Origin of the sequence: Streptomyces sp. SID5464 (genome assembly GCF_009862985.1) — a bacterium.
Taxonomy (GTDB): Bacteria; Actinomycetota; Actinomycetes; order Streptomycetales; family Streptomycetaceae; genus Streptomyces; species Streptomyces chartreusis_D.
Map to the genome: position 1 here is coordinate 179,674 of NZ_WWIQ01000009.1, position 57,135 is coordinate 236,808.

Below are 57,135 nucleotides of genomic sequence, written 5' to 3' on the forward strand. Positions count from 1 at the left end.
CTGGAGCTGAAGAACACCCTGAACACGATGGTGGACCAGCTGTCGTCGTTCGCCCAGGAGGTCACGCGGGTGGCCCGTGAGGTGGGTACGGAGGGCATCCTGGGCGGCCAGGCCGAGGTGCAGGGCGTCTCCGGCACCTGGAAGGACCTCACCCAGTCCGTGAACGGCATGGCGAACAACCTGACCATCCAGGTGCGCAACATCGCGGAGGTCACGACCGCGGTCGCCCGGGGCGATCTGTCGAAGAAGATCACCGTCGACGCCAAGGGCGAGATCCTCGAACTCGTCACGACCGTCAACACGATGGTCGACCAGCTGTCCTCCTTCGCCGAGCAGGTGACCCGGGTGGCCCGCGAGGTGGGCACCGAGGGCATCCTGGGCGGTCAGGCGCACGTGCCGGGCGTCACGGGCATCTGGAAGGACCTGAGCGACAACGTCAACCTGATGGCGAAGAACCTCACCACTCAGGTGCGGAACATCTCCCAGGTCTCGGCGGCGGTCGCCAACGGTGACCTGACGCGGCAGGTCACCATCGAGGCGCGCGGTGAGGTCGCGCAGCTCGCCGACACCATCAACACGATGGTGAAGACGCTGAGTTCGTTCGCCGAGCAGGTCACCAAGGTGGCCCGTGAGGTGGGCACGGACGGCATCCTCGGCGGGCAGGCGCACGTGCCGGGTGTGGCCGGTACGTGGAAGGACCTGACCGAGTCCGTGAACCAGATGGCGTCCAACCTGACCGGTCAGGTGCGCAACATCGCCATGGTGACCACGGCCATCGCCAAGGGTGACCTGACGAAGAAGATCGACATCGACGCGCGCGGGGAGATCCTCGAGCTGAAGACGACCATCAACACGATGGTCGACCAGCTGTCGTCGTTCGCCGAGGAGGTCACCCGGGTCGCCCGCGAGGTGGGCACGGAGGGACAGCTCGGCGGCCAGGCACGCGTGCGTGACGTCGACGGCACCTGGCGGGACCTGACCGAGTCCGTGAACGAGATGGCCGGGAACCTGACCCGGCAGGTGCGTGCCATCGCGCGCGTGGCGACCGCGGTGACCCGCGGCGATCTGAACCTGAAGATCGACGTGGACGCGTCCGGGGAGATCCAGGAGCTCCAGGACTACATCAACAAGATGATCGCCAACCTGCGCGACACCACGATCGCCAACAAGGAGCAGGACTGGCTCAAGGGCAACCTGGCCCGTATCTCCGCGCTGATGCAGGGCCGCCGCGACCTGGAGGACGTGGCCTCGCTGATCATGAGCGAGCTGACGCCGGTGGTGTCCGCGCAGCACGGCGCGTTCTTCCTGGCGATGCCGCTCGTCGACGGCGAGGACATGAACGCCGCGGACGAGGACCAGTACGAGCTGCGCATGCTCGGCTCGTACGGCTACTCGATGGGCTCCATGCCGACGTCGTTCCAGCCCGGTGAGGCACTCATCGGCACGGCCGCCACGGAGAAGCGCACGATCCTCGTGGAGAACGCGCCCAGCGGCTACCTGAGGATCTCCTCGGGGCTCGGGGAGGCGCCGCCCGCGCAGGTGATCGTGCTGCCGGTGCTGTTCGAGGGGAAGGTGCTCGGCGTCATCGAGCTGGCGTCCTTCACGCCGTTCACCCAGATCCAGAAGGACTTCCTCAACCAGATCGCGGAGATGATCGCGACGAGCGTCAACACCATCTCCGTCAACACCAAGACCGAGCTGCTGCTGGCGCAGTCGCAGGAGCTGACCGAACAACTGCGTGAGCGCTCCGCGGAGTTGGAGCAGCGGCAGAAGGCCCTCCAGGCGTCCAACGCCGAACTGGAGGAGAAGGCCGAGCTGCTGGCCCAGCAGAACCGCGACATCGAGGTGAAGAACACCGAGATCGAGGAGGCGCGGCAGGTCCTGGAGGAGCGCGCCGAGCAGCTCGCCGTGTCGATGCGCTACAAGAGCGAGTTCCTGGCGAACATGTCGCACGAGCTGCGTACGCCGCTCAACTCGCTGCTGATCCTGGCCAAGCTGCTCGCCGACAACGCCGAGGGGAACCTCTCCCCGAAGCAGGTCGAGTTCGCCGAGACGATCCACGGGGCCGGTTCCGACCTGCTCCAGCTGATCAACGACATCCTCGACCTGTCGAAGGTCGAGGCGGGCAAGATGGACGTCTCCCCGACGCGGATCGCGCTCGTCCAGCTCGTGGACTACGTGGAGGCCACCTTCCGGCCGCTGACCGCGGAGAAGGGCCTGGACCTGTCCGTACGGGTCTCGCCGGAGCTGCCCGCGACGCTGCACACCGACGAGCAGCGGTTGCTGCAGGTGCTGCGCAACCTGCTGTCCAACGCGGTGAAGTTCACCGACTCCGGGTCGGTGGAGCTGGTCATCAGGCCGGCGCGGGACGACGTGCCGCAGAAGATCCGGGAGCAGTTGCTGGAGACCGGGTCGCTGACCGATCCGGACGCCGAGCTGATCGCGTTCTCCGTGACGGACACCGGGATCGGCATCGCGTCCAGCAAGATGCGGGTGATCTTCGAGGCGTTCAAGCAGGCCGACGGCACGACCAGCCGCAAGTACGGCGGTACGGGTCTCGGGCTGTCCATCTCGCGGGAGATCGCCCAGCTGCTCGGCGGTGAGATCCACGCGCAGAGCGAGCCGGGCCGCGGCTCGACGTTCACGCTGTACCTGCCGCTGCACCCGAGCGAACTGCCGCCGCAGGGCTACCAGCAGCAGCTGCCGGCCCTGGAGGCCGGTGACCTGATGACGTCGACGTCGGAGCTGTCCGAGCTGTCCGAGGTCGAGGTCGAGACGCCGGCCGAGGTGAAGTCGTACAACGAGACGCAGAACGGGCCGGCCGCCCTGTTCCGGCGGCGGCGCAGGATGCCGGAGCTGGCACCGCGCCCGGCGCAGCCGGAGCAGTGGACGCCCGCGGAGCAGGAGACGGCGCCGAAGACGCAGCGCGGCATCCGGTTCGGCGGCCAGAAGGTCCTGATCGTGGACGACGACATCCGCAACGTCTTCGCGCTGACGAGCGTCCTGGAGCAGCACGGCCTGTCCGTGCTGTACGCGGAGAACGGCCGTGAGGGCATCGAGGTGCTGGAGCAGCACGACGACGTGGCGGTCGTCCTGATGGACATCATGATGCCCGAGATGGACGGGTACGCGACGACCACGGCGATCCGCAGGATGCCGCAGTTCGCCGGACTGCCGATCATCGCGCTGACCGCGAAGGCCATGAAGGGCGACCGGGAGAAGGCGATCGAGTCGGGCGCCTCCGACTACGTCACGAAGCCGGTCGACCCCGATCACCTGCTGACGGTGATGGATCAGTGGATGCGAGGGGAATGAGGGGAACGTTGGACCGTTACGCAACGTTGGCGGGAAGGTTCGGTGTTCACACGGAGTTGCGGACTCGGTGTGCGCATAGTCGTGTAGAAGTACGAGATCTGGGGAACCTTCTGGTCTCCTGCTGCGTTTCTGCTACGTGCACAGTGACATCCCGGTGACAGGGTGTGGTGACAGGCAGGGTGCGGCTACGATGACCGGCACAAGGACGGGCGGCGCAAGGGAGTCGTCCCCTGGGGCGGCACCCACCGGTGCACCCCCAGGTCCTGCGGACAGGGGAGGCCCCACGCCGGGGCGAGGAGGGCGGGCCATGGTGCAGAAGGCCAAGATCCTCCTGGTCGATGACCGGCCGGAGAATCTGCTTGCGCTGGAGGCGATCCTCTCTGCGCTCGATCAGACGCTGGTGCGGGCATCGTCCGGGGAGGAAGCGCTCAAAGCGCTGCTCACGGACGACTTCGCGGTCATTCTGCTGGACGTCCAGATGCCGGGCATGGACGGCTTCGAAACAGCCGCGCACATCAAGCGGCGGGAGCGGACCCGGGACATCCCGATCATCTTCCTCACCGCGATCAACCACGGGCCACACCACACCTTCCGGGGTTACGCGGCCGGCGCGGTCGACTACATCTCCAAGCCGTTCGACCCGTGGGTGCTGCGCGCGAAGGTCTCCGTCTTCGTCGAGCTGTACATGAAGAACTGCCAGCTGCGTGAGCAGGCGTCGCTGCTGCGGCTCCAGTTGGACGGCAACGGCAAGGACGCGGGCGGTGAGGCCAAGGAGTCGGCCGGGCTGCTCGCCGAGCTCTCCGCTCGGCTCGCGGCCGTCGAGGAACAGGCCGAGGCGCTGACCAAGCAGCTCAACGACGATTCGACGGACGCCGCGGCGGTGGCCACGGCGGCCCATCTGGAGCGCAAGCTCACGGGGTTGCGGCGGGCGCTGGACGCGCTGGAGCCGGGCACCGGGACCACATCGTCGGTGTCCTCGCAGAACTGACGCCCGGGCAGGCGAGGTTGCCCGCCCATGAGTCAGCGTCAATTCCGTGCCTCTCCCGGAGCGACACGAACGGGTGAAGCCGTAGGCACACGTGTCCCTTGTCGTCTCCCCCGGTAACCTCACACCCATGGCCTCACGTCCCTCCGCAGCCAAGAAGCCGCCCGCGAAGAAGGCGGCCGGTTCGGCGAAGGCTCCGGCGAAGAAGGCCGCTGCCAAAAAGGCTCCCGCGAAGAAGGCGCCCGCCAAGAAGGCCGCGGCGAAGAAGGTCGCGCCCAAACCGGCTCCGAGCCCGACCGGGGGCATCTACCGGCTCGTGCGCGCCCTGTGGCTCGGGGTCGCCCATGCCGTGGGCGCCGTGTTCCGCGGCATAGGGCAGGGTGCCAAGAACCTCGACCCGGCCCATCGCAAGGACGGTGTCGCCCTGCTGCTGCTCGCCATCGCGCTGATCGTCGCCGCGGGCACCTGGGCCGACCTGAAGGGCCCCGTGGGCGACCTGGTCGAAATCCTGGTGACCGGTGCCTTCGGCCGGCTCGACCTGCTCGTGCCGATCCTGCTCGCCGTCATCGCCGTGCGGTTCATCCGCCACCCGGAGAAGCCCGAGGCCAACGGACGCATCGTCATCGGCCTGTCCGCGCTCGTCATCGGCGTGCTCGGCCAGGTCCACATCGCCTGCGGCTCACCCGCCCGCGGCGACGGCATGCAGGCGATAAGGGACGCCGGTGGCCTCATCGGCTGGGCCATGGCGACCCCGCTGTCGTACGCCATGGGCGACGTGCTCGCCGTGCCGCTGCTCGTGCTGCTGACGGTCTTCGGGCTGCTGGTCGTCACGGCCACGCCGGTCAACGCCATCCCGCAGCGGCTGCGGCACGCCGGGGTGCGGCTCGGGATTCTCCGAGACCCGGCCGACGACGAGTTCGGGGAGGACGACGAGCGCTACGAGGAGCAGTGGCGTGAGGCGCTGCCCGCACGGCCGCGCGGCAGGCGCACGCCGGCGCCCGGGGCGTACGACCCCGACAGCGCCGAGCAGGAGGCGCTCTCCCGGCGCCGCGGCCGTCCCCGGCGGTCGGCGGTGCCGCAGCCCGACATGGACCGGCCCATGGACGCCGTGGACGTCGCCGCGGCGGCGGCCGCCGCGCTCGACGGGGCCGTGCTGCACGGGATGCCGCCCTCGCCGATCGTCGCCGACCTCACCCAGGGCGTGAGCGTCGGGGACCGCGAGGCGACCACGCCGACGCCCGTCCCGGCCGCCAGGCCCCAGCAGGAGAAGCTCACACAGGGCGAGCCCGAGCAGGAGAAGCCGAGGGCGGGTGTCCGCGACCTCACCAAGTCCCCGCCCGCCAAGCCCCGCGACCTGCCGCCGCGTGCGGAACAGCTCCAGCTGTCCGGCGACATCACCTACGCGCTGCCGTCGCTCGACCTCCTCACGCGCGGCGGCCCCGGCAAGGCCCGCAGCGCAGCCAACGACGCCATAGTCGCCGCGCTCACCAACGTCTTCACCGAGTTCAAGGTCGACGCCAACGTCACCGGCTTCACGCGCGGGCCGACGGTCACGCGCTACGAGATCGAGCTCGGCCCCGCCGTGAAGGTCGAGCGGATCACCGCGCTCGCCAAGAACATCGCCTACGCCGTCGCCAGTCCGGACGTGCGGATCATCAGCCCGATCCCCGGCAAGTCCGCGGTCGGCATCGAGATCCCGAACACCGACCGGGAGATGGTCAACCTCGGTGACGTACTGCGGCTCGCGGAGTCCGCGGAGGACGACGACCCGATGCTGGTCGCCTTCGGCAAGGACGTCGAGGGCGGCTACGTCATGCACTCGCTGGCGAAGATGCCGCACATGCTGGTCGCCGGCGCCACCGGCTCCGGCAAGTCGTCCTGCATCAACTGCCTGATCACCTCGATCATGATGCGGGCGACCCCCGAGGACGTCCGGATGATCCTCGTCGACCCCAAGCGGGTCGAGCTGACCGCCTACGAGGGCATCCCGCACCTGATCACTCCGATCATCACCAACCCCAAGCGGGCCGCCGAGGCGCTCCAGTGGGTCGTGCGCGAGATGGACCTGCGCTACGACGACCTGGCCGCCTACGGCTACCGGCACATCGACGACTTCAACCGGGCCGTGCGCGAGGGCAAGGTCAAACCGCCCGAGGGCAGCGAGCGCGAGCTCCAGCCGTACCCGTACCTGCTGGTCATCGTCGACGAGCTCGCCGACCTGATGATGGTCGCGCCGCGCGACGTCGAGGACGCGATCGTGCGCATCACGCAGCTCGCGCGCGCGGCCGGCATCCATCTGGTGCTCGCCACACAGCGGCCGTCCGTCGACGTCGTCACCGGCCTGATCAAGGCGAACGTGCCGTCGCGGCTGGCGTTCGCCACGTCGTCGCTCGCCGACTCGCGGGTCATCCTCGACCAGCCGGGCGCCGAGAAGCTCATCGGCAAGGGCGACGGGCTGTTCCTGCCGATGGGTGCCAACAAGCCGACCCGTATGCAGGGCGCCTTCGTGACCGAGGAGGAGATCGCGGGCGTCGTCCGGCACTGCAAGGACCAGATGGCGCCCGTCTTCCGGGACGACGTCACCGTCGGGACCAAGCAGAAGAAGGAGATCGACGAGGACATCGGCGACGACCTCGACCTGCTGTGCCAGGCGGCCGAACTGGTCGTCTCCACGCAGTTCGGGTCGACCTCCATGCTCCAGCGCAAACTGCGCGTCGGCTTCGCCAAGGCCGGGCGGCTGATGGACCTCATGGAGTCCCGGAACATCGTCGGGCCGAGCGAGGGTTCCAAGGCTCGTGACGTTCTTGTGAAGCCTGATGAGCTGGATGGCGTGCTCGCGCTGATCCGGGGGGAGTCTGAAGGGTAGGGAAGCGGTTCACACCGGTCGCCACGCCGAGTCGTACTGCAATCGGGTGTCCGGATCGTGACTCACCCGTAAGGGGGCATCGAGCAACCGTTTCCCTTCGGCGTACGTCAAGTTGAGGGAAACGACGAACAGCTTCCCCACCATCGGAATGTCGGGCCATTCCGATGGCGTACAAAGTGCCACCGCCCGGTTGCCCCACCCTTTTGTACCCCCCCTAGACTGAACCTCCAGCACAGGCGGCTACACGCTCGAAAGGCGCCCCCGTGTCCATCGGCAACTCCCCTGAAGACGAGCGTCCGTTCGAAGACGAGCGCGTCGAAGAAGACCGCGAGGAAGCCCGCCCCTCCATCGGCCGTGCCCTTCAGCAGGCGCGTATCGCCGCTGGGCTGACCGTCGACGACATCAGTAGCGCCACCCGGGTCCGCATGAACATCGTGCACGCCATCGAGGCGGACGACTTCACCGCCTGCGGTGGTGACGTCTATGCCCGAGGGCACATCAGGACCCTGGCCAAGGCCGTCCACCTCGACCCCGCGCCGCTGCTCGACCAGTACGGCGACGAGCACGGCGGGCGCCCGGCACCGACCCCGGCAGCTCCCCTCTTCGAGGCGGAGCGCATCCGTCCGGAGCGGCGGGGGCCCAACTGGACCGCCGCCATGGTTGCCGCGATCGTCGCCGTGATCGGATTCGTCGGGTTCACCATGTTCCAGGGCGGCGACGACGGCGGCGGCGAGGCGAACGTGGCCGAGGGCTCCACGCCCGGCGACTCCGCCTCGCCGACCACCAAGACCAAGAAGCCCACTGACCCCAAGCCCGAGGCGTCCGACAGCGCCATCGCCGCCGCGCCCCAGGACAAGGTGACGGTCCAGGTGGCCGCCGCCGACGGCCGCAGCTGGATCTCCGCCAAGGACCACAACGGCCGGCTGCTCTTCGACGGATTCCTCAAGCAGGGCGAGACCAAGACCTTCCAGGACAGCTCGAAGGTGCACCTCGTCCTCGGTGACGCCGGTGCGATCGACCTCTTCGTCAACGGCAAGAAGATCAAGGACGACTTCCAGCCGGGCTCCGTGGAGCGCCTGACGTACACGAAGGGTGACCCCGAGGCCGGGTAACCGGGCGGAAGGGTGCCGTCACTACGGGGTTGGCCTGGAAACGGCCAACCCCGTCGACGTGGGGTGTCAGCGGGACGAAGTACTCTTGAGCCCATGCCTGAACGCCGTACCGTCGCACTCGTCACCCTTGGCTGCGCCCGTAACGAGGTGGACTCGGAGGAGCTCGCAGGCCGTTTGGAGGCGGACGGCTGGCAGCTCGTGGAGGACGCCGAGGACGCGGACGTCGCTGTCGTGAACACCTGCGGCTTCGTCGAGGCCGCCAAGAAGGACTCCGTCGACGCCCTCCTGGAGGCCAACGACCTCAAGGGACACGGCAGAACCCAGGCCGTCGTGGCGGTGGGCTGCATGGCCGAGCGGTACGGCAAGGAGCTCGCCGAAGCCCTCCCCGAGGCCGACGGTGTACTCGGGTTCGACGACTACACGGACATCTCGGACCGCCTCCAGACCATCCTCAACGGCGGCATCCACGCCTCGCACACCCCGCGCGACCGGCGCAAGCTGCTGCCGATCAGCCCGGCCGAGCGGCAGGAGTCGGCCGCCGAGGTCGCGCTGCCCGGACACGCCCCCGCGGACCTCCCGGAGGGCCTCGCTCCGGCCTCCGGCCCCCGCGCGCCCCTGCGCCGCCGTCTGGACGGCTCCCCGGTGGCCTCCGTGAAGCTCGCCTCCGGCTGTGACCGGCGCTGCTCCTTCTGCGCCATCCCGTCCTTCCGTGGCTCCTTCATCTCCCGCCGCCCGAGCGACGTGCTGAACGAGACCCGCTGGCTGGCCGAGCAGGGCGTGAAGGAGATCATGCTGGTCTCCGAGAACAACACCTCCTACGGCAAGGACCTCGGCGACATCCGCCTGCTGGAGTCGCTGCTGCCCGAGCTCGCCGAGGTGGACGGCATCGAGCGGGTCCGGGTGAGCTACCTCCAGCCCGCGGAGATGCGGCCGGGCCTGATCGACGTGCTGACGTCGACCCCGAAGGTCGCGCCCTACTTCGACCTGTCCTTCCAGCACTCCGCGCCCGGTGTGCTGCGCGCGATGCGCCGCTTCGGCGACACTGACCGGTTCCTGGAGCTGCTCGACACGATCCGCAGCAAGGCGCCCGAGGCCGGCGTGCGCTCCAACTTCATCGTCGGCTTCCCCGGCGAGAGCGAGGCCGACCTCGCCGAACTGGAGCGGTTCCTCAGCGGCGCGCGGCTGGACGCCATCGGCGTCTTCGGCTACTCCGACGAGGAGGGCACCGAGGCGGCGACCTACGAGAACAAGCTCGACGAGGACGTCGTCGCCGAGCGGCTGGCCCGTGTCTCGCGGCTGGCCGAGGAACTCGTCTCGCAGCGCGCCGAGGAGCGCGTCGGCCAGACGGTGCACGTGCTCGTCGAGTCCGTCGACGACGAGGAGGGCGTGTACGGCCGGGCGGCGCACCAGGCGCCCGAGACGGACGGCCAGGTGCTGCTCACGAGCGGCGCGGGCCTGAGCAGCGGCCGTATGGTCGAGGCGAAGGTGGTCGGTACGGAGGGCGTCGACCTGGTGGCCGAGCCGCTTCAGGGCTCGTTCGCGTCGCCGGCGTGGAGTGAGGAGGCGGGCAGATGACCGGTGTTCCGGCATCCGCGGCGGGAGGCCCCTCCGGCGCGAGGAGGGCCGCGGCCGGTGCGGCTTCGGGGAAGGTTCCCGGGGCTTCGATGGGCCGGTCGGCCGCGCGGTCGACCGAGGGCGGTGCGTCCGGCGCGGCGCCGGGTGCACGGCAGGGTGCGGCGTCCGGCGTGGGTGACAGCGGGGCCGCCGCCGGTGACGGCGCGGAGAGCGCCGTCGTCGACGCGCAGGACGACGGGAAGCCGGCACGGGGCGGGAAGCTGGCTGCCGCGGCCGTCAACCAGGCCAGCGTCTGGAACGTCGCCAACCTCCTGACCATGCTCCGGCTGATCCTCGTACCGGCCTTCGTGGCGCTGATGCTCGCGGACGGCGGGTACGACCCGGCGTGGCGGGCCCTCGCCTGGGCGGCCTTCGCCATCGCCATGATCACCGACCTCTTCGACGGTCATCTGGCGCGCACGTACAACCTGGTCACCGACTTCGGGAAGATCGCCGACCCCATCGCCGACAAGGCGATCATGGGGGCGGCGCTGATCTGTCTGTCCGCGCTCGGCGATCTGCCGTGGTGGGTGACGGGCGTCATCCTCGGCCGGGAACTCGGGATCACGCTGCTGCGTTTTCTGGTCATTCGGTACGGCGTCATCCCGGCCAGCCGCGGAGGCAAGCTCAAGACGCTCACCCAGGGCGTGGCCGTGGGCATGTACGTGCTGGCGCTGACGGGGTGGCTGGCCACCCTGAGGTTCTGGGTGATGGCCGCGGCGGTCGTTCTGACCGTGGTGACCGGGCTCGACTATGTGAAACAGGCCATTGTGCTGCGCAGGCGGGGAATCGCCGAGCGCAAGGCCGCGTTGGAGGAGAAGGAAGCGTGAGTTCCACGGCCACCGACGTGGTGCGACTACTCACGGTGAAGGGCAGGACGCTCGCCGTCGCGGAGTCGCTGACCGGTGGCCTCGTAGCGGCGGAGATCACATCCGTCCCCGGGGCGTCCAAGGTCTTCCGGGGCTCGGTGACGGCCTACGCCACCGAACTGAAGCATGACCTACTGGGCGTCGACGCCGCCCTGCTGGCGGCGCGAGGAGCGGTGGATCCGCAGGTCGCGGCCCAGATGGCGGCCGGAGTGCGTAAGGCGCTCGGCACGGACTGGGGCATCGCGACCACCGGTGTCGCGGGTCCCGAGCCGCAGGACGGACAGAGCGTCGGGACGGTCTTCGTCGCCGTGGACGGACCCCTGAGGGCCGATTCCGGTTCTGCCGGCGGCGGAAAAGTGGAGGCTCTGCGGTTGAACGGCGACCGCGAGGAAATTCGTAGAGAGAGTGTACGGAGCGTACTCGCACTGCTCCTGAAGGAGCTTGCGGGCGAACAGACTGGGAATGAGCGGGCACAGGATACGGAACGGAACGGGGGGTTTTGATGTTTGCAGCCCTGAGTGAACACGACATCGCTCCCCGCACGGCCGCGGCGCAAGGCGGTACGGTGGGGCGTAATGGATGCGGCTACGCGGTCCGAGGAGGGAGCCACCGATGATTCTGCTCCGTCGCCTGCTGGGTGACGTGCTGCGTCGGCAGCGCCAGCGCCAGGGCCGTACTCTGCGCGAAGTCTCCTCGTCCGCCCGAGTCTCACTCGGCTATCTATCCGAGGTGGAGCGGGGGCAGAAGGAGGCTTCCTCCGAACTGCTCTCCGCCATCTGCGACGCGCTGGACGTACGGATGTCCGAGCTCATGCGGGAAGTGAGCGACGAGCTCGCCCTGGCCGAGCTGGCCCAGTCCGCTGCGGCCACCCCCAGCGAACCTGTGCCCACGCCGGTTCGCCCGATGCTGGGTTCCGTTTCGGTGACCGGTGTGCCACCGGAACGGGTGACGATCAAGGCGCCCGCCGAGGCGGTGGACGTCGTCGCCGCGTGAGCGTGTACGCGGACGCGGCTCGCGCCGTGTGAAGCGTGGGACGCCGACGAGGCGCTGAGAAGGTGTGGTGAGGCCCCGGCCGGGCCTCTCCGGGAGATCCGGAGGGGTGCGCCCGGGGTTTTCGCTTGCGCGGGGCCGCCCAGCATCGGCCTGTCCGTTTTGTTTGCGTTTGCCGGTGGGGCGTGCGGCGGTCATCGTTGAGGGGATGGCGGGGGGCAGCCAACGGAGGTGCGGATGTACGTCGTGAAGAGCCCGCTGTCCGACGCGAGCCTGAAGACCGTCTCCGAGGCGTTGCAGGGCGCCCTGGTCGACCTGGTGGACCTCGCCCTCGTGGCGAAGCAGATCCACTGGAACGTGGTGGGGCCGCGCTTCCGCTCCGTACACCTCCAGCTCGATGAGGTCGTCGACACCGCGCGGAAGTACTCCGACACCGTGGCGGAGCGCGCCGCGGCGCTCGGGATCCCGCCCGACGGGCGTGCCGCGACGGTCGCCGTCGGCAGCGGGATCGGCGTGACGCCCGAGGGGTGGGTCGACGACACGACCGCCGTGGGGGCGCTCGTCGAGGCGCTGGGCGCGGTGATCGCGCGGATGCGGGAACGGGTCGAGGCGACCGGTGAGCCGGATCCCGTGAGCCAGGACATCTTCATCGGGATCACGGCGGACCTGGAGAAGCATCACTGGATGTTCCAGGCCGAGAACGGGTGACCGGAGAGGGCGCGGCAGCGGGAGACGGGCCGAGCGGAGACATCGCCGCTCAGGGCTTCGCCGCTCGCGGTCTCGCAGCCCGGCGCAGTGGGGTGCGCGGTGCGCCCGTGTGCCGTTGGTGCGCCCTGTCCGCCGGCCCGCGCGGCCCCATAGCGTCGGGCTGGAGGTGGCGGCCATGGCGGGGATAGGGCGCTGGGGGGCCCGCGGAGCTGTGCTGGGGCTGGGGGCGCTGTGGTGGTGGGCGGTGCTGCGGCTGGTGGTCGCGCCCGGGGCCGGGGTGCTGGAGGCGACGGTCGCGGCCGGGGGGTGGGGGTTGAGCGTGCTGCCGGTGCATTGCGTGCCGAAGGGGCGGGCGAGCGCGGCGGTTGGTACGGGGCGGTGGCGGAGGGTGCTGGCGGTGGGGCGCCGGGGGGTGGTGTCGCGGAGGGGGTGATGTCGGGGGCGGGTGCTTCGGGGGCGCGGGGGTCTTGGGTGGGTGTGTGCCAGGTGTGTCTACCAGGGCATCGCCACGCCGCCGTTCGGGCGGACGATCTGGCCCGTCGTGAAGGCCGAGGCGTCGGATGCCAGGTGCAGGACCGCGTGGGCGATGTCCTCGGGGGTGCCGACCTTCCCCAACGGGGACATGCGGGTCATGAGGGCCTCGGTGTGTGCCTGGGCCTCGCTGTCGCGGCGGTCGGTCATGGGGGTACGGATCCAGCCGGGAGCGACCGCGTTGACGCGGATCCCGTGCCGGCCGACCTCGGTCGCGAGGGTCTTGGTCAGCTGGACCACCGCCGCCTTGGCCGCGCCGTAGCAGAGCAGCCCGCGGGCGCCGGTGTCGACGGCGCCCGAGGCCATGGTGACGATGCTGCCCCCGCAGCCCTGGGCGATCATCAGACGGGCCGCCTCCTGGCAGGCGTGCAGCACGCCCTTGAAGTTGACGTCGAGCACCCGGTCGAGATCTTCGTCCCGGGTCTCCAGAACCGGGCTGCTGTGCATGATCCCGGCGATCGCGGCCAGGATGTCCAGGCGTTCGCAGGAGGTGATGGCCTGCCTCAGCCGGGCGCGGTCGGTGACGTCGAGGTCGTGGGTGTGGGCGGTGCCGCCGCCGTCCTTGATCAGGGCCGCCGTCTCGTGCAGGCCCTCGGTGTCGCGGTCCGCGCAGTGCACGGTGGCGCCCGCCTCCCCGAGCAGGAGTGCCGAGGCCCGGCCGATGCCGCTCGCGGCTCCGGTGACGAAAGCGGCGCGGCCGGTGAGGTCGTACGCCGTGACGGGCATACAGGGACCGTACGAGCGTTTCTGACGGGTCGTCAATGGGCGCGACTGCGCCGGGTCGGGGACGCGGCCGGGGCGGGGCCCCGCTGACAGGCGGGGCACCAGTACGTGGGGCGTTCGCGGGAGCCGTCTCCCTGGTCGGCGACACGGACGGAGGTGTGGCAGCGCAGGCAGGGGCGGGGGGCCCGGCCGTACACGAAGAGGTCCTGGCCGCGGCGGCCCGTCGTACTGCGGATCGGGCGGTCGCGGTTGGTCTCCAGCAGCTTCTTGGCGAGCGCGGGCAGCTGGGCGGCGCGCTCGGCGGGCAGGTCGCCGACGGGGAGCCAGGGGGTGACGCCGAGCAGGAAGCAGAGCTCGCTCTTGTAGACATTGCCGATACCGGCGAGGTTGCGCTGGTCGAGCAGGGCCTCGCCGAGGGGGCGGGCGGGGTCCTGGAGGAGATGGGCGAGGGCCCGGTCGGGGTCCCAGTCCGGGCCGAGGAGGTCGGGGCCGAGGTGGCCGACCGCGCGGTGCTCGTCGGCGGTGCGCAGGAGCTCCAGGACGGGGAGGCGGTAGCCGACGGCCGTGCGGTCGGCGTTGCCGAGGATCGCGCGGATCTGGTGGCCGGGGCCGCCGCTCCAGCGCCGGCCGTTCGCGTACACCTTCCAGGAACCGTCCATCCGCAGGTGGGAGTGCAGGGTCAGGCCGCCCTCGACGCGGGTCAGGAGGTGTTTGCCGCGCGCGGTGACGTCGAGGACCGTACGGCCCGTGAGGTCGGCCGTCGCGAGCCGGGGCACCCGGAGGTCGCTACGGGTCAGCACCTTGCCCGCGAGGGCGTTGTGCAGCCGGCTCGCGGTCTGCCAGACCGTGTCACCTTCGGGCATGGGTCAAGGGTGGCACGTCGCCGGGACGATCAGGCGCGCAGGCGGAGGCCACGGGGGGTCGCGATGAAGCCCGCTCCTTCCAGGAGGGTGCCGATGGGGGAGGTCAGGGCCTGGGCGCCGTTGACGCGCTCCACCGTGACCGTGCCGAGGGAGCCCGCGCGGGCGGATTCGGCGAGGGCCTCCGCTGCGGTGCGCAGGCGGGGGTCGTCGGTGGGGTCGCCGTCCGGGTCGGCGGCCCAGGCGAGCAGGGTCTTCCCGCCGCGCTCCATGTAGAGCGTCAGCTCGCCGTCGACGAGCACCACCAGGGAGCCCGCCTTGCGGCCCGGCTTGTGCCCGGCGCCGGTCGGGGGCTCGGGCCAGGGCAGGGCGGCGCCGTACGCGTTCGCCGGATCGGCGGCGGCGAGGACGACGGCCCGGGCAGCGGCGTCCGGACGGGTGCGACGGCCCGGATACCCGGAGTCGTAGGCCGCGCGTCCGCCGTTCTGCCAGGGCGGGGCGCCCTGCGGGGCGTAGTCGCGGGGCGAGACGTACTCGTCCGGGGACGGCCGGGGAGTTTCGAAGGAGGAACCAAGGTCGGGGAAGCCGTCGTGGCCGGGGTGGCCGGGGTGGTCGGTGTGGTCGGTGAAGGGAGCCGAGTCGCCCGGGGCGGCGAAGTCGTGGGCGGGGAACGGGTCGAGGTCGGGGCCCGGCGGCGGGCCTGGCAGGTCCTCGCCACGGTCGCGGGCGTTGGACACCGCGCGCAGGCGGTCCACGGCACCGTCCATCGCGAACTGTGCGGCGCCGAGGCCCTCCACGACGTAGCCGCGGCGGGCCTGGCCGCTCTCCTCGAAGGCGGACAGGACGCGGTACGTCGCCGAGAAGCCGCCCTCGACGCCCTCAGCCGAGACCGCGCCCCTGGTCACCACGCCGTGCCGGTCGAGGAGGGTGCGGGCGAGGGCGTGGGCCCGCACCGTGGGGTCCGGCTCGTGGGCCGGGAGCAGGGACCAGCGGCCGGCGACGGTCGGCGGGCCGGAGCGGGAGGCGGGGCGGGCCGCGGCCGTCAGGGAGCCGTAGCGGCCGCGCGGGACCGTGCGCTTGGCGCGGTGGGCCGTGGAGCCGGCGGTGCGGCCCGAGCCCAGCAGGGAACGCATGGGCGCGAGCGTGTCGTTGGTCAGGCGTCCGGACCAGGCCAGGTCCCAGAGCACGTCGGCCAGTTGGGGATCGGTGGCGTCGGGGTGGGTGGTGGCGCGGACCTGGTCGGCGATCTGGCGGAAGAACAGGCCGTAGCCGCCGGAGAGGATGTCCAGGACGGACTGATGGAGGGCGGTCAGCTCCAGGGGGTGCGGGGGCGGCAGGAGCAGGGGGGCCGCGTCCGCCAGGTAGAGGGAGACCCAGCCGTCCTTGCCCGGGAGGGAGCCCGCCCCGGCCCAGACCACCTCTCCGGCGGCCGTGAGCTCGTCCAGCATGGCCGGGTTGTAGTTCACGACCCGGGAGGGCAGGACCAGCTTCTCCAGGGCGGAGGCGGGCACGGACGCGCCCTGCACCTGCTCGATGGCGCGCACCAGGCCGTCGATGCCGCGCAGGGAGTGCCCCTTGCCGATGTGCTGCCACTGGGGAAGGAACTGGGCGAGTGCGGCCGGCGGCACCGGCTCCAGCTCATGGCGCAGGGCAGCCAGGGAGCGGCGGCGGAGCCGGCGCAGCACTGCCGCGTCGCACCACTCCTGGCCGATCCCGGCCGGGTGGAACTCGCCCTGGACGACCCGGCCAGCCGCGGCCAGCCGCTGGAGGGCGCCATCGGTGACGGCCACGCCCAGGCCGAAGCGGGCCGCCGCCGTGGTCGAGGTGAACGGGCCGTGGGTGCGGGCGTAGCGCGCGAGGAGGTCGCCGAGCGGGTCTTTGACGGGTTCCGTGAAGGCCTCCGGGACGCCGACCGGCAGGGCGGTGCCCAGTGCGTCGCGCAGCCGGCCCGCGTCCTCGATCGCCGCCCAGTGATCGCTGCCCGCGATCCGGACCCGGATGGCGCGGCGGGCGCCGGCCAGGTCCTGAGCCCACTGCGGTTCGGCGCCCCGCTCGGCCAACTCCGCGTCCGTGAGCGGGCCGAGGAGGCGCAGGATGTCCGCGACGCCTTCGGCGTCCTTGACGCGGCGGTCCTCGGTGAGCCACTGAAGCTCCCGCTCCAGCTCCGTCAGTACCTCCGCGTCGAGCAGCTCGCGCAGCTCCGCCTGGCCCAGCAGCTCGGCCAGCAGCCGCGAGTCCAGCGACAGGGCGGCGGCCCGGCGCTCGGCGAGCGGGGAGTCGCCCTCGTACAGGAACTGGGCGACGTAGCCGAAGAGGAGGGAGCGGGCGAAGGGGGACGGCTCGGGGGTGGTGACCTCGACGAGGCGCACCTTGCGGGACTCCAGGTCGCCCATCAGCTCGACGAGACCGGGGACGTCGAAGACGTCCTGGAGGCACTCGCGGACCGCCTCCAGGACGATCGGGAACGAGCCGAACTCGCTCGCCACCTGGAGCAGCTGGGAGGCGCGCTGGCGCTGCTGCCACAGTGGCGTGCGCTTGCCCGGGTTGCGGCGCGGGAGCAGCAGCGCGCGGGCGGCACACTCGCGGAAACGGGCCGCGAACAGCGCCGAGCTGCCCACCTGGTCGGTGACGACCTGGTCGACCTCGCCCTTGTCGAAGACGACGTCGGCGGCGCCCACAGGAGCCTGCTCGGCGTCGTACTCCCGGCCCATCTTCACCGGCTCCTGGTCGAGCAGGTCCAGGCCCATCAGGTCCGCGTCCGGCAGACGCAGCACGATGCCGTCGTCGGCGTGCATGACCTGCGCGTCCATGCCGTACCGCTCGGAGAGCTTCGCGCCGAGCGCGAGGGCCCAGGGGGCGTGCACCTGGGCGCCGAAGGGCGAGTGCACGACCACGCGCCAGTCGCCGAGCTCGTCGCGGAAGCGCTCCACGACGATCGTCCGGTCGTCCGGGACGTGTCCGCAGGCCTCCCGCTGTTCGTCGAGGTAGGAGAGCACGTTGTCCGCCGCCCAGGCGTCCAGGCCGGCGGCGAGGAGGCGCAGCCGGGCGTCGTCCTTGGACAGCGAGCCGACCTCACGCAGGAACGCGCCCACCGCCCGGCCCAGCTCCAGCGGGCGGCCCAGCTGGTCGCCCTTCCAGAAGGGCAGCCGGCCCGGCACGCCCGGGGCGGGGGAGACCAGGACGCGGTCGCGGGTGATGTCCTCGATGCGCCAGGAACTCGTGCCGAGCGTGAAGACGTCGCCGACGCGGGACTCGTAGACCATCTCCTCGTCGAGCTCGCCGACCCGGCCGCCGCCCTTCTTGGGGTCGGCGCCGGCGAGGAAGACGCCGAAGAGGCCGCGGTCGGGGATCGTGCCCCCGGAGGTGACGGCGAGGCGCTGCGCGCCGGGGCGGCCCGTGATCTCGCCGGTGACGCGGTCCCACACCACGCGCGGGCGCAGCTCGGCGAAGGCGTCGGACGGGTAGCGGCCGGCCAGCATGTCGAGGACCGCCGTGAAGGCGGACTCGGGGAGCGAGGCGAAGGGGGCGGCCCGTCGGACGGCGGCGAGCAGGTCGTCGAACTGCCAGGTGTCCATGGCCGTCATGGCGACGAGTTGCTGGGCCAGGACGTCCAACGGGTTGGCGGGGACCCTGAGGGACTCGATGGCGCCGGTACGCATGCGTTCGGTGACCACCGCCGCCTGGACCAGGTCGCCGCGGTACTTCGGGAAGACCACGCCGGTGGAGACCGCGCCCACCTGGTGGCCCGCCCGGCCGACGCGTTGCAGGCCGGAGGCCACCGACGGGGGTGATTCGACCTGGACCACCAGGTCGACCGCGCCCATGTCGATGCCCAGTTCGAGACTGGACGTGGCCACGACCGCGGGGAGGCGGCCAGCCTTCAGGTCCTCCTCGACCAGGGCACGCTGCTCCTTGGACACCGAGCCGTGGTGGGCACGGGCGATGACCTGAGGTGCGCCCTGGGCGGCTCCCGAGCCGCCCATGAGCTCGGCGGGGGAGTGGTGCTCGTCGAGGGTCTCGCCCGTGGCCCGTTCGTACGCGATCTCGTTCAGGCGGTTGCACAGGCGCTCCGCGAGGCGGCGGGAGTTCGCGAAGACGATCGTGGAGCGGTGGGACTGGACGAGGTCGGTGATCCGCTCCTCCACATGCGGCCAGATCGACGGGCGCTCGGCACCCTCCGAGCCGTCCGCCACCGGGGAGCCGCCCAGCTCGCCCAGGTCCTCGACCGGGACGACCACGGAGAGGTCGAACTCCTTGCCCGACTCGGGCTGGACGATCTCCACCTTGCGGCGGGGCGAGAGGAAACGGGCCACCTCGTCGACCGGGCGGACAGTCGCGGAGAGGCCGATGCGGCGGGCGGGCTTCGGAAGGAGGTCGTCCAGCCGCTCCAGGGAGAGCGCGAGGTGGGCGCCGCGCTTGGTGCCCGCGACCGCGTGCACCTCGTCGAGGATCACCGTTTCCACGCCGGTCAGCGCGTCGCGCGTGGCCGAGGTCAGCATCAGGAACAGCGACTCGGGGGTCGTGATCAGGATGTCCGGAGGACGGGTGGACAGGGCCCGGCGCTCGGCGGCGGGGGTGTCACCCGAGCGGATGCCCACCTTGACCTCGGGCTCGGGCAGGCCCATCCGCACGGACTCCTGGCGGATGCCGGTCAGGGGGCTGCGGAGGTTGCGCTCCACGTCCACGGCCAGGGCCTTCAGCGGGGAGATGTACAGGACCCGGCAGCGCTTCCTGGGGTCGGCGGGGGGAGGGGTCGAGGCGAGCTGGTCCAGGGCGGCGAGGAAGGCGGCCAGGGTCTTGCCGGAGCCGGTGGGGGCGACGACCAGCACGTCCGAGCCTTCGTGAATGGCCTGCCAGGCACCGGACTGGGCCGTGGTGGGCGCCGAGAAGGCGCCCGAGAACCAGGCGCGGGTCGCGGGGGAGAAGCCGTCCAGGGGTCCGGGTGCTTTGCTGGGCATGCGTCCATCGTGCACCCCGGCACTGACATCGGGGGGCCGCCGCGGTTCCGCCCGCCGTTCCGCGGTGGGTCCGGGGATCGGACAATGGCCGTATGAGCGAGCGCGCGCGGCACTGGCAGTACGACGAGCTGCCCGGGGTGGACCTGCTGCGGGCCCGGTACGTGCGGAAGACGTTCGTGCGGCATACGCACGAGAACTTCGTGATCGCTGCCATCGCCGACGGGGTGGAGGTCTTTCACCACGGTGGGGGCGATCAGTACGCCGGGGCCGGGGCTCTCGCTCTGGTGAATCCGGACACGCCGCACACCGGGCGGGCCGGTGTGCCGGAGGGGTGGCGGTACGGGGCGGTGTATCCGCCCGTCGATGTGGTGGCGGAGATCGCGGCCGAGACCACGGCACTGCGGGGGACGCCGGGGTTCGTCAGCCCGGTGGTGGATGACCCGTACGCCGTCGGGCTGGTGCACCAGGTGCTGCGCGCCGCCGACGAGGGCAACGCGTTGGCCGCGGACACACTGCTGCGGGTCGCCGTGACGAGGTTGCTGCGGCTGAACGGTGGGCCCATGCCACGGCGGAAGGTGCGGGCGGCCGGGGCCCGGATCGCGGCACGCGCGCGTGCGGTGCTGGAGGAGCGGATGGCCCGGCCGCCGAGCCTGGAGCGGTTGGCGGCCGATCTCGGGACCAGTCCCTTCGCCTTGTTGCGGGCCTTCCGGAACGCCTACGGGATGCCACCGCACGCGTGGCTCACGGACGCGCGGGTACGGCGGGCGCGGCGGCTGCTGGACCTCGGGACGGCGCCCTCGGAGGTCGCCGTGGCCGTGGGGTTCACCGATCAGCCGCATCTCAACCGGCACTTCAGCCGGATCGTCGGTGTGCCTCCGGGGGCCTACCAGCGGGAGCGCAAGAACGTACAAGACCTGCGGTAGCGGCTCCTCGTAGCGTGCGGGGCGTGGCAGATCAGACAGCTCTCAGAGATACAGAGACCGGTGGGAAGGCGGACCGTGCCGTTGTGCGGGACGCCTTGGGCGTCGGGGTGGCCGTCGGGCTCTCCGGGTTCGCCTTCGGCGTGACATCGGCCGGCAGCGGGCTCACGCTGCTGCAGACCTGCGCGCTCAGCCTGCTGGTGTTCACCGGGGCGTCCCAGTTCGCCCTGGTGGGAGCCCTCGCGGCCGGTGGCGGCCCGTTCACGGCGGCGGCCGGGGCCTTCTTCCTGGGGGTGCGGAACGCCTTCTACGGCCTGCGTCTGTCGCAGTTGCTGTCCCTCCCGCGCGCGGTGCGGCCGTTCGCCGCCCACTGGGTGATCGACGAGACGGCCGCCGTCGCGCTCGCGCAGCCCACGCGGCGCAGCGCGCGGATCGGGTTCCTGGTGACGGGGCTGAGCCTGTACGTCCTGTGGAACCTCACCACGCTGCTCGGCGCCCTGGGCGCCGAGGCCATCGGGGACACCGACGCGTGGGGGCTGGACGCGGCGGGACCCGCGGTGTTCCTGGCGCTGCTCGCGCCGATGCTGAAGAGCGGCACCGAGCGGGCCGTCGCCGGGCTCGCCGTACTGCTGGGGCTCGGGCTGCTGCCCGTGCTGCCCGCCGGTGTGCCGGTTCTGATGGCCGCGCTGGCCGCGCCGGTCGTGCTCTGGGCGGACGGCCGGCGCACGGGACAGGGTGATGAGCGGTGAACGTCTGGATCGCGATCGGTGTGACCGTCCTCGGGTGCTACGCCGTCAAACTGGCCGGGCTGCTGGTGCCCTCGGGGGCTCTTGAGCGGCCCGTCGTGAAGCGCCTCGCCGCGTTGCTGCCCGTCGCGCTGCTGGCGGCCCTCACGGCGCAGCAGACCTTCGCCGACGGGCAGACGCTGATGCTGGACGCGCGGGCCGCCGGGCTCGGAGCCGCCGCTGTGGCACTGATGCTGCGGGCGCCGTTCCTGCTCGTCGTCGCGGCGGCGGTGGTGGTGACCGCGGGAGTGCGGGCCATGGGGGCCTGATCAGCCGATGCCGCGGCCGTACGCGTTGAGTGTGCGCAGGGCCTCGATCGTCACCACCGGGCGGGCTTCCAGGGCGGGGGCCGGGGCCCAGTGGCGCCACCGGACGGGCCAGCCGCCGTCCTCCTGCTGCTGGGCCGCGAGGTGGTCCAGGGAGCGGGCCATCTCGTCGTCCGTGAACCACGCGCGCGCGAGGGAGCGCGGTGTCCTCGCGTAGTCGTACGGGAAGTGGTGCTCGCCCGGGGCGTAACCGGGAGAGACCGGGTAGGCGTCCAGGTTCTCGGGATCCAGAGCCGCCAGGCGGTGTTCGCGGACCAGGCGGCCCAGGCGGTCGGCGGCCGCCTCGGCGCGCGGGCGGTCCGGGGCGGAGTCGAGGAACGCCACGGCGGCCTCGATCTCGTACGGGTGGGACTTCTCCAGGGACTCGACCGCCTGCCAGCAGAAGTCCGTGGCCCGGAACAGCCAGGCGTGCCACACCTCGTTGCGGTGCAGCAGCCCCACCACCGGCCCGGTGGCCAGGAGGTCGCTGGGCGGGTCGTCCACGACCGGTACGAAGGGCGCCGTCGGGTAGCCGCGCTGGCTCGGGTGGATCGCCGGGAGGGCGCCGTCCGCCGTGGAGACGGACGTCAGATAGCGGCACATCCGTTCCACGCGCTGGCCGGCGCAGCGTCCCACGGCGTCCAGGACGCGCAGGGCGTGCGCGGTGTGCAGCGGCTGGCTGACCGGGCCGCGCAGGTCGGGCTCCAGCGCGTGGCCGTACCCGCCGTCCTCGTTGCGGTAGGCGTCCAGGGCGGTCTCCACCGGGTCGGCGGCGCCGCCCCGGAAGTGGTGGGCGAAGAGGCGCTGCTCGAGCACGCGCGCGGTGAGCCAGACGAAGCGTTCCGCACACGCCACGGGGGTGCGCGGCGGGGGCGACTGGGGGAGTGAGGGAGCTCCTGTTTCGGCCATGGGTCAGACCGTAGGGCGGAAAACGGTGCCGGCAGGCGGTCCCGGCTCAGGCCCACCCCCAGGGGCGGGATACTGGAGTCATGCGGTTGACGGTCTTCTGGCAGCGGATGGCGGAGCACTTCGGTCAGGCCTACGCGGACACCTTCGCACGCGACCATGTGATGTCGGAGCTCGGCGGACGCACCGTGCACGAGGCGCTCGACGCCGGCTGGGACGCCAAGGAGGTCTGGCAGGTGGTGTGCGCGGTGATGGACGTGCCGAGGGAGAAGCGTTGACCTGTCGTGGAGACCGCTGACCGGCGGCCCACGAAGATCGCGGGCGGGCAGACGGCTGTCGGTGGCGTGGGTGAGACTTGGTGCGTGGCACCCACTGACGAGACCGGGCAGGATGCCCAGCAGTCCTCCCCGTTCGGCACGACACCGCCCGCCCCGCCCCCCGCCGGCGGGGACGCCGGGCCGAACGGCCGCATGCCGCGCTGGCTGCCGCGCGCCCTGGTGCTCGCTCTCGCCCTCGTCGCCGTGTTCCAGCTGGGCAGTTGGGCCTTCCACCAGCTCACCGGGCTACTGATCAACATCCTCATCGCGTTCTTCCTGGCGCTCGCCATCGAACCGGCGGTGAGCTGGATGGCCTCGCGCGGCATGCGCAGGGGACTGGCCACGTTCATCGTCTTCATCGGCGTGATCATCGTGGCGGCGGGCTTCGTCACGCTGCTCGGCTCCATCCTCGCGGACCAGATCATCAAGATGATCGAGGGCTTCCCGGGCTACCTCGACTCGGTCATCAACTGGATCAACACGCACTTCAAGACCGACCTGAAGCGCGTGGACATCCAGGAGGGCCTGCTCCGCTCCGACTGGCTGCGCAACTACGTGCAGAACAGCGCCACGGGTGTGCTGGACGTGTCCGCCCAGGTCATCGGGGGCCTCTTCCAGCTGCTGACGATCGCGCTGTTCTCGTTCTACTTCGCCGCGGACGGCCCGCGACTGCGCCGCACCATCTGCTCGCTCCTGCCGCCCGCACGGCAGGCCGAGGTGCTGCGCGCCTGGGAGATCGCCGTGAACAAGACCGGCGGCTACATCTACTCGCGCGGCCTGATGGCACTGATCTCCGGCATAGCGCACTTCGTCCTCCTGCAGGCCCTGGACGTGCCCTACGCGCCCGTGCTCGCCGTGTGGGTGGGCCTGGTGTCGCAGTTCATCCCCACCATCGGCACGTACCTCGCGGGCGCGCTGCCCATGCTGATCGCGTTCACGGTCAACCCCTGGTACGCGCTGTGGGTGCTGATCTTCGTGGTGATCTACCAGCAGTTCGAGAACTACGTGCTCCAGCCGAAGCTGACGTCCAAGACCGTCGACATCCACCCCGCGGTCGCCTTCGGCTCGGTCATCGCGGGCACCGCGCTCCTGGGCGCCGTCGGCGCGCTGATCGCCATCCCCGCCATCGCCACGCTCCAGGCCTTCCTGGGGGCGTACGTGAAGCGGTACGCCGTGACGGACGACCCCCGCGTGCACGGCCATCGCCGACGCGGGGAGGGGCCGAGCCTCGTCACGCGCGCGGGGCGGCTGTGGGCACGGCGGGCAGGGACGGAGCGGGCCGAGGGCGGTCGGCCGGGGGGCGGCCGGCCCGAAGGTGGACAGCCCGAGGACGGGCAGTCCGAGAACCCGCAGTCCGGGGACGGGCCGTCCGGTGACCGGCGGTCCGACGACGGGCGGTCCGAGGGCGGGGGCTCCGGGCAGAGCCCGGACTGAGTCGCTGCGCCCTGTCACGGAGGTGTCGCGTGGTGCGCTTGACACGAAAATCGAACATCCATTCTTATGGAGTCTCCGGCGAAGCTCAACGACGGGCATTTCGACGTACTTTGGGTAGGGATGTGCCCGAGTTATCCACAGGCCGGACGTGCGTCGGGGCGCATTGTCAGTGGCAGGCGTTAGCGTCTTTGACGTGAAGCGATCGACTCAAGCAAATCGGGTGGAACCCATGGCAGGAACCGACCGCGAGAAGGCCCTGGATGCCGCTCTCGCACAGATTGAACGGCAATTCGGCAAGGGCGCGGTCATGCGCATGGGCGACCGGACCAAGGAGCCCATCGAGGTCATCCCGACCGGGTCCACCGCCCTCGACGTGGCCCTCGGTGTGGGCGGCCTGCCCCGCGGCCGTGTCGTGGAGATCTACGGACCGGAGTCCTCCGGTAAGACCACCCTGACCCTGCACGCGGTGGCGAACGCCCAGAAGGCCGGCGGGCAGGTCGCCTTCGTCGACGCGGAGCACGCACTCGACCCCGAGTACGCGAAGAAGCTCGGCGTCGACATCGACAACCTCATCCTCTCCCAGCCGGACAACGGCGAGCAGGCCCTGGAGATCGTGGACATGCTGGTCCGCTCCGGCGCCCTGGACCTCATCGTCATCGACTCCGTCGCCGCGCTCGTTCCGCGCGCGGAGATCGAGGGCGAGATGGGCGACAGCCACGTGGGTCTCCAGGCCCGCCTGATGAGCCAGGCGCTGCGGAAGATCACCAGCGCGCTCAACCAGTCCAAGACGACCGCGATCTTCATCAACCAGCTCCGCGAGAAGATCGGCGTGATGTTCGGCTCCCCCGAGACCACGACCGGTGGCCGGGCGCTGAAGTTCTACGCCTCGGTGCGCATCGACATCCGCCGCATCGAGACCCTGAAGGACGGCACGGAGGCGGTCGGCAACCGCACCCGCTGCAAGGTCGTCAAGAACAAGGTCGCGCCGCCCTTCAAGCAGGCCGAGTTCGACATCCTCTACGGCCAGGGCATCAGCCGCGAGGGCGGCCTGATCGACATGGGCGTGGAGCACGGCTTCGTCCGCAAGGCCGGCGCCTGGTACACGTACGAGGGCGACCAGCTCGGCCAGGGCAAGGAGAACGCGCGCAACTTCCTGAAGGACAACCCCGACCTGGCCAACGAGATCGAGAAGAAGATCAAGGAGAAGCTGGGCGTCGGCGTGCGTCCCGAGGAGCCGGCCGCCGAGCCGGGCACGGACGCCGCGGTCTCCCCGGCACCTGCCGACGCGGCGGCGGTCCCCGCCCCGGCAGCGGCCAAGACCGCCAAGTCCAAGGCCGCCGCAGCCAAGAGCTGACCCGTGACACGACGAACCGACTGGGCGGAGTACGAGTACGCCGCCTCCGGTGCCCCACGGGGGAGGGGCACCGGAGGGGAGACGGGCTCGGCCGTGGACGGGGAGGACGGGCACGATCGGCTGCACCGGGATGACGGGCTGTTCGGGGACGACGGGTCGTACGGGGAGGCCTCCCGAGGCAGGGGCTCATCGGGCAGCGGCTCATCGGGTAGAGGCGCCCGCGGAGGCGGCTCATCCAGGGACGGCGCGCATGACGGTGGGTCGCCTGGCGGGCGTGGACGGGGGCGCCGCCGCCGCGGCTTCGGCGCGGCGGATACCGAGGACGGAGATTCCCTCTCCTCGTCGAGGGCCGAGCAGGGGGAGCCTCCGGGGGACCCGGTCGAGCAGGCTCGGGCGATCTGCCTGCGCCTGCTCACCGGGACCCCGCGGACCCGTAAGCAACTCGCCGACGCCCTGCGCAAGCGGCAGATCCCGGACGATGCCGCCGAGGAGGTGCTGTCGCGGTTCGAAGAAGTCGGCCTCATCAACGACAGCGCCTTCGCGGAGGCCTGGGTGGAGTCCCGGCACCACGGCCGGGGGCTGGCACGGCGTGCGCTCGCCCGGGAGCTGCGGACCAAGGGCGTCGACTCCACGCTGATCGACGAGGCCGTCTCCCAGCTCGACTCCGAGCAGGAGGAGACGACCGCGCGGGAACTCGTCGCGCGGAAGCTCCGCTCCACTCGTGGGCTCGACCGGGACAAGCGCCTCCGCCGCCTCGCGGGCATGCTCGCCCGCAAGGGCTACTCCGAGGGCATGGCCCTGCGCGTGGTCCGGCAGGCGCTGGAGGAGGAGGGCGAGGACACGGAGTTCCTCGGGGACGAGGTGATCTGAGGCGGGGGCGAGACCCTCGTGGGGCCGCGCCCGCCGTCGAGCCCCGTCGTCACACCACCGGAAGCCCCGCCCGCCCGCCAGAGCCCCGTCGTCACACCACCGGAAGCCCCGCCGCCCGCCAAGCCTGGAACCCGCCGACCAGATCGGTGGCCCGGTGCAGTCCCAGCTGGTGGAGGGACTGGACCGCCAGGCTGGAGGCGTACCCCTCGTTGCAGATCACGACGACGCGCAGGGCGTGGCTCGTGGCCTCCGGGAGACGGTGGCTGCCCTGCGGGTCGAGGCGCCACTCCAGCTCGTTGCGCTCGACGACGAGGGCGCCGGGAATCAGGCCGTCCCGTTCACGCAGGGCCGCGTAGCGGATGTCCACCAGAAGCGCGTCACCGGCCAGGGCGGCCTCGTACGCCTCCTGCGGTTCGATCCGCTCGTAGCCCGAACGTACGCGCTCCAGCAACTCGTCGATGCCGACGGGAGGTTGGACACCGCCGTCGGCGCCACTGCCGCTGCTGTTGCCGTCGCTCACTCGCTTGTGCGTCGCGCTCACTGCCAGTCCTCCGGTCGCTCCACCTGCTCGAGCCGCAGGATCGACCCGCTGCGGCTGTAGCGGCGGATCTGCGGCAGGGGCGGGTAGTAGGCGTGGACGGAGATCGCGTGCCGGTCGGGGGACTCGTTGAGCACCTCGTGGACGTGGTGACGGCCGAAGGCGCGGCCCTCGCCGGACGGCAGCCGGCGTTCGCGGTCGACACCGTCGGTGAGTTCCAGGGTCTTCCAGCCGTCGGTGGGCAGGCGCGCGGCGAGCGAGTTCTCCTTGAGCTCGCCCGACGCGGTCAGGAAGGCGCCGACGGAGTCGGCGTGGTCGTGCCAGCCGGTGCCGGTGCCGGGCGGCCAGCCGATCAGCCAGGCCTCGCTGCCACCGGGCCCGTCCAGCCGCAACCAGGTGCGGCCTTCCGGGTCGAGCGGCAGGGAAGCGATCAGCTCGGTGTCGGCGGCCGTACGCCGCACGAAGTCGAAGAGGTCGGCCTGAGTGGGGGCCAAAACAGCGGAGGCAGGAGAGGGGCCGGAAGAGGAGACAGCGGGGGATGCGGAAGGGGATACAGACACGGGTGCCGTCCTGAAGATCCTGATGAGGGTTCGCGAATCAGGCGCGTCGGCCGCGGCAGACAGAGCGCGGCGCGCGCACAGAGGAAGAGGGATGCGAAGTCAGCAGGACGGGCGACACACGCAGCCCGCATAGCGGACGAGGTCCATGTGGACCCTCCGCCACAGGCGCACACAGGTGTCGGTCACGCATCGGAGTACACCATGGCCGACCGGACCGGTCAACTCACTGTCACCATGCGGACGCACTGTGACAGTGAGCACGTCACCGCGATGTCGACCTCAGTGAGAGCCGGCCGACGCGCCCGCTTCGGCCTGCGCCTTCACCGGTCCGCCCACCGCGGCCTCCGCCGCCGCGTACAGGTCTTCCGGGCGCACTCCGCTCAGCGCGGTGACGAGGTGCCCGTCGGGGCGCACCAGGAGCACCGTGTGCGCGGCAGCACCCGGATAGCTCTCGGCGACCAGCAGTTCGGCGGGGTGCGGCAGTGCCGTGACCGCGGCCGCGAGCCGGGGCATGATGCCGGCACTGACCCAGTGCTTGCGCTCCCACACACCCGTGCCCGGCGCGATCAGCACCACGAGCAGCGCGCCGCGGCCGAGCCGGTCCCGCAACCGTACGAAGGTGCCGTCCTCCGCGGTGACCCGTACGTCGGTGACCGGCGCTCCCGGCGGTGTGTCGACGGGAGTCTCTCCTTCGAGGCGTCCGGGCGCGAGGGGCGAGTCGGCGTACGCCCCCGGCGCACCGAGCTGGCCGTGCCCCAAGTGGCCGTCCGTGAGGAGCGCGTCATGGCCTCGGGAAGAGCCGGGGACGTACGAGCGCAGTCCTCCGCCGCCGCGAAGCAGCGGCAGCGCCTGGTCGGCGGCGCGCAGCCGGGCGGCGACGACCGCCCGGCGCTCGGTCTGGTAACTGTCGAGGAGCGCCTCGTGCGGCCCGTGGTGCCAGGCCACGGCCAGCTTCCAAGCGAGGTTGTCGGCGTCCCTGAGGCCCTCGTCGAGACCGTGCGTGCCCAGCGCGCCGAGCAGGTGGGCCGCGTCCCCGGCGAGGAAGACGCGGTCGGCGCGCCAGCGGCGGGCCAGCCGGTGGTGGACCGTGTGGACTCCGGTGTCCAGCAGGTCGTACGGCGGGGTCGTGCCGCCCGCCCAGCCGGCCAGGGTCTCCCGGATGCGGGTCAGCAGCAGTTCGGGGGTGACCAGGTCCTTGCCGGGCGGCAGGAGCCAGTCCAGACGCCAGACGCCGTCCGGCAACGGGCGCGCGGTGACCTCGCCGGCCGACGGGCCCGACATGCGCCACGGCGGCAGGCGGTGCAGCAACGCTTCATCGTGCCAGGGCAGTTCCGTGCGCAGCGCGGCAACGGCGTGACGTTCCACCGCCGTACGGCCCGGGAAGCGGATGTCCTGGAGTTTGCGCACGGTCGAGCGGGGGCCGTCGCAACCGACCAGGTAACTGCCGCGCCACCAGGTGCCTTTGGGGCCGCGGGTGTGGGCCGTGACGCCCGAGGACTCCTGTTCGATGCCGTCGAGTCGGCTCTCCACCGCGATCTTGACGAGCCGTTCGCCGGACAGGGCCGCGCGCAGGGCGCCGGTCAGCACGTGCTGGGCGATGTGCAGGGGAGCGGGCTCGGTGCCGTCGAAAACGATCTCGCGCATCACCTGCTTGCGCCGCATCGACCGCCATCCGGCCCAGTGGGCGCCGGCCCGGGACAGGGGCACGCCGGTCAGTCGTCCAATGAGAGCGGCGGTGTCCTCGCGCAGGACGACGGTGCGCGCCGCACGGGGTTCGTCCTTGCCCGGCCCCTCGTCGAGGACGACGCAGGGCACTTCCTGACGTGCCAGAGCGAGGGCGAGCGTGAGCCCGACGGGCCCCGCTCCGACGATGATCACCGGGTCCACGGCGCGGCGCCCCCTGCCCGTGGTGTTGTCCTGAGAGACGTAGGTGAACAGGAAGTTGGAGCAGGGTGCACGATCACAGAACGTATGCAACCCATTGCCGGTGCTTGCGTCAAGTGACAGACGTAGCCGCGCCAGACTGGTCGGCAGACGCTTACAGAACGACAGCCATGCGAGTATCCCCGACGAGTTCGTACAAGAGTCAGGACACCTTTTTGGTTGTGGAGCGTATGAGGGTGGGACTGGGTAGCTGTCCGTGACAGCCGACAGAAGGGTTTGGTGGGGCATGCGGGGATGGTGAGCTGATGCGCCGGTTGGCGGACCGGTCGCCTGGCGCCGTCTGCTGCCCCTGTACGACAGCGAGGACCTGGCGGACGCCGATCTGGACATCATTGTGCTTCCGCACCTACCACCTGCCCGCCCGCCTGGCCCGCCGTTGCTGCCTGCGCATTGAGCGGATTTGGGTCCTGGGCATCGACGTTCACCACCAACTGGAGGCGGCTCACTCCCCAAATCGGCACATCAGAATCGGCCATCAGGAGATTTATAGAAACAGCAGCACGCCGACGGCGAATGACGAATCAGATTACTGTCGACCTGCTGCGTAGCACGTTCTCTCCACGTACGGGGGGAATGGTCCTCTGGCGGCAGGAAGGTGAGGGTCCTGGGGTGTAGCTCCTGACGTGCGCGGGGTTGATCCCGAGAACGGGGCGTGGCCCCGGTTTTCTCGTTCTGGCTGGAATTCACCCTCTGGAATCGGGATTCGGCCACCGGCGCAATTCATTTCATGTCGGAGATAGTCCCCCGAGGATCTGGAATTCAACCTTCCGAATCTGCTGCCGCTAGCGAACCCTCAAGTCTCCCTCAAATTCTAGGCATTGATTGACGCGGACATGTGGGATCGGTAATGTCTGGGGAGCGGCATAGGCGATTGAGGAAATCGAAAAATGCGGCAGCAAGAAGAAGGTGGAGAATTGGTTAAGAAGAACCGCATTCGACAGTCCATAATGTTGCCCGCGCTCGGGGTGATGATGGCCGGCGCATTCACGCTCGCCGCGGGGGCGAGCGCGACAGCTGCCGAAGTCGGCGCTACAGGGCGCCCCAGTGACTGCAACGTAGAGAAGAAGAGCTTCGGGGCAATCGCTATGTGCAAGAAGCACAACGGCGGCCACTACCGGGCTCTGGTCGTTTGTAAGGATCCCGAAAGCGGGAAGATGATGGACTTCGCGGGCGCGTGGCGGAAGAGTGGTGTTTCCTACGCGTACTGCCAGGGATCCTATCTCAAGCCTGTGCATGAGGGCCACGAGACCAAGGTCTCTTGAGGGCAGAGTCTCCTGAGAACAGCAAGACCAATTCGGGGAAAGGTGAAAATGAAGAAGCTGAGCGCGGCGCTGTTCGCCGCTGCAGCGATGACGGCTTTCGGCCTTCAGAGCACGGCCACCGCGGCCGAGGCAGGCTCCCAGGGCAACGTGTCCGTCAAGGGTTGGCCGACCGGATGCACCAACGGTAAGTACGCGAAAGGCCTCGGGGGCTACACCGCATTGGGCTGGCAGGCCCAGTGTAAGAAGTCCAATGGCGGGCACTACAAAGCGACCATCATCTGCCGACCGTTTGACGGCGGCGACGACATCTATCGCGATGCGCCAGTGTGGAAGTCCAGCGGGAAGTCCATCGTCTTCTGCCCGGAAGCCAGTATTCGTGTCGAAGGCGGCATCAAGGAGAGGTCCTACTGACCTCTCCTGACGTCGATCTCGCGTGACGGTCCGCCCGCCGGAGTTGGCGGACCGTTCCGCGTTTCGCCAGTTGTTGGGCAGAGTAGTGGCCTCTGTGCAATGGCTCCCGGCTTGGCCAGCCGTGCCTCCGGGGCACTGGGTTGCGCGGCATCTGCGCGGCAGCCGCACGCACGACTCGCTCAAGGACGTGTCGTCTGGATGCACTTGCAACGCCGTGTCGGACCGCCTTCAGCAGCCGTCCGAACTGATCGGCCCGCAGTCTGGTGAACGTCTCCATCCACACCCGCCAAGCCTTCAACACCCGGCCGAAAGGAAATGCCCTGATCACGGCCCTTCTGTAACACGCTTTAGCATGAAGTCATCAAGTTCGCCGCCGTGTCGTCGGGGTGGCATTCCGATCCAGCGACGTTAAGGAGGCGGTGGCATCTGCGCCACCGCCTGCCCTCTATCCGCTTATCGACGTGACGTCAGGTAATTTTTCCAGTTCCGGCCCCACCGGTGTCGCCCACCTCGGCCGCATTTAGATCGTCGACCTTCTCAGCACCCAGAACAGCACCCGTGCTCCGCTTGCTGCGGCGCAGCCTGCCCTCCAGCCAGGAGGCGAAGGACGTGAGAATGAAGTTCAGCAGGATGAAGATGACCGCGACCACGACGAAGCTGGGGATGACGTTCGCGTAGTTGGCCGCCAGGGTGCTTCGCGTGTTGAGGAGCTCGGTGAACCCGAGCATCACGCCGCCCAGCGCGGTGTCCTTCACGATGACGACCAGCTGGCTGACGATGGCCGGCAGCATGGCGGTGACGGCCTGCGGGAGCAGGATGCTGGTCATCGTCTGGCTCTTGCGCAGGCCGATCGCCATCGCCGCCTCCGACTGCCCCTTGGGCAGGGAGAGGATGCCCGCGCGGACGACCTCGGCGAGGACCGACGCGTTGTAGAGCACCAGACCGGTGACGACCGCGTAGAGGGGCCGCTCATCGCTGGGGATGCCCGTGGAGCGGACGTAGAACTCGTTGGCGAACAGCATCAGCAGCAGTACCGGGATGGCCCGGAAGAACTCGACCACCGCGCCGGCCGGGATGCGCACCCAGCGGTGGTCGGACAGGCGCAAGATGCCGAGGACGGCGCCCAGCGGGAGGGCGATGACCATGGCGAGCGCCGCGGCCTTCAGCGTGTCGGCCAGGCCCGGCAGCAGGTAGGTCGTCCAGGCCTCGGACGTGGTGAACGGCTTCCACAGGGACCACTCCAGCTGACCCTTGTCGTCCAGCGTCTGCCAGACCCACCAGAGGAGTAGGGCGAGCAGGACGAAAAAGACCACCGAGAACAGCAGGTTGCGCCGCTTGGCCTTCGGGCCGGGGGCGTCGTAAAGAACGGACGTCATCGTTTCACCGCCAGTCGCTTGCTCAGCCAGCCGAGGAACAGGCCAGTGGGCAGAGTCAGTACCACAAACCCGAAGGCGAAGACCGCGCCGATGAGCAGCGTCTGAGCCTCGTTCTCGATCATTTCCTTCATCAGGAGGGCGGCCTCAGCCACGCCGATCGCGGCCGCCACGGTGGTGTTCTTGGTCAGTGCGATGAGCACGTTGGCCAGTGGTCCGATGACAGAGCGGAACGCCTGCGGCAGCACCACGAGCCTCAACACCTGGCTGAAGCTGAGCCCGATGGCCCGTGCTGCCTCCGCTTGACCGACGGGCACGGTGTTGATGCCAGAGCGAATGGCTTCGCAGACGAAGGCAGCTGTATAGGCGATGAGACCCAGTACAGCCAGTCGGAAGTACTTGAGCTCGAAGTCCTCGGACGCGCCCATCGTCACGCCGAAGATGTCGGCGAGGCCGAGCGACGTGAAGACGATGATGACGGTCAGGGGGATGTTCCGGACGATGTTCACGTAGGCGGTGCCGAAACCGCGCATCAACGGGACGGGGCTGACCCGCATGGCCGCCAGGATGGTGCCCCAGATCAGGGAACCGATGGCCGAGAAGACGGTGAGCTGAACTGTGACCCAGAAAGCGCCCAGCACGGACGGGTCATCATATTTTGAAAGGAAGTCGAACACGATCTCCCGCGCTTCCGGGTGGGTGGCGTAGGTGGCGGACGTGACACGCCGCCGTCAGAGACGTGGTGGCGGCGCGGCTGCGGATCCCCGCAGCGAGTGCGGGGATCCTGCGTCGGCGGAGTCCCGCATTACTGGACGATCTGGCCGATCTTCGGGGCGGGCTCGTTCTTGTAGTTCGCCGGGCCGAAGTTCTCCTTGACAGCCTTCTCCCAGGAACCGTCGCTGACCATCTTCTCGAGAGCGGTGTTGATCTTGTTAAGGGTCGCGGTGTCGCCCTTCTTGACACCGATGCCGTAGTTCTCATTGCTCAGCTTCAGGCCGGCCAGCTTGAACTGGCCCTTGTACTGGTCCTGCGCGGCGTAGCCCGCGAGGATCGAGTCGTCGGTGGTCAGCGCGTCCACGGCGCCGCTCTGCAGAGCGGAGAGGCACTCGGAGTAGCCACCACGCTGAGTAAGCTGGGCCTTCGGTGCGAAGTCGTCCTTGACGTTCTGCGCCGAAGTCGATCCGGCGACAGAGCACAGCTTCTTCTCGTTCAGGTCCGTGGCCTTGGTGATGTCCGAGTCCTTCTTCACCAACAAATCCTGGTGGGCCAGCAGGTACGGACCGGCGAAGTCGACCTTCTGCTTCCGCTCGTCGGTGATCGAGTAGGTGGCAGCGATCATCTTCACGTCACCGCGGGACAGCGCGTTCTCACGGTCGGCGCTCTTGGTCTCGACCCACTCGATCTGGTCGGGCTTGTAGCCCAGTTCCTTGGCCACGTACGTCGCCACGTCCACGTCGAAGCCGGAGAAGGAACCGTCAGGCTCCTTCAGGCCCAGACCGGGCTGGTCGTACTTGATGCCGATCTTGATCTTGTTGCCACCGCCGGAGCCGGAGCCGTTGGAGTCACCGCCATCGTCGCCACCACAGGCGGTAGCGGTCAGGGCGAGAACGAGAGCGGTGGCGGCTGCCGCGGAGACCTTGCGGAGCTTCATGGTGAACATCCTTTGCCGTGAAGAGATAACCGTTGTTTCGGGTGACGCATGTCGTCGCAGGCGCGACGGGCGCCTCAGTGATGCAGGATCTTCGACAGGAAGTCCTTGGCACGGTCGCTGCGCGGGTTGCTGAAGAACTGGTCGGGCGCAGCCTCCTCGACGATTCGGCCGTCCGCCATGAACACCACGCGGTTTGCGGCCGATCGTGCGAAACCCATCTCATGGGTGACGACGATCATGGTCATGCCGTCGCGGGCGAGCTGCTGCATGACCTCCAGCACCTCGTTGATCATCTCGGGGTCGAGCGCGGAGGTCGGCTCGTCGAAGAGCATGACCTTCGGCTCCATGGCCAGCGCCCGCGCGATCGCGACGCGCTGCTGCTGGCCACCGGAGAGCTGTGCCGGGTACTTCTCGGCCTGCGCGGCCACGCCGACCCGGTCCAGCAGGGCCCGGGCCCGCTCCTCGGCCGCGCTCTTGTCCTTCTTGCGGACCTTGATCTGGCCGAGCATCACGTTCTCGAGCACGGTCTTGTGCGCGAAGAGATTGAAGGACTGGAAGACCATCCCGACGTCGGCCCGCAGCCGGGCCAGCTCCCTGCCCTCGGCGGGCAACGGCTTGCCGTCGATCGTGATCGAGCCGGAGTCGATCGTCTCCAGGCGGTTGATGGTGCGGCACAGGGTGGACTTGCCGGACCCGGAGGGCCCGATGACCACGACGACTTCACCGCGCGCGATCGTCAGGTCGATGTCCTGGAGAACGTGCAACGCGCCGAAGTGCTTGTTGACGCTCTTCAGGACGACCAGTTCTCCGGTCGCGGCCACATCTTCCTTGGCCACCGATACTTCGGTCATCGCTCTCAGGCTCCGTCCTCCTCGGTTTCGGAGGACAGTAGTGACCCTCTACGACCTGCGTCATTACATCTGAGGGGAATCTGAGCATCACGATCCGATAGCAATCGGACACGTGTCGTAGCACTTGTCAGCAGCGCTCATATCGGCCGGGTAACGGAAGCTCCGCGCAACCGGAACCCTCTTGACGCCGTCCTCATTCATCAGCGTGACTGCACAAGGTGCACGCGCGCGCGTGCACGCTTTTTTGTACACATCCAGATCGTACGGCCAGTGAACCGAAGGGGGCCCGGATGAGACTGCTGCTCGTCGAGGACGACAACCACGTCGCCGCCGCCCTGTCCGCGGTCCTGGCGCGGCACGGGTTCGACGTCACGCACGCGCGCAGCGGCGAGGAGGCCCTTCAGGCACTGGTCCCCGAGGTCGACGGCTTCGGTGTCGTCCTGCTCGACCTGGGCCTGCCCGACCAGGACGGATACGAGGTCTGCGGCAAGATCCGCAAGCGCACGAGCACACCGGTGATCATGGTCACCGCGCGCTCCGACGTGCGCTCCCGCATCCACGGCCTCAACCTCGGCGCCGACGACTACGTGGTGAAGCCGTACGACACCGGGGAGCTGCTCGCCCGCATCCACGCCGTGAGCCGGCGCACCTCGCACGAGGACACCTCCAGCGGCATCGAGACCGAGCTGCGCCTCGGCCCGGTGCACATCGAGCTGCCCACGCGCCGGGTCAGCGTGGACGGAACCGTGATCCAGCTGACCCGCAAGGAGTTCGACCTCCTGGCCCTGCTCGCGCAGCGGCCCGGGGTGGTCTTCCGCCGGGAGCAGATCATCAGCGAGGTGTGGCGGACCAGCTGGGAGGGGACCGGGCGCACCCTGGAGGTGCACGTGGCGTCCCTGCGCGCCAAGCTGCGGATGCCGGCCCTCATCGAGACCGTACGCGGAGTCGGCTACCGGCTCGTCGCGCCTGCCGGGTAGCGGGGCCGAGTGCGCACTCGTCTGCTCCCGCTGCTGATCGTCCTGATGGCGGCCGTGCTGCTCGCGCTCGGCGTCCCGCTCGCCGTGAGCCTCGCCGGCGCCCAGCAGCAGAAGGTCGTCGTCGACCGGATCGACGACACGGCACGCTTCGCGGCCCTCGCCCAGTTCGTCACCGACTCGCCCACCGGCACCGCCAGCGCGTTCGAGAACGAGCGCCTGGCCACGCTCAGCCGCGAACTCGACAGCTACTACACGGTCTACGGCATCCGGGCGGGTGTCTTCTACCGCAGCGGCAGTGCCATGGCCCACGCACCCGCCGGGTGGTCCCTGCCCAAGGCGGGTGAGGTTCGCGACGCCTTCGACGAGGCGCTGCTCAGCCGCCGCAGTCACGACCCGCGGCAGGTGTGGCCCTGGCAGCGCCGCAACCTCGTGGTCGCCTCGCCCGTCATCCGCGACGGTGACGTCGTCGCGGTCGTCGTCACCGACTCGCCCACCGGGCAGCTGCGCTCACGTACGCTGCACGGCTGGCTGGTCATCGGCGCGGGCGAGTCCGCCGCGATGCTGCTGGCCGTCGGTGCCGCCCTGCGGCTGACCGGCTGGGTGCTCAAGCCCGTACGGGTGCTGGACGCCACCACCCACGACATCGCCACGGGGCGGCTGAAGTCCCGGGTCGCCGCCGCCGGCGGTCCGCCGGAACTCAGGCGCCTGGCTCGGTCGTTCAACGAGATGGCGGACAACGTCGAGGACGTGCTGGAGCAGCAGCGCGCCTTCGTCGCCGATGCCTCGCACCAGCTGCGCAACCCCCTCGCGGCGCTGCTCCTGCGGATCGAGCTGCTCTCCTTCGAGCTGCCCGAGGGCAACCAGGAGATCGCCTCGGTGCAGTCCGAGGGCAAGCGCCTCGCGCAGGTCCTGGACGATCTGCTCGACCTGGCGCTGGCCGAGCACACCGAGGCCGATCTGAAGATCACCGACATCGGCGAGCTGGCCGCCGAGCGGGTCGCGGCCTGGTCCCCGACCGCCGAGGCCAAGGGCGTTCGCCTGGTGGGCGACTGCCCGCCGACGACCGCGTGGGCCGACCCGGTGGCGCTGTCCAGTGCGCTGGACGGGATCATCGACAACGCGGTGAAGTTCACGCCCGAGGGCGGGACCGTCGAGGTGACCGTCGCCCCTGACGGCAACACCTCGACCGTCGTCGTCACGGACGAGGGTCCGGGCCTCACCGACGAGGAACTGGCCCGCATCGGCGACCGCTTCTGGCGCAGCAGCCGCCACCAGAACATCAAGGGCTCGGGCCTCGGACTGTCCATCTCACGGGCGCTGCTCGCGGCGGGCGGTGGTTCGATCGCGTACGACCATCACGAGCCGCACGGGCTGAAGGTGACAGTGAGGGTGCCGAGGGTCGGACCGGCGTAGCGAAGCCGCCAGTCGAGGGCGAGGGCGGCTATGGCTTGACGGACCGGTAGTAGCGCCGGGCCCCGTCGTGCAGCTTGAGCGGGTCGGTGTAGATCGCCGTACGGACGTCGACCAGTTGGGCGGAGTGGACGGTCGCGCCGATGCCGTCCCGGCTGTCGAGCACCGTACGGGTCAGCCACTCGGTGAGCCGGGGGTCCATGTCGTTGCGCGTGACCAGCAGGTTGGACACCGCCAGGGTGGGGACCGGGTCGCCGCGCTGGATGGTGGGGTAGGCCGACTCCGGCATTTTGGTGGCGCGGTAGTAGCGCGTGGCACCGCCCTGGTCGTGCAGTTTGGCCACGAGCCCGGCGTCGATCGGCACGAAGCGGAAGGCCGATGCCGACTTCTTGGCCAGCCTGCTGAGCCCGTCCGTGGGCAGTCCGCCCGACCAGAAGAACGCGTCGAGGCCGTGTCCCAGCCGTCTGGGCCCGGTGTCGATGCCGTCCGAGGAGGGCTCGATGTCCTTCTCCGGGTCGATCCCGGCCGCCTTGAGCACGCCGTTCGCGATCAGCCGTACACCGGAGTCCGGCAGCCCTATGGCCACGCGCTTGCCCCGCAGATCCGCGACGGAGCGGATGTCCGAGTCAGGCGGTACGACGAGCTGGACGTAGTCGTCGTACAGCCGCGCGACCCCGCGCAGCCGGTCGGCGTCCGCGCCGTTGTCGAGCTGGTAGGTGGCCACCGCGTCGGCCGCGGCGATCGCGAAGTCGGCCTTTCCCGTCGCCACGTCCGCGACGTTCTCCTGCGAACCTGCGCTGGGCAGCAACCGCACCTTCAGGGCGGGCATGTCCTCGGCGATCGCCTTGCGCAGGAGTTTTCCGTACTCGTGGTAGACCCCTGCGCGCGTGCCCGTGCTGAATCTGATCGTCCCGCCCGGAGGCTCCTCGGCCCAGGGACGCAGCCACCACAGCAGCAGCCCGAGGACCAGGAGGGAGGCGGCGCCGCCCTGGAGGGCCCGTCGCCTGCCGACAGGGGGGAACATCGTGGACATGCGCGAGATCCTGCCAGCCGCGGTGCCCCGGTGACCAGGGGAGGGGCACCCACGGTGGGGGCGAAGGGCGTGTCAGTGGCGGCCACTACAGTCGGCCCCATGAGCTCCTCGCCCGCTGACCTGGTCCGTGAATTCCACCTCGCCTTCGGCCTGGACGCCCGCAGTACCCCGACCGAGGTGTCCCCGGAGCTCGCCGCCCACCGCGGCGAACTCCTCGCGGAGGAAGCCGCGGAGGTCGCCGAGGTGTCGGTGACGGGCCCGCTGGACCGGCTCGCCCACGAACTCGCCGACGTCGTCTACGTGGCTTACGGAACCGCCCTCGTCCACGGCATCGACCTCGACGCGGTACTGGCCGAGATCCACCGTTCCAACATGACCAAGATCGGTCCCGACGGCTCCGTCTCCCGCCGCGAGGACGGCAAGGTGCTCAAGGGGGAGTACTACGAGGCACCGGATGTGCCGGGGGTGCTGCGGAGGCAGGGGTGGGAACCCGCCGCCGACGCCTGAGCCGCCCGGGCCGGCGGCGGGTCGGTCCCCTGTTCCCCTCGGGCGCCGCCCCTCAGTCGGCCACCTGTGCGTCCGCCTCCTTGGCCCGGGACGTCGTCTGCGCCGTATCCCGGTGTGGCTCGCGGCGTCGGGTCCACCAGGTCGCCACGGGCTCCGTGTAGCGCGCGGTGAGCGGGCCGAGGACGACCAGGATGAGGACGTAGGCCGTGGCCAGGGGACCGAGGGACGGTTCGATGCCCGCCGACACGGCCAGCCCGGCGATGACGATCGAGAACTCGCCGCGGGCCACCAGGGCACCGCCCGCCCGCCAGCGGCCCTTGACGGAGATCCCGGCTCGCCGCGCCGCCCAGTAGCCGGTGGCGATCTTCGTCAGGGCGGTGACGACGGCCAGGCCCAGGGCGGGCAGGAGAACCGGCGGGATGCTGGACGGGTCGGTGTGCAGTCCGAAGAAGACGAAGAACACGGCCGCGAACAGGTCCCGCAGGGGGCTGAGGAGAGTGTGCGCACCCTCCGCCACCTCTCCCGACAGCGCGATGCCGACCAGGAAGGCCCCCACCGCCGCCGACACCTGGAGCTGCTGTGCCACACCCGCGACCAGGATCGTCAGACCCAGCACGACCAGCAGCAGCTTCTCCGGGTCGTCGTTGGAGACGAAGCGTGAGATGACCCTGCCGTAGCGCAGGGCCAGGAACAGGACGAGGCCCGCCGCGCCCAGCGCGATCGCCAGCGTCAGGCTGCCGGCCAGCAGCCCGGCTCCCGCCACCAGCGCCGTGACGATGGGCAGGTACACCGCCATCGCCAGATCCTCCAGCACGAGCACGCTCAGGATCACCGGCGTCTCCCGGTTGCCGACCCGGCCCAGATCGCCGAGCACCTTCGCGATCACGCCGGACGACGAGATCCAGGTGACACCGGCCAGGACGACGGCGGCCACCGGCCCCCAGCCGAGCAGCAGCGCCACCGCCGCCCCCGGCAGCGCGTTGAACGCGCAGTCGACCAGACCGGACGGGTAGTGGGTCTTGAGGTTGGAGACCAGATCGCTCGCCGTGTACTCGAGGCCCAGCATCAACAGCAGCAGGATGACGCCGATCTCGGCTCCGGTGGCGACGAACTCCTCGCTCGCGCCCAGCGGCAGCAGACCGCCCTCGCCGAAGGCCAGACCGGCCAGCAGGTACAGCGGTATCGGCGAGAGCCGGAAACGGGCGGCGAACCGGCCGAGCAGGCCGAGGCCGAGGATGATGGAACCGAACTCGATCAGCAGAACCGCGGAGTGCACCGGCTCACTCCCGACCGAGTATCGCCGCGGCGGCGTCGACGCCCTCGCGGGTACCGACGACGATCAGCGTGTCACCGCCCGCCAGCCGGAAGTCCGGCGCGGGGGAGGGGATGGCCTCGGCCCGGCGCAGCACCGCCACGACGGACGCACCCGTCTCCGTACGCATCCGCGTGTCGCCCAGCACCCGGCCGTTCCAGCGCGAGGTCGCGGCGACCTCGATCCGCTCGGCGACCAGTCCCAGGTCCGTGGTGTACAGCAGACTCGGACTGTGGTGGGACGGCTTCAGCGCGTCGATCAGCGAACCCGCCTCCGAGCTGGTCAGCCGCAGGGACTGCGCACAGGAGTCGGGATCGTCTGCCCGGTACACGTTCACCGTGCGCGTGCCGTCGCGGTGCGCCACCACCGACAGATGGCGGTGTTCCCGGGTCTCCAGGTCGTACTGGACCCCGATGCCCGGCAGCGGCGTCGCCCTCAGGCGCGGAGCTGACACGTTTCTTCCCCTTGTTTCGTCTTGCTCTTGTTGTTCGTCTGGCTTTGTCGGTCTGCCGAACCGTGCGGGACAGTTCGGTCTGGTGAACGGTGTCGGTCTGGTGAACGGTGTCGATCAACGGACGGCTCAGGTCCGCATGCTGCCATCCGGCCGTACGGTGACGACATGGGTGTCGTGACGGATATGCGCAGCGGCCGGTCGCAGGAGAGGGTAGAGCGGGCGGTGCCGTACGCGAAGGCCGGAAGGAGCGGATCCAGGAACGTGTCGTTGTTCTGGCGGATCTTCTCGCTCAACGCGGCGGGTCTGGTCGTGGCCACCGCGTTGCTGCTGGGCCCGGTGACGGTGTCGACCCCCGTGCTGGCGGGCGAGGCGCTCGTCCTGCTCGGCGGCCTGGTGGTGCTGCTCGCCGGCAACGCGCTCGTGCTGCGCTTCGGCCTCGGACCGCTGCAACGGCTGGACCGGGCCATGGCCACCGTGGACCTGCTGCGTCCGGGCTCCCGCCCGGTGGTCGCCGGCCCCGCGGAGACGGCCGGACTGATCACGACGTACAACGCGATGCTCGACCGGCTGGAGGCCGAGCGGGCCGCGGGTGCCGCCCGGGCGCTGTCCGCACAGGAGAGCGAGCGGCACCGGATCGCCCAGGAGCTCCACGACGAGGTCGGGCAGACCCTGACCGCCGTCCTCCTCCAGCTCAAGCGCGTCGCGGACCGGGCCCCCGAGGACCTGCGCGAGGAGGTCGGCCAGGCGCAGGAGGCGACCCGGGCCGGCCTGGACGAGATCCGCCGTATCGCCCGCCGACTGCGCCCCGGCGTCCTGGAGGAACTCGGCCTGGCCAGCGCCCTGCGCTCGCTCGCCGCCGAGTTCACGACCCACGGGCTGACCGTGCGCCACCACGTCACCGGCGACCTCCCCGCCCTCAGCCCGGAATCGGAACTCGTCGTCTACCGAGTGGCCCAGGAAAGCCTGACCAACACCGCCCGGCACGCCGGCGCCGACCGTGCGGAACTCCGCCTGCGGCCGGTCCCCGGCGGCGTCGAACTCCTCGTACGCGACAACGGCACGGGCATCGGCGACGCCCCCGAGGGTGCCGGTATCACCGGCATGCGCGAACGCGCCCTCCTGGTCGGCGCCGCCCTCGCCCTCGAACCGGCCCCCGACCGGGGCACCGACGTACGCCTGCGCATACCGGTGACGGAAGGAGCACGTTGATGTCCACACCGGTGACGCCGGGGAGCCCGTCGGCAACCGCCCGGCCCCCGATCCGTGTCCTGCTCGCCGACGACCACACCCTCGTACGCCGGGGCGTGCGCCTCATCCTGGACGGGGAGCCCGACCTGACGGTCGTGGCCGAGGCCGGGGACGGGGCCGAGGCCGTCGCACGCGCCCGGGACACCGCCGTCGACCTGGCCGTCCTGGACGTCGCCATGCCCCGCATGACCGGCCTCCAAGCAGCCCGCGAACTCTCCCGACGGCTGCCCGCGCTGCACATCCTGATCCTGACGATGTACGACAACGAGGAGTACTTCTTCGAGGCGCTCAGGGCCGGAGCCAGCGGTTACGTCCTCAAGTCCGTCGCCGACCGCGACCTGGTCGAGGCCTGCCGGGCGGCCGTGCGCGACGAGCCGTTCATCTACCCGGGCGCCGAGCGGGCCCTCGTCCGCTCCTACCTGGAGCGGCTGCACCGGGGCGACGGCCTGCCGGAACGGGCCATCACCGAACGCGAGGAGGAGATCCTCAAGCTGGTCGCCGAGGGCCACACCTCGAAGGAGATCGGCGAACTCCTCTTCATCAGCGCCAAGACGGTCGAGCGCCACCGCGCCAACCTCCTCCAGAAGCTCGGCATGCGCGACCGCCTGGAGCTGACCAGGTACGCGATCCGCGCCGGGCTCATCGAGGCATGAGCCCGGGCCCGGGTTGTCCACAGGCGACCGAGCCACTTCCGGCGACCGCCTACCCTTGTCCCCATGAGCAGCATCGACCGGAGCCAGTCAGTGGGCGGCACGCGCACATATGAGGTACGCACCTACGGGTGCCAGATGAACGTCCACGACTCCGAGCGATTGGCCGGTCTGCTGGAGGACGCGGGCTACGTCCGCGCCCCCGAGGGCGCCGACGAGGCCGACGTCGTCGTCTTCAACACCTGCGCCGTGCGGGAGAACGCCGACAACAAGCTGTACGGCAACCTCGGCCACCTCGCGCCGCAGAAGGCCGCCCGCCCGGGCATGCAGATCGCGGTCGGCGGCTGCCTCGCGCAGAAGGACCGCGACACGATCGTGAAGAAGGCGCCCTGGGTGGACGTCGTCTTCGGCACGCACAACATCGGCAAGCTGCCGGTCCTGCTGGAACGCGCGCGCGTGCAGGAGGAGGCGCAGGTCGAGATCGCCGAGTCGCTGGAGGCGTTCCCGTCCACGCTGCCGACTCGTCGCGAGAGCGCGTACGCGGCCTGGGTCTCCATCTCCGTCGGCTGCAACAACACCTGCACCTTCTGCATCGTCCCGGCCCTGCGCGGCAAGGAGAAGGACCGTCGTCCCGGCGACATCCTCGCCGAGATCGAGGCCCTGGTCGCCGAGGGCGTCTCCGAGATCACACTGCTCGGGCAGAACGTCAACGCTTACGGCTCCGACATCGGCGACCGCGAGGCCTTCAGCAAGCTGCTGCGCGCCTGCGGGAAGATCGAAAGCCTGGAGCGCGTCCGCTTCACCTCCCCGCACCCGCGCGACTTCACCGACGACGTCATCGCCGCCATGGCCGAGACGCCCAACGTGATGCCACAGCTGCACATGCCGCTGCAGTCCGGTTCGGACACGGTCCTGAAGGCCATGCGCCGCTCCTACCGCCAGGAGCGCTACCTGGGGATCATCGAGAAGGTCCGTGCCGCCATCCCGCACGCGGCGATCAGCACCGACATCATCGTGGGCTTCCCCGGCGAGACCGACGAGGACTTCGAGCAGACGCTGCACGTGGTGCGCGAGGCCCGCTTCGCCCAGGCCTTCACCTTCCAGTACTCCAAGCGCCCGGGCACCCCGGCCGCCGAGATGGACGGCCAGATCCCCAAGAAGGTCGTCCAGGAGCGCTACGAGCGTCTGGTCGCCCTCCAGGAGGAGATCTCCTGGGAGGAGAACAAGAAGCAGGTCGGCCGCACGCTGGAGCTGATGGTCGCCGAGGGCGAGGGCCGCAAGGACGACAGCACCCACCGCCTGTCCGGCCGGGCCCCCGACAACCGCCTCGTCCACTTCACCAAGCCGGACCAGGAGGTCCGCCCCGGCGACGTGGTCACGGTCGAGATCACCTACGCCGCCCCGCACCACCTCCTCGCCGAGGGCCCCGTGCAGGACGTGCGCCGCACGCGCGCGGGCGACGCCTGGGAGAAGCGCAACGCCGAGAAGGCGGGCAAGCCGGCCCAGCCGGCCGGCGTGCTCCTGGGCCTGCCGAAGATCGGCGTCCCCGAGCCGCTCCCGGTGGCGGCGAGCGGCTGCGGCTGCGACTGAGCCGGGCCGCGGCCTGCCGCGGCCGGACCTGACTGCGACCGGGGGGCTGCGGCCGCGGTCGGCTCAGGTTGTGGTGGACTGCGGCCGGGCAGGGCCCGTGTCCTGCTGGGTTACCCTGCCGATCATGCTTGTCGCCGCTGCTGTCTGCCCCTGCCCGCCCCTACTGGTGCCTGACGTCGCCGCGGGTGCCGCTCCGGAGTTGGACGCCGCGCGGGCCGCCTGCACGGACGCGCTGGGCGTGCTCGCCGCCGCCCGGCCCGGCCGGCTCGTGGTCGTCGGGCCGGTCGACGGTGCCGGGCCCGAGACCTACCCGCAGGGCACGCACGGCTCGTTCCGGGGCTTCGGCGTCGATCTCGACGTACGGCTGGGCGGGGACGAGGGCGCGCCTGCGGAGCAGCGGCTTCCCTACTCGCTGGCGGTGGCCGCCTGGCTGCTGGAGCGGACCGGGTGGTCCGACGCTCCGGTCGAGGGTCACGGCGTGGGGGACCGGCTCGCGCCCGAGCGGTGCGCCCGGATCGGACGGGACCTCGCCGCACGGGCCGAGCGGGTCGCGCTGTTGGTGATGGGTGACGCCAGCGCGTGCCGGACGCTCAAGGCCCCGGGGTATCTGGACGAACGTGCCGCGCCCTTCGACGCGGAGGTCGCGCGCGCACTCGGCGCGGCGGACGCGGCCACGCTCATGACCCTGGACACAGGGCTGGCGCACGAACTGAAGGTCTCCGGCCGGGCCCCCTGGCAGGTCCTGGCGGGCGCGGCCGAGGGTGCGGACCTCGGCGGATCACTGTTGTACGAGGACGCGCCGTACGGGGTGGGATACCTCGTGGCCACTTGGTCGTAGCCCACGGCGGCACGGCGCACGGCGGCACGGCGGCCCCGGCCGCGGGAAACGGCGGACGGCCGGGAGCCTCGTGCTCCGCGGCCGTCCGCCGATGTGCCCTTCGGTCTGCAGATGTGTGGTCGGGACCTGGTCGATGTGTGGTCAGGACCTGCTGTGTCGGTGTGCGCTCAGGAAGTGGGCGGTGGTGCGTCCGGCGGCGGGGTGCCTCCGGTGTCCCGAGGCGGTGCCGTACGGCCCGTGTCCGGCGGCATGGTGCCACCCGTGTCCGGCGGCATGGTGCGGCCCGGGCCCGGTGGCGGCGTGGGGCCGCCCGCGTCCGCTCCGCTGTCGCCCTTGTGCGCGAGTCGGTCCATGGCGCCCTTGGCCTTGCCCGTGCCCGACTGGATCCTGTCGCTGTACTTGCCCTTGGTCCTCTTGTCGACGACCTGCGCGGCCTTGTCGAGGCCGTGCTGGATCTTGTCCTCGTGCCGCTGTGCGAGGTCCGAGACCTTGCCCTTGGCCGGGCCCAGTTTGGCCTTCACGTTGTCCAGGAGACCCATGGTTCACCTTCCCTCGCGCGGGGCGGTCACGTGCGGGCGCCCTCGCCGGCCTCGTTGTCGGCCGCCTTGTCGGTGGACTGCTGCTTGGGGATGTCGACGCCTTCGGTCTCGGTGACCTCGGCCGCCTCAGCCACCGGCTCGGCCGCTTCCGCTGCCCCGTCAGCCCCCTTCGCCGCCGCATCCGCCCCTGCAGTTTCCTCCGCCTCGGTCCCGGCCGTCGCCTTGTCGGCCTGAGCCTCGGCGGCAGGCGCCGCCTCCTCCGTGGCCTTGGACCGCCGGAGAAGTCGTGCAAAAACGCCCATATCCACTCCATACGTTACTCGTGCGGGCGAAATCCCGCGTCGCCCGGTGCGTCCGTTTGCGCGGCCCGGGCCACCGCCTCTGCGATCCGGCGGCAGGAACCTCGCAACGGGCAACGACCCCGCGAGCGCTGCGTCACGTAACTCGTTCGAGAGCCGGGTTCGAGGTTTGCGAGACTGGGTCGGTGAGCAGTGCACCCCCCGCCCCCCGCGTCATCGCCGTCGTCGGACCGACTGCGGCCGGAAAGTCCGATCTGGGCGTCTTCCTGGCCCAGCGTCTCGGCGGTGAGGTCGTCAACGCCGACTCCATGCAGCTCTACCGAGGGATGGACATCGGCACCGCCAAGCTGACGCCCGAAGAACGCGGTGGCGTCCCGCACCACCTCCTCGACATCTGGGACGTGACCGTCACGGCGTCCGTCGCCGAGTACCAGCGCCTGGCCCGCGAGCGGATCGAGGCCCTGCTCGCCGAGGGTCGCTGGCCGATCCTGGTCGGCGGCTCAGGGCTGTATGTGCGCGGGGCCGTCGACAACCTGGAGTTCCCCGGCACCGACCCCGAGGTGCGCGCCCGCCTGGAGGAGGAACTCACACTGCGCGGCTCGGGCGCGCTGCACGCCCGGCTGGCCGCCGCCGACCCCGAGGCCGCGCGGGCGATCCTGCCGAGCAACGGCCGCCGGGTCGTCCGGGCCCTGGAGGTGATCGAGATCACCGGCAGGCCCTTCACCGCCAACCTCCCCGGCCACGACTCCGTGTACGACACGATCCAGATCGGCGTCGACGTGGCCCGGCCCGAGCTGGACGAGCGCATCGCGCGCCGGGTCGACCGGATGTGGGCGGCCGGCCTCGTGGACGAGGTGCGCGCACTGGAGGCGCAAGGGTTGCGCGAGGGGCGTACCGCCTCGCGTGCGCTCGGCTACCAGCAGGTGCTCGCGGCGCTCGCCGGGGAGTGCACTCTGGAGGACGCGCGGGCCGAGACCGTACGTGCCACCAAGCGCTTCGCGCGCCGTCAGGATTCATGGTTCAGGCGCGATCCCCGGGTGCACTGGTTGAGTGGGGCTGCGGCCGATCTCACAGAACTTCCGCAGCTCGCGCTGTCTTTGGTCGAACGACCGGTTACAGCCTGATCACGTCATGGCATCGGGACGCCCAGGCCGTCATCCGGTCCTGCGGCGGCGTGCCATCATCGAGCTCGATCGACCGAGTTGAGTCCTAGTTGGGAGGGCGCGTGGCGATGGAGGCCGGCCCTCGCGACACCGCACAAGGCACCGATCACATCACCGCCGATCGGGACGACCCCGAACGCCGGGACGATCCCGAGCGCCTGGACGACCCGGAGCAGGAGTCGGACCGTCTCAGCTCCGACGGGCCCGACGAGACGCAGGGTGTGACGGACGACGGCCCCGAGCCCGAGGAGATGTTCGCGGGCGAGGTCGAGGTCGAGCTGCGCCCGCAGCGCCGACTGCGCATCTGGCAGCTCGCGCCCATCGTGAGCCTGGCCGCGCTCGGCTCCCTGATGTTCGCGTTCCCGCTCGCCTTCGACTTCGGCGACAGCGGGGCCGTGATCGCCATGCTCGGGCTGCTGATCTGCTCGTGCGCGGCCGGCTGGGGCATGATGGCCGCCCGCCGCGTGGGCTACACCTTGCCGGGCCTGCCGGCCAGGGGCTCGGGCCGCAGACCGGACTGGCGGGTCGTCCTCGCGTACGCCGTGATGGTGGCCGCGGTGGTCGTCCTGGCCGTGTGGCGAGTAGCACGCCTCCGGTAGAGCGCACCGTGCGGCAGCGCCCCGCAGGGGCGCGGGGCTGTGCCGAAATGCCGCTGCTGCCGAAATGCCGCTCCGCCGTGCGGGCGCCACGATCCACGAAGCACCCCACAGCGCGGCGCACCTGCACGCCCATGACGCCTCCCATGCCGCGGCCCGCCCGCACGCCCATGACGCCTCCCATGCCGCGGCGCGCCCGTACGCCCCCCACGCGCCCCACACCGTGGCCCGCCCGTACGCCCACGACTGATCCGCACGGCCCTCCCGCGGGGCAGACCGTACGATCGAGGGCATGAGCACGCGGATCCCCTTCCTCAAGGGTCACGGCACCGAGAACGACTTCGTGATCGTCCCGGACCCCGAGAACGCCGTCGACCTGCCCCCGGCCGCCGTCGCCGCCCTCTGCGACCGCCGCGCTGGCATCGGCGGTGACGGACTGCTGCACGTGGTGCGTTCCGCCGCGCACCCGGAGGCCCGGCACATGGCGTCCGAGGCGGAGTGGTTCATGGACTACCGCAACGGGGACGGCTCGATCGCGGAGATGTGCGGCAACGGCGTGCGGGTCTTCGCGCGCTACCTCCAGCGCGCCGGACATGTCGCCGAAGGGGACCTCGCCGTCGCCACGCGCGGGGGCGTGAAGACCGTGCACATCGCCAAGGACGGTGACGTCACCGTGGGCATGGGCAAGGCACTGCTCCCCGAGGGCGATGTCACGGTGAGCGTCGGCGAGCGCAGCTGGCCCGCGCGGAACGTGAACATGGGCAACCCGCACGCGGTCGCCTTCGTGGACGACCTGTCCCACGCCGGTGACCTGCTCTCCCCGCCGCCCTTCAGCCCGGCCGCCGCCTACCCGGACGGTGTGAACGTCGAGTTCGTGGTCGACCGGGGCCCCGGGCACGTCGCGCTGCGCGTGCACGAGCGCGGCGCCGGCGAGACCCGCTCGTGCGGCACGGGGGCGTGCGCGGTCGCCGTGGCCACCGCCCGCCGCGACGGTGCCGACCCGACGGCCACCGGCACGCCGGCGACGTACACCGTGGACGTACCCGGCGGCACCCTGGTGATCACCGAGCGGCCCGACGGCGAGATCGAGATGACGGGCCCCGCGGTGATCGTGGCCGAGGGCGAGATCGACGCGGAGTGGCTGGAGACCGCCACGCGCGCGTGAGCAGGCGCCGACCGTCAGGAAACCGCTGCGCGCTGTCGGCCACGCGACCCGAAACGGCCGTAAGGAACCGGCCACTTGGCGGGAACGGAACCGTCATGGTCACGACGTACGAGGGTACAAACTTCACATTCATCGCTCGAATGGGTGATCAGTTTCACGCTCGGCGAGAGGCGGTCAGCCACGCGTGGTGGGCTCGGTAGCATCAAGCACCGGCCCGGACGGGGGACCGAAGCCGCCCCCTGAGCCGTGTCCGCCCTGGGGCACCCCGTCCGCCGGTCCACGCAGCCGGAGGTGCCCATGAGTGCGGAGGCCACGAATTCCGTGACCCCAGGCCCGATGCCGGGCGCGGTGTCAGGACCGGTGACGCCGACAGCCCCGCGCAGAAAGGCCCGCCCCCGGATCGACCTGCGCCGCCTCGGCCGCGCCGCGCTGCTCGGCCCCGCCGCTCGCGACCGGCTGCCCGACGCCATCAGCCACGTCGTCGACGCGCACCGCGCCCATCACCCCGACGCGGACCTCGAACCCCTGCGCCGCGCCTACGTCCTGGCCGAGTCCTCGCACCGCGGCCAGATGCGCAAGAGCGGCGAGCCGTACATCACGCACCCGCTCGCCGTGACCCTGATCCTCGCCGAACTCGGCGCCGAGACCACCACGTTGACCGCGTCGCTGCTCCACGACACGGTCGAGGACACGGACGTTACGCTCGAACAGGTCGGCGAGCAGTTCGGCGAGGAGGTCCGCTACCTCGTCGACGGCGTCACCAAACTGGAGAAGGTCGACTACGGTGCCGCAGCCGAGCCGGAGACCTTCCGCAAGATGCTCGTCGCCACCGGCAACGACGTCCGCGTCATGTCGATCAAACTCGCCGACCGGCTGCACAACATGCGCACCCTCGGCGTCATGCGCCCCGAGAAACAGGAGCGCATCGCCAAGGTGACACGTGATGTGCTGATCCCGCTCGCCGAGCGGCTCGGCGTCCAGGCGCTCAAGACCGAGCTGGAAGACCTCGTCTTCGCGATCCTGCGGCCCGAGGAGTACGCGCACACCAGGGAGTTGATCGTCCAGAACGCCGCCCGCACGGACGACCCGCTCGCCGAGGTCGCCGACGAGGTGCGTACCGTGCTGCGCGAGGCGGACATCCCCGCCGAAGTCCTCATCCGGCCCCGCCACTTCGTCTCCGTGCACCGCGTCTCCCGCAAGCGTGGACGGCTGCGCGGCTCCGACTTCGGCCGCCTGCTGGTGCTGGTGAACGAGGACGCCGACTGCTACGGCGTCCTGGGCGAACTGCACACCTGCCTGACACCGGTGGTCTCGGAGTTCAAGGACTTCATCGCCGTACCGAAGTTCAACCTGTACCAGTCGCTGCACACGGCCGTCGCGCGCGAGGACGGCCAGGTCGTCGAAGTCCTCATCCGCACGCACCAGATGCACAAGGTCGCCGAGGCCGGAGTCGTCGCGCTCGGCAACCCGTACGCGCCGGCCTCCGACGACCCTGCCGACGGCGAGCGCGTCGACCCCACCCGCCCCGGCTGGCTCTCCCGGCTCCTCGACTGGCAGGAGGCGGCCCCCGACCCGGACCACTTCTGGTCGACGCTGCGCGAGGACCTCGCCCAGGACCGCGAGATCACCGTCTTCCGGCCCGACGGCGGCACGCTGGGCCTGCCCGAGGGGGCGACCTGTGTGGACGCCGCGTACGCGCAGTACGGGGAGGACGCGCACGCGTGCATCGGCGCACGTGTCAACGGCCGTCTGGCGACGCTGAGCACGGTTTTGAAGGACGGCGACACCGTCCAGCTCCTCATGGGCCAGGACCCGGCTTCCGAGCCCTCCCGGGAGTGGCTGGAGCACGCGCACACGCCCGCGGCCCGGATCGCCATCCAGCGGTGGCTGGCCGCCCACCCGGCGCAGGCCGAGGCCCAGCGGACCGAGGTCCAGGAGGACCGGCAGGTCCAGGAGGACCGGCTGGCCGGGGAGCGTGCGGCGGCTGTCCGACCCGCGCCCGCCGACGCGTCCGATCCGGCCGGCCCGGCTCCCGACCAGGCGCCCGCCCGCCCCGCCAACGGCAACGTCCTCACCGACCGGCCGGGCGCGGCCGTCCGGCTCGCGGGCTGCTGCACACCGGTGCGGCCCGACGCGATCACCGGCTTCGCCGTACGCGGGGGCGCGGTCACCGTGCACCGTGTCGAGTGCGCCGCGGTGGCCCGTATGAAGGACGGGGGGCGCGCGGAGGTCGGCGTGCGCTGGGGTGAGGCCACCGAGTGCCGGGTCACGCTGGTTGCCGAATCGTTCGTGCGTCCCCATCTGCTCGCGGACCTCACGGAGGCCATGGCCCTCGAAGGCGCCGAGATCGTCTCCGCGACAGTCGAACCCCCGACCCAGCAGCAGGTCCGTCACACGTACACCGTGCAGCTCCCGGACGCGGCCCACCTGCCCGCCCTCATGCGGGCGATGCGCAACGTGGCCGGGGTCTACGACGTCACCCGGGCACAACCGCACACGCAGGGCGGCTGACCCCGCCCGGGCGCCGGCCAAGGGACGGGTCGGCTGTGCCGCGGGTGCTGGCCGCTGGGTACGGGTCGGCTGAGCGCACACGGGCGCCGGCCGCCGGATACGGGTTGGCTGAGCCCCGGTACGGGTCGGATGAGCGCGCACAGGCGTCGGCCATCTGACGCCGGGCGGCACCCGGCGCAGGCTCCGGTACCCGGTTCGGGTGGGCCGGACGCGCGTCGTCCGCGTCGTGCACGCGCGCGCTGATAGCCGTGAGGCATGCGCCTCACCCCCCACCGCACCCGTACCCGTCCCTGTCGTCGGCGGACGTCCGCGGCGCTGCTCGCCTCGGCCGTCTCCGTCTGCCTCGTCGCCGCGAGCGCCCCCGTCGTCCCGCTCGGCGTCGGCGACCGACTCTTCCCGTACCTGGGCAACCCCGGCTACGACGTCGCGTCGTACGACCTCTCCTTCATCTATCCCGGCAGCAACAGCGAGCCGCTGCGGGCCGTGACCACCATCGACGCCTGGACGACGGCCGACCTGGACCGCGTCAACCTGGACTTCGCCCACGGCACGGTCCACTCGGTCGAGGTCGACGGCGAGCCCGCCACCTTCAGCACCGCCGGCGAGGACCTGGTGATCACCCCCGAGGACTCCGTGTCGGACGGCAACTGGATGCGGATCACCGTGAGGCACACCAGTGACCCCGTGCCCGCCGAGGGCCGCGAGGGCGGCTGGGTGCGCACCGCGGACGGCCTCGCCATGGCCAATCAGGCCGACGCCGCGCACCTGGTGTTCCCGTGCAACGACCACCCCTCCGACAAGGCGATGTTCACCATCCGGGTCACCGCACCCGACGGACACACGGCCGTCGCCAACGGCCTGCCCGCCGGGGTGCACAGATCCGGTGGGTCGACCACCTGGACGTACCGCACGCAGCACCCCATGGCCACCGAACTCGCCCAGGTCTCCATCGGCCGCTCCACCGTGCTGCACCGCACCGGCCCGCACGGACTGCCCGTACGGGACGTCGTCCCGGCCAAGCACCGCAAGGCGCTCGAACCCTGGCTGGAGAAGACCCCGGAGCAGATCGCCTGGATGGAGAGCAAGGTCGGCCGCTACCCCTTCGAGACGTACGGCCTGCTCATGGCCGACGCCTCGACCGGCTTCGAACTCGAGACCCAGACGCTCTCCCTCTTCGAGCGGGAGCTGTTCACCGACTCCGTCCGCCCCGCCTGGTACGTCGAGTCGATCATGGTCCACGAGCTGGCCCACCAGTGGTTCGGCAACAGCGTCGGCCCTCACACCTGGTCCGACCTGTGGCTCAATGAGGGACACGCCACCTGGTACGAGGCCCTGTACGCCGAGGAACAGGCCGGCAAGCCGATGCGGGACCGTATGAAGGCCGCGTACGGCGCCTCCGACCGCTGGCGCGCGTCGGGCGGACCACCCGCCGCCCCGAAGGCCCCGGAGCCCGGCCGCAAGACCAGCATCTTCCGGCCGAACGTCTACGACGGCGCCGCGCTCGTCCTGTACGCCCTGCGCGAGGAGATCGGCCGTCCCGCCTTCGAACGCCTGGAACGCGCCTGGGCCGACCGGTACCGGGACGACACGGTCACGACGGAGGACTTCGTCCGGCTCGCCGCCGAGATCTCCGGGCGCGACCTGGACGGCTTCTTCCGGGGCTGGCTGTACGGGAAGAAGACCCCACCGATGCCGGGGCACCCGGACTGGAAGCCGGCCGTTCTCGCGAAACCGGCCGTGCCCGCGAAACCGGCCGCGCCGGGGAAAGCCGCTGCTCGATAACACGGTGACGAGACGCCCCGTGCCGTGCGACTATCTTCAGGTCGGCGCGGCACGGAGCGCCGGGAATCTCCCGGAGCGCTCGCGCGTTATGCCCGGTGACGGAAAGCTCGCAGCGCTCCGTCGCCGTAAACGGTTTCCCAGCTACGTAAGGATCCAATGACCTCCTCTTCTTCCCCTTCCCAGGACACCAAGCGCTTCGCGCACAGCCACCCCGAGGGTCTTCGGGCCGATGCCCTGATGGAAGAGGACGTCGCCTGGAGCCACGAGATCGACGGAGAGCGGGACGGCGACCAGTTCGACCGCTCCGACCGCGCGGCCCTGCGCCGTGTGGTGGGCCTCTCCACCGAGCTCGAGGACGTCACCGAGGTCGAGTACCGCCAGCTCCGTCTGGAGCGGGTCGTGCTCGTCGGCGTCTGGACCACGGGGACCGTGCAGGACGCGGACAACTCCCTCGCGGAGCTCGCCGCCCTCGCGGAAACGGCCGGCGCGCTGGTGCTCGACGGTGTGATCCAGCGCCGCGACAAGCCCGACGCGGCCACCTATATCGGCTCCGGCAAGGCCGAGGAGCTGCGGGACATCGTCCTCGAATCGGGCGCGGACACCGTCATCTGCGACGGTGAGCTCAGCCCGGGCCAGCTGATCCACCTCGAGGATGTCGTCAAGGTCAAGGTCATCGACCGGACCGCCCTGATCCTGGACATCTTCGCCCAGCACGCCAAGTCCCGAGAGGGCAAGGCGCAGGTCGCTCTCGCGCAGATGCAGTACATGCTGCCGAGGCTGCGCGGCTGGGGTCAGTCGCTGTCCCGGCAGATGGGCGGCGGCAAGGGCGGCGGCCTCGCCACCCGTGGTCCCGGTGAGACCAAGATCGAGACGGACCGGCGGCGGATCCGCGAGAAGATGGCGAAGATGCGCCGGGAGATCGCGGACATGAAGACCGGCCGCGAGATCAAGCGCCAGGAGCGCAAGCGCCACAAGGTGCCCTCGGTCGCCATCGCGGGCTACACCAACGCCGGCAAGTCCTCGCTGCTCAACCGCCTCACGGGCGCGGGCGTGCTGGTCGAGAACGCCCTGTTCGCGACCCTCGACCCGACCGTGCGCCGGGCCGAGACCCCGAGTGGCCGGCTGTACACCCTGGCCGACACGGTCGGGTTTGTCCGCCATCTGCCCCACCACCTGGTCGAGGCGTTCCGCTCCACGATGGAGGAGGTCGGCGAGTCCGACCTGATCCTGCACGTGGTGGACGGTTCGCACCCGAACCCGGAGGAGCAGCTGGCCGCCGTACGCGAGGTGATCAGGGACGTCGGCGCCACCGACGTGCCCGAGATCGTCGTGATCAACAAGGCCGACGCGGCCGACCCGCTGACGCTCCAGCGGCTGCTGCGTGTCGAGAAGCGGTCCATGGCCGTCTCGGCCCGCACCGGCCAGGGCATCGACCAGCTGCTCGCGCTCATCGACAACGAGCTTCCGCGCCCGTCGGTCGAGATCGAGGCGCTCGTGCCGTACACGCACGGCAAGCTCGTCGCCCGGGCCCACGACGAGGGCGAGATCCTCTCCGAGGAGTACACCCCGGAAGGCACCCTGCTCAAGGCGCGGGTCCACGAGGAACTGGCGGCGGAGCTCGCGCCGTACGTCCCGGCGCCGGCGCTCTGACGGCCTCGGCCCTGATGTGAGAAGGCCCGCCCCTGTCCGCAGGGAGCGGGCCTTCAGCATGTCTCGGTCAGCGACCGCCGTACGTCTTGCTCATGTTCTGGTAGAGCGCCTCGGCATCGCGTCCCAGCTGCGGGCCGGCCAGCCAGGTGTTGTCGGCCGGTCCGATCGAGGTGTTGGAGACCAGCACGGACTTGCCGTTCAGCACCCGGAACCAGCCGCCGCCGGACGAACCGCCGGTCATGGTGCAACCGATGCGGTACATCGTCGGCAGGCTCGGGCTGAGCGAGAACCGGCCCGGGACGTCGATGCACTTGAACATCTTCAGCCCGTTGTAGGGCGGCGCCGCCGGGTAGCCCCAGGCGCCCATCTTGGCGGCCGCGGCCGCGGAGGGCGCGGAGAAGTCCACGTCCAGTGCGGCGCCGACCGTCTCCTCCAGGGACTTGGCACCCCGCTCGGGCTTCACGTGCAGCACGGCATAGTCGTACGCCGCCCCGTCACCGCCGGTCTCCGAGCCGCCCTGGATCCACTGGTTCGAGGTCGAGGCCCAGTCCGCCCACCAGTTGCCGTACGGGGCCACCTCCGACGGATTCGCGTTGCTCAGCTCCGCCTCGGTCTTGCCGAGGTCGTTGTAGGCAGGGACGAACACCAGGTTGCGGTACCAGCCGCCGTTGCCGCCGGCGTGCACGCAGTGGCCCGCCGTCCACACCAGGTTGGACTTGCCCGGGTGGTTGACGTCCTTGATCACGGTTCCGGAACAGACGGCCGGGCCGTCGGGGGAGTCGAAGAAGACCTTGCCGACCGGGGCGGCGTTCCGGTGGTACGGCGTCTTCTCGGCCTGCGCCCGGACCGGAGCCGGATCCGGGTCGCTGACGCCCTGACCGGCCGACGCGTCCTTCGTCGTGACCGTCTTGTTGGCCTCCTTCGCGGACTGCATCCGCTCCGGCTTCCAGAGACCCTCGATCACCGGGTTGACGAAGTCCTTGGCCTCACTGAGCCACTTGTCCTTGTCCCAGTCCTTCCAGCCGCCGTCCTTCCACCGGTCGACGTCGATCCCGTGTTCCTTGAGCTTGCCGGCGAGGTCGGCCGGGATCTTGACCTTGCCGCCGCCGTCCGCGGCCTGCGAGGTGGTGGCGTCGGGCTTGTCGCTCGCCGAGTCCGCCGACCCCTCACAGGCGGTCACGGTGAGCGCCAGGGCTGCGAGGAGCCCGGTGGCGGCGAGAGCGGTGCGCCGCCCGCGCCTCGGTGCCGCGGGCGTACGTGTGGAACGCATGGTGCGATGACCCCCGTTGGTGCTGAACAGTGTGGTGCCGCGTGTGCATGTCATGGGTGTGGGCGCCGTGCCTCCGGCGCGAAACCCCACTATGCCCGTGGAGTTGAGGGTGTACCGGGGGCGGGTGGTGAAGGTTTCCGTGAGTCCTCGGGCCGGTGCGCCAGGTGCGGTGCTTGTGCACCGGACGCGCCACCCCACCGCCTGCGGCCGGACGCGCCACCCCCCGCCTACGGTCTCCAGCCGGCCGTCACCGACCGGCGAACTTCTTGCTGACCGAGTCGTAGACGCCCTTGGCCACCTCGCCCAGGCGCGGACCGGCCAGCCAGCCCGACGTCACCGGGCCGATCGAGGTGTTGGACACCAGCGCCGGCTTGCCGTCCGAGCCCGTCGCGACCCAGCCGCCGCCGGACGAGCCGCCGGTCATCGTGCAGCCGATGCGGTACATCGTCGGATCCGACGTGGTGACCGACAGCCGACCCGGCTGGTCCTGGCACCGGTACAGCTTCTGCCCGTCGTACGGCGGCGCGGCCGGGTAGCCGATCGCCGTGACGCTCTTCACCTTCGGTACGGCGGGAGCCTTGAAGTCGACCGGCAGCGCCGAACCGACCGTCTCCTCCAGCGACTTGCCGCCGCTGCCCTTCTCCGGCGTCACATGGATGACCGCGAAGTCGTAGGGCGCGCCGTCCCCGCCCGTCGAGCCGCCCTGCTCGATCCACTGGTCCGAGGTCTGCGCCCAGTCCCCCCACCAGACGCCGTACGGGGCGACGTCCTCCCTCGTGGCGTTCTCCAACTCCGCGACCGGCTTGCCGTCGTCGTTGTACGACGGCACGAACGCGATGTTGCGGTACCAGCCGCCCTTCTTGCCCGCGTGCACGCAGTGGCCCGCCGTCCACACGAGGTTGGACTTGCCCGGGTGGGCCGGGTCCTTCACCACCGTCGCCGAGCAGACGGCCGAGCCCTTGGGGGAGTCGAAGAACACCTTCCCGGCCGTGGGCGCGTTGGCGTGGTACGACGACGGCACGGCCTGCGCCTCTACCGGCTCGGGCGTGGGATCGGTCACGCCCTGGTCACCGGAGAGGTCGCTGTCGTCGACGCCCTGGTCGGGCTCTTCCGCGTCCCGCATGCGGTC

General features: G+C 70.7%; 52 protein-coding genes (1 of these 52 only partly in view). 33 read left to right on the forward strand and 19 right to left on the reverse strand.

All coding sequences use genetic code 11. The annotated features are described in order from the left end of the window. The 10 genes from GTY47_RS09210 to GTY47_RS40740 form a co-directional block, all read left to right on the forward strand. Positions 1-3,315 (forward strand): HAMP domain-containing protein (locus tag GTY47_RS09210; protein ID WP_158688385.1); only part of this gene is annotated, 3,315 nt, incomplete at its 5' end. 307 nt (positions 3,316-3,622) lie between these two features. Further along, complete coding sequence (locus tag GTY47_RS09215) at positions 3,623-4,303, forward strand: response regulator (protein ID WP_010034711.1); 681 nt, start codon at positions 3,623-3,625, stop codon at positions 4,301-4,303. Positions 4,304-4,430: 127 nt separating this feature from the next. Then, a complete protein-coding gene (locus tag GTY47_RS09220) occupies positions 4,431-7,166 on the forward strand; it encodes a DNA translocase FtsK (protein WP_010034713.1) in 2,736 nt (911 codons plus the stop codon). A gap of 263 nt (positions 7,167-7,429) precedes the next feature. Further along, positions 7,430-8,278, forward strand: a complete 849-nt coding sequence (locus GTY47_RS09225; RefSeq protein ID WP_010034715.1) for a helix-turn-helix domain-containing protein — start codon at positions 7,430-7,432, stop codon at positions 8,276-8,278. Between the two features lie 93 nt (positions 8,279-8,371). Beyond that, positions 8,372-9,853 (forward strand): 30S ribosomal protein S12 methylthiotransferase RimO, encoded by a 1,482-nt coding sequence (gene rimO, locus GTY47_RS09230; protein ID WP_078602746.1) that lies wholly within the window; start codon positions 8,372-8,374, stop codon positions 9,851-9,853. Then, the gene (gene pgsA, locus GTY47_RS09235; RefSeq protein WP_029180807.1) at positions 9,850-10,722 is read left to right on the forward strand and encodes a CDP-diacylglycerol--glycerol-3-phosphate 3-phosphatidyltransferase; all 873 of its coding nucleotides are present in this window, start codon (positions 9,850-9,852) and stop codon (positions 10,720-10,722) included. Before rimO ends, pgsA begins: the two co-directional genes overlap by 4 nt. Continuing rightward, positions 10,719-11,264, forward strand: a complete 546-nt coding sequence (locus tag GTY47_RS09240; RefSeq protein ID WP_010034723.1) for a CinA family protein — start codon at positions 10,719-10,721, stop codon at positions 11,262-11,264. The genes pgsA and GTY47_RS09240 overlap by 4 nt, the downstream gene beginning before the upstream one ends. A gap of 109 nt (positions 11,265-11,373) precedes the next feature. After that, the gene (locus GTY47_RS09245) at positions 11,374-11,754 is read left to right on the forward strand and encodes a helix-turn-helix transcriptional regulator (protein ID WP_003993396.1); all 381 of its coding nucleotides are present in this window, start codon (positions 11,374-11,376) and stop codon (positions 11,752-11,754) included. Positions 11,755-11,988: 234 nt separating this feature from the next. Then, entirely contained in the window at positions 11,989-12,459 is a 471-nt protein-coding gene (locus tag GTY47_RS09250; protein WP_010034736.1) for a DNA starvation/stationary phase protection protein, read from the forward strand. 175 nt (positions 12,460-12,634) lie between these two features. After that, positions 12,635-12,892, forward strand: a complete 258-nt coding sequence (locus GTY47_RS40740) for a hypothetical protein (protein WP_010034738.1) — start codon at positions 12,635-12,637, stop codon at positions 12,890-12,892. Between the two features lie 59 nt (positions 12,893-12,951). Here the strand turns inward: GTY47_RS40740 and GTY47_RS09255 are convergent, their stop codons facing one another. The 3 genes from GTY47_RS09255 to GTY47_RS09265 are packed head-to-tail and all read right to left on the reverse strand — an operon-like array spanning position 12,952 to position 19,531. Beyond that, positions 12,952-13,716 (reverse strand): SDR family NAD(P)-dependent oxidoreductase, encoded by a 765-nt coding sequence (locus GTY47_RS09255; RefSeq protein WP_010034739.1) that lies wholly within the window; start codon positions 13,714-13,716, stop codon positions 12,952-12,954. A gap of 32 nt (positions 13,717-13,748) precedes the next feature. Continuing rightward, a complete protein-coding gene (locus GTY47_RS09260; protein WP_010034742.1) occupies positions 13,749-14,576 on the reverse strand; it encodes a DNA-formamidopyrimidine glycosylase family protein in 828 nt (275 codons plus the stop codon). Positions 14,577-14,605: 29 nt separating this feature from the next. After that, positions 14,606-19,531 (reverse strand): ATP-dependent helicase, encoded by a 4,926-nt coding sequence (locus tag GTY47_RS09265; RefSeq protein WP_010034746.1) that lies wholly within the window; start codon positions 19,529-19,531, stop codon positions 14,606-14,608. Between the two features lie 92 nt (positions 19,532-19,623). Here GTY47_RS09265 and GTY47_RS09270 point away from each other — a divergent pair, with 92 nt between their 5' ends. From GTY47_RS09270 to GTY47_RS09280, 3 genes are read left to right on the forward strand one after another with little or no spacing between them, the layout of a single operon-like run. Next, a complete protein-coding gene (locus GTY47_RS09270) occupies positions 19,624-20,454 on the forward strand; it encodes an AraC family transcriptional regulator (RefSeq protein WP_010034749.1) in 831 nt (276 codons plus the stop codon). A 23-nt stretch (positions 20,455-20,477) separates the two neighbouring features. Further along, complete coding sequence (locus tag GTY47_RS09275) at positions 20,478-21,200, forward strand: AzlC family ABC transporter permease (RefSeq protein ID WP_029180808.1); 723 nt, start codon at positions 20,478-20,480, stop codon at positions 21,198-21,200. Further along, complete coding sequence (locus GTY47_RS09280) at positions 21,197-21,505, forward strand: AzlD domain-containing protein (RefSeq protein WP_010034752.1); 309 nt, start codon at positions 21,197-21,199, stop codon at positions 21,503-21,505. The genes GTY47_RS09275 and GTY47_RS09280 overlap by 4 nt, the downstream gene beginning before the upstream one ends. Here the strand turns inward: GTY47_RS09280 and GTY47_RS09285 are convergent, their stop codons facing one another. Beyond that, the gene (locus GTY47_RS09285) at positions 21,506-22,450 is read right to left on the reverse strand and encodes a hypothetical protein (protein ID WP_029180809.1); all 945 of its coding nucleotides are present in this window, start codon (positions 22,448-22,450) and stop codon (positions 21,506-21,508) included. Positions 22,451-22,530: 80 nt separating this feature from the next. Here GTY47_RS09285 and GTY47_RS09290 point away from each other — a divergent pair, with 80 nt between their 5' ends. From GTY47_RS09290 to recX, 4 genes are all read left to right on the forward strand, one after another. Further along, positions 22,531-22,725: a DUF3046 domain-containing protein gene (locus GTY47_RS09290; protein WP_010034754.1), complete on the forward strand. Its 195-nt coding sequence runs from the start codon at positions 22,531-22,533 to the stop codon at positions 22,723-22,725. A gap of 192 nt (positions 22,726-22,917) precedes the next feature. Then, positions 22,918-24,198 carry an AI-2E family transporter gene (locus GTY47_RS09295; RefSeq protein ID WP_202458081.1) on the forward strand — a complete coding sequence of 427 codons (1,281 nt, stop codon included), beginning with the start codon at positions 22,918-22,920 and terminating at the stop codon, positions 24,196-24,198. A 229-nt stretch (positions 24,199-24,427) separates the two neighbouring features. Beyond that, the gene (gene recA, locus GTY47_RS09300) at positions 24,428-25,552 is read left to right on the forward strand and encodes a recombinase RecA (protein WP_010034756.1); all 1,125 of its coding nucleotides are present in this window, start codon (positions 24,428-24,430) and stop codon (positions 25,550-25,552) included. A gap of 3 nt (positions 25,553-25,555) precedes the next feature. Beyond that, on the forward strand, positions 25,556-26,422 hold the full coding sequence (gene recX / locus GTY47_RS09305; RefSeq protein ID WP_029180810.1) for a recombination regulator RecX: 867 nt from the start codon (positions 25,556-25,558) through the stop codon (positions 26,420-26,422). A 91-nt stretch (positions 26,423-26,513) separates the two neighbouring features. Here the strand turns inward: recX and GTY47_RS09310 are convergent, their stop codons facing one another. The 4 genes from GTY47_RS09310 to GTY47_RS09325 form a co-directional block, all read right to left on the reverse strand. After that, a complete protein-coding gene (locus tag GTY47_RS09310; RefSeq protein WP_040902618.1) occupies positions 26,514-26,942 on the reverse strand; it encodes a rhodanese-like domain-containing protein in 429 nt (142 codons plus the stop codon). Between the two features lie 17 nt (positions 26,943-26,959). Then, complete coding sequence (locus GTY47_RS09315) at positions 26,960-27,520, reverse strand: cysteine dioxygenase (protein ID WP_029180811.1); 561 nt, start codon at positions 27,518-27,520, stop codon at positions 26,960-26,962. Positions 27,521-27,799: 279 nt separating this feature from the next. After that, positions 27,800-29,407 (reverse strand): FAD-dependent monooxygenase, encoded by a 1,608-nt coding sequence (locus GTY47_RS09320; RefSeq protein ID WP_010034767.1) that lies wholly within the window; start codon positions 29,405-29,407, stop codon positions 27,800-27,802. A 386-nt stretch (positions 29,408-29,793) separates the two neighbouring features. Then, positions 29,794-29,940 carry a hypothetical protein gene (locus GTY47_RS09325; protein ID WP_158688386.1) on the reverse strand — a complete coding sequence of 49 codons (147 nt, stop codon included), beginning with the start codon at positions 29,938-29,940 and terminating at the stop codon, positions 29,794-29,796. 438 nt (positions 29,941-30,378) lie between these two features. Here GTY47_RS09325 and GTY47_RS09330 point away from each other — a divergent pair, with 438 nt between their 5' ends. Further along, a complete protein-coding gene (locus GTY47_RS09330) occupies positions 30,379-30,726 on the forward strand; it encodes a hypothetical protein (protein ID WP_102514984.1) in 348 nt (115 codons plus the stop codon). A gap of 48 nt (positions 30,727-30,774) precedes the next feature. Then, positions 30,775-31,137, forward strand: a complete 363-nt coding sequence (locus tag GTY47_RS09335) for a hypothetical protein (protein WP_010034771.1) — start codon at positions 30,775-30,777, stop codon at positions 31,135-31,137. A gap of 467 nt (positions 31,138-31,604) precedes the next feature. On the opposite strand, the gene GTY47_RS09340 is transcribed toward GTY47_RS09335, so the two are convergent. From GTY47_RS09340 to GTY47_RS09355, 4 genes are all read right to left on the reverse strand, one after another. Continuing rightward, the gene (locus tag GTY47_RS09340) at positions 31,605-32,513 is read right to left on the reverse strand and encodes an amino acid ABC transporter permease (protein WP_010034779.1); all 909 of its coding nucleotides are present in this window, start codon (positions 32,511-32,513) and stop codon (positions 31,605-31,607) included. Then, positions 32,510-33,187, reverse strand: coding sequence for an amino acid ABC transporter permease (locus tag GTY47_RS09345; RefSeq protein ID WP_029180812.1), 678 nt, complete (start codon positions 33,185-33,187; stop codon positions 32,510-32,512). Before GTY47_RS09345 ends, GTY47_RS09340 begins: the two co-directional genes overlap by 4 nt. A 128-nt stretch (positions 33,188-33,315) precedes the next feature. Continuing rightward, entirely contained in the window at positions 33,316-34,161 is an 846-nt protein-coding gene (locus GTY47_RS09350) for a glutamate ABC transporter substrate-binding protein (protein ID WP_010034786.1), read from the reverse strand. Between the two features lie 74 nt (positions 34,162-34,235). Further along, the gene (locus tag GTY47_RS09355; RefSeq protein ID WP_010034788.1) at positions 34,236-35,012 is read right to left on the reverse strand and encodes an amino acid ABC transporter ATP-binding protein; all 777 of its coding nucleotides are present in this window, start codon (positions 35,010-35,012) and stop codon (positions 34,236-34,238) included. 290 nt (positions 35,013-35,302) lie between these two features. On the opposite strand from GTY47_RS09355, the gene GTY47_RS09360 reads away from it, so the two are divergent. Next, the gene (locus GTY47_RS09360; protein ID WP_010034790.1) at positions 35,303-35,989 is read left to right on the forward strand and encodes a response regulator transcription factor; all 687 of its coding nucleotides are present in this window, start codon (positions 35,303-35,305) and stop codon (positions 35,987-35,989) included. A 9-nt stretch (positions 35,990-35,998) separates the two neighbouring features. Then, positions 35,999-37,402, forward strand: coding sequence for a HAMP domain-containing sensor histidine kinase (locus GTY47_RS09365; protein WP_010034794.1), 1,404 nt, complete (start codon positions 35,999-36,001; stop codon positions 37,400-37,402). Between the two features lie 28 nt (positions 37,403-37,430). On the opposite strand, the gene GTY47_RS09370 is transcribed toward GTY47_RS09365, so the two are convergent. Beyond that, positions 37,431-38,432, reverse strand: coding sequence for a TAXI family TRAP transporter solute-binding subunit (locus tag GTY47_RS09370; RefSeq protein WP_010034796.1), 1,002 nt, complete (start codon positions 38,430-38,432; stop codon positions 37,431-37,433). A gap of 99 nt (positions 38,433-38,531) precedes the next feature. Here GTY47_RS09370 and GTY47_RS09375 point away from each other — a divergent pair, with 99 nt between their 5' ends. Beyond that, the gene (locus GTY47_RS09375; RefSeq protein WP_010034799.1) at positions 38,532-38,939 is read left to right on the forward strand and encodes a MazG nucleotide pyrophosphohydrolase domain-containing protein; all 408 of its coding nucleotides are present in this window, start codon (positions 38,532-38,534) and stop codon (positions 38,937-38,939) included. Positions 38,940-38,991: 52 nt separating this feature from the next. Here the strand turns inward: GTY47_RS09375 and GTY47_RS09380 are convergent, their stop codons facing one another. Then, on the reverse strand, positions 38,992-40,215 hold the full coding sequence (locus tag GTY47_RS09380) for a cation:proton antiporter (protein WP_010034802.1): 1,224 nt from the start codon (positions 40,213-40,215) through the stop codon (positions 38,992-38,994). Positions 40,216-40,219: 4 nt separating this feature from the next. Then, positions 40,220-40,705 carry a TrkA C-terminal domain-containing protein gene (locus GTY47_RS09385; RefSeq protein ID WP_010034803.1) on the reverse strand — a complete coding sequence of 162 codons (486 nt, stop codon included), beginning with the start codon at positions 40,703-40,705 and terminating at the stop codon, positions 40,220-40,222. Between the two features lie 165 nt (positions 40,706-40,870). Here GTY47_RS09385 and GTY47_RS09390 point away from each other — a divergent pair, with 165 nt between their 5' ends. From GTY47_RS09390 to GTY47_RS09405, 4 genes are all read left to right on the forward strand, one after another. After that, on the forward strand, positions 40,871-41,914 hold the full coding sequence (locus GTY47_RS09390; protein WP_029180814.1) for a sensor histidine kinase: 1,044 nt from the start codon (positions 40,871-40,873) through the stop codon (positions 41,912-41,914). Then, positions 41,914-42,606: a response regulator transcription factor gene (locus tag GTY47_RS09395; protein WP_010034809.1), complete on the forward strand. Its 693-nt coding sequence runs from the start codon at positions 41,914-41,916 to the stop codon at positions 42,604-42,606. The genes GTY47_RS09390 and GTY47_RS09395 overlap by 1 nt, the downstream gene beginning before the upstream one ends. A 63-nt stretch (positions 42,607-42,669) precedes the next feature. Next, complete coding sequence (gene miaB / locus GTY47_RS09400) at positions 42,670-44,193, forward strand: tRNA (N6-isopentenyl adenosine(37)-C2)-methylthiotransferase MiaB (RefSeq protein WP_010034811.1); 1,524 nt, start codon at positions 42,670-42,672, stop codon at positions 44,191-44,193. A 124-nt stretch (positions 44,194-44,317) separates the two neighbouring features. Continuing rightward, complete coding sequence (locus GTY47_RS09405) at positions 44,318-45,031, forward strand: class III extradiol dioxygenase subunit B-like domain-containing protein (RefSeq protein WP_029180816.1); 714 nt, start codon at positions 44,318-44,320, stop codon at positions 45,029-45,031. A 167-nt stretch (positions 45,032-45,198) separates the two neighbouring features. Here the strand turns inward: GTY47_RS09405 and GTY47_RS09410 are convergent, their stop codons facing one another. Further along, a complete protein-coding gene (locus tag GTY47_RS09410; protein WP_010034819.1) occupies positions 45,199-45,570 on the reverse strand; it encodes an antitoxin in 372 nt (123 codons plus the stop codon). Between the two features lie 26 nt (positions 45,571-45,596). Beyond that, on the reverse strand, positions 45,597-45,872 hold the full coding sequence (locus tag GTY47_RS09415) for a hypothetical protein (protein ID WP_010034822.1): 276 nt from the start codon (positions 45,870-45,872) through the stop codon (positions 45,597-45,599). A 182-nt stretch (positions 45,873-46,054) separates the two neighbouring features. On the opposite strand from GTY47_RS09415, the gene miaA reads away from it, so the two are divergent. From miaA to hflX, 7 genes are all read left to right on the forward strand, one after another. Beyond that, complete coding sequence (gene miaA / locus GTY47_RS09420) at positions 46,055-46,993, forward strand: tRNA (adenosine(37)-N6)-dimethylallyltransferase MiaA (RefSeq protein ID WP_010034825.1); 939 nt, start codon at positions 46,055-46,057, stop codon at positions 46,991-46,993. 107 nt (positions 46,994-47,100) lie between these two features. Then, entirely contained in the window at positions 47,101-47,631 is a 531-nt protein-coding gene (locus GTY47_RS09425; protein WP_010034828.1) for a hypothetical protein, read from the forward strand. Positions 47,632-47,695: 64 nt separating this feature from the next. Then, positions 47,696-47,878 (forward strand): hypothetical protein, encoded by a 183-nt coding sequence (locus GTY47_RS09430; RefSeq protein ID WP_010034830.1) that lies wholly within the window; start codon positions 47,696-47,698, stop codon positions 47,876-47,878. 42 nt (positions 47,879-47,920) lie between these two features. Beyond that, positions 47,921-48,793, forward strand: a complete 873-nt coding sequence (gene dapF / locus GTY47_RS09435; protein WP_010034833.1) for a diaminopimelate epimerase — start codon at positions 47,921-47,923, stop codon at positions 48,791-48,793. Between the two features lie 297 nt (positions 48,794-49,090). Beyond that, positions 49,091-51,304 (forward strand): HD domain-containing protein, encoded by a 2,214-nt coding sequence (locus GTY47_RS09440; RefSeq protein WP_029180817.1) that lies wholly within the window; start codon positions 49,091-49,093, stop codon positions 51,302-51,304. 255 nt (positions 51,305-51,559) lie between these two features. After that, entirely contained in the window at positions 51,560-53,086 is a 1,527-nt protein-coding gene (locus GTY47_RS09445) for a M1 family metallopeptidase (RefSeq protein WP_010034839.1), read from the forward strand. A gap of 156 nt (positions 53,087-53,242) precedes the next feature. Next, on the forward strand, positions 53,243-54,736 hold the full coding sequence (hflX, locus tag GTY47_RS09450; RefSeq protein ID WP_010034842.1) for a GTPase HflX: 1,494 nt from the start codon (positions 53,243-53,245) through the stop codon (positions 54,734-54,736). Between the two features lie 67 nt (positions 54,737-54,803). On the opposite strand, the gene GTY47_RS09455 is transcribed toward hflX, so the two are convergent. Both GTY47_RS09455 and GTY47_RS09460 read right to left on the reverse strand, forming a co-directional pair. After that, the gene (locus tag GTY47_RS09455; protein ID WP_029180818.1) at positions 54,804-56,006 is read right to left on the reverse strand and encodes a hypothetical protein; all 1,203 of its coding nucleotides are present in this window, start codon (positions 56,004-56,006) and stop codon (positions 54,804-54,806) included. Between the two features lie 247 nt (positions 56,007-56,253). Then, positions 56,254-57,135, reverse strand: the 3' portion of a protein-coding gene (locus GTY47_RS09460; protein WP_029180819.1) for a hypothetical protein. 342 nt of this gene lie beyond the right edge of the window; 882 of the gene's 1,224 nt are visible here — the last part of the coding sequence; the start codon falls outside the window, past its right edge — the gene reads right to left on this strand; its stop codon occupies positions 56,254-56,256.

Excerpts from the sequence above, each read along its gene's own strand:
- GTY47_RS09355 (WP_010034788.1), bottom strand. The coding sequence starts at position 35,012 with ATGACCGAAGTATCGGTGGCCAAGGAAGATGTGGCCGCGACCGGAGAA.
- GTY47_RS09340 (WP_010034779.1), bottom strand. The coding sequence starts at position 32,513 with ATGACGTCCGTTCTTTACGACGCCCCCGGCCCGAAGGCCAAGCGGCGC.
- GTY47_RS09425 (WP_010034828.1), top strand. The coding sequence starts at position 47,101 with ATGGAGGCCGGCCCTCGCGACACCGCACAAGGCACCGATCACATCACC.
- GTY47_RS09445 (WP_010034839.1), top strand. The coding sequence starts at position 51,560 with ATGCGCCTCACCCCCCACCGCACCCGTACCCGTCCCTGTCGTCGGCGG.
- GTY47_RS09260 (WP_010034742.1), bottom strand. The coding sequence starts at position 14,576 with ATGCCCGAAGGTGACACGGTCTGGCAGACCGCGAGCCGGCTGCACAAC.
- GTY47_RS09220 (WP_010034713.1), top strand. The coding sequence starts at position 4,431 with ATGGCCTCACGTCCCTCCGCAGCCAAGAAGCCGCCCGCGAAGAAGGCG.
- GTY47_RS09395 (WP_010034809.1), top strand. The coding sequence starts at position 41,914 with ATGTCCACACCGGTGACGCCGGGGAGCCCGTCGGCAACCGCCCGGCCC.
- GTY47_RS09350 (WP_010034786.1), bottom strand. The coding sequence starts at position 34,161 with ATGAAGCTCCGCAAGGTCTCCGCGGCAGCCGCCACCGCTCTCGTTCTC.
- GTY47_RS09390 (WP_029180814.1), top strand. The coding sequence starts at position 40,871 with ATGGGTGTCGTGACGGATATGCGCAGCGGCCGGTCGCAGGAGAGGGTA.
- GTY47_RS09255 (WP_010034739.1), bottom strand. The coding sequence starts at position 13,716 with ATGCCCGTCACGGCGTACGACCTCACCGGCCGCGCCGCTTTCGTCACC.
- GTY47_RS09370 (WP_010034796.1), bottom strand. The coding sequence starts at position 38,432 with ATGTCCACGATGTTCCCCCCTGTCGGCAGGCGACGGGCCCTCCAGGGC.
- rimO (WP_078602746.1), top strand. The coding sequence starts at position 8,372 with ATGCCTGAACGCCGTACCGTCGCACTCGTCACCCTTGGCTGCGCCCGT.
- GTY47_RS09455 (WP_029180818.1), bottom strand. The coding sequence starts at position 56,006 with ATGCGTTCCACACGTACGCCCGCGGCACCGAGGCGCGGGCGGCGCACC.
- GTY47_RS40740 (WP_010034738.1), top strand. The coding sequence starts at position 12,635 with ATGGCGGGGATAGGGCGCTGGGGGGCCCGCGGAGCTGTGCTGGGGCTG.
- GTY47_RS09360 (WP_010034790.1), top strand. The coding sequence starts at position 35,303 with ATGAGACTGCTGCTCGTCGAGGACGACAACCACGTCGCCGCCGCCCTG.
- GTY47_RS09440 (WP_029180817.1), top strand. The coding sequence starts at position 49,091 with ATGAGTGCGGAGGCCACGAATTCCGTGACCCCAGGCCCGATGCCGGGC.
- GTY47_RS09285 (WP_029180809.1), bottom strand. The coding sequence starts at position 22,450 with ATGGCCGAAACAGGAGCTCCCTCACTCCCCCAGTCGCCCCCGCCGCGC.
- GTY47_RS09410 (WP_010034819.1), bottom strand. The coding sequence starts at position 45,570 with ATGGGTCTCCTGGACAACGTGAAGGCCAAACTGGGCCCGGCCAAGGGC.
- dapF (WP_010034833.1), top strand. The coding sequence starts at position 47,921 with ATGAGCACGCGGATCCCCTTCCTCAAGGGTCACGGCACCGAGAACGAC.
- GTY47_RS09415 (WP_010034822.1), bottom strand. The coding sequence starts at position 45,872 with ATGGGCGTTTTTGCACGACTTCTCCGGCGGTCCAAGGCCACGGAGGAG.
- hflX (WP_010034842.1), top strand. The coding sequence starts at position 53,243 with ATGACCTCCTCTTCTTCCCCTTCCCAGGACACCAAGCGCTTCGCGCAC.
- GTY47_RS09250 (WP_010034736.1), top strand. The coding sequence starts at position 11,989 with ATGTACGTCGTGAAGAGCCCGCTGTCCGACGCGAGCCTGAAGACCGTC.
- pgsA (WP_029180807.1), top strand. The coding sequence starts at position 9,850 with ATGACCGGTGTTCCGGCATCCGCGGCGGGAGGCCCCTCCGGCGCGAGG.
- GTY47_RS09375 (WP_010034799.1), top strand. The coding sequence starts at position 38,532 with ATGAGCTCCTCGCCCGCTGACCTGGTCCGTGAATTCCACCTCGCCTTC.
- recA (WP_010034756.1), top strand. The coding sequence starts at position 24,428 with ATGGCAGGAACCGACCGCGAGAAGGCCCTGGATGCCGCTCTCGCACAG.
- GTY47_RS09295 (WP_202458081.1), top strand. The coding sequence starts at position 22,918 with ATGCCGCGCTGGCTGCCGCGCGCCCTGGTGCTCGCTCTCGCCCTCGTC.
- miaB (WP_010034811.1), top strand. The coding sequence starts at position 42,670 with ATGAGCAGCATCGACCGGAGCCAGTCAGTGGGCGGCACGCGCACATAT.
- GTY47_RS09405 (WP_029180816.1), top strand. The coding sequence starts at position 44,318 with ATGCTTGTCGCCGCTGCTGTCTGCCCCTGCCCGCCCCTACTGGTGCCT.
- GTY47_RS09245 (WP_003993396.1), top strand. The coding sequence starts at position 11,374 with ATGATTCTGCTCCGTCGCCTGCTGGGTGACGTGCTGCGTCGGCAGCGC.
- GTY47_RS09290 (WP_010034754.1), top strand. The coding sequence starts at position 22,531 with ATGCGGTTGACGGTCTTCTGGCAGCGGATGGCGGAGCACTTCGGTCAG.
- GTY47_RS09335 (WP_010034771.1), top strand. The coding sequence starts at position 30,775 with ATGAAGAAGCTGAGCGCGGCGCTGTTCGCCGCTGCAGCGATGACGGCT.
- GTY47_RS09325 (WP_158688386.1), bottom strand. The coding sequence starts at position 29,940 with ATGGCCGATTCTGATGTGCCGATTTGGGGAGTGAGCCGCCTCCAGTTG.
- GTY47_RS09215 (WP_010034711.1), top strand. The coding sequence starts at position 3,623 with ATGGTGCAGAAGGCCAAGATCCTCCTGGTCGATGACCGGCCGGAGAAT.
- GTY47_RS09430 (WP_010034830.1), top strand. The coding sequence starts at position 47,696 with ATGCCGCTCCGCCGTGCGGGCGCCACGATCCACGAAGCACCCCACAGC.
- GTY47_RS09265 (WP_010034746.1), bottom strand. The coding sequence starts at position 19,531 with ATGCCCAGCAAAGCACCCGGACCCCTGGACGGCTTCTCCCCCGCGACC.
- GTY47_RS09270 (WP_010034749.1), top strand. The coding sequence starts at position 19,624 with ATGAGCGAGCGCGCGCGGCACTGGCAGTACGACGAGCTGCCCGGGGTG.